This is a genomic window from Pontibacter beigongshangensis (assembly GCF_014332515.1).
GTDB lineage: Bacteria > Bacteroidota > Bacteroidia > Cytophagales > Hymenobacteraceae > Pontibacter > Pontibacter beigongshangensis.
The window spans coordinates 115,343-173,013 of the sequence record NZ_VFSD01000009.1; the positions used below are offsets into that span (position 1 = coordinate 115,343).

General features: G+C 50.1%; 41 protein-coding genes (2 of these 41 running past the window's edge). 21 read left to right on the forward strand and 20 right to left on the reverse strand.

Going from position 1 to position 57,671, the window contains the following annotated elements:
* The 5 genes from FJM74_RS09495 to FJM74_RS09515 form a co-directional block, all read left to right on the forward strand.
* Window positions 1-742 carry the 3' portion of a WecB/TagA/CpsF family glycosyltransferase gene (locus FJM74_RS09495; RefSeq protein WP_187262359.1) on the forward strand. It extends 80 nt beyond the left edge of the window, so the window shows 742 of its 822 coding nt (coding positions 81-822); its start codon lies beyond the left edge, outside the window; its stop codon occupies window positions 740-742.
* A 359-nt stretch (window positions 743-1,101) separates the two neighbouring features.
* On the forward strand, window positions 1,102-1,905 hold the full coding sequence (rfbF, locus tag FJM74_RS09500) for a glucose-1-phosphate cytidylyltransferase (RefSeq protein ID WP_187262360.1): 804 nt from the start codon (window positions 1,102-1,104) through the stop codon (window positions 1,903-1,905).
* Between the two features lie 50 nt (window positions 1,906-1,955).
* A complete protein-coding gene (locus FJM74_RS09505) occupies window positions 1,956-3,050 on the forward strand; it encodes an NAD-dependent epimerase/dehydratase family protein (RefSeq protein ID WP_187262361.1) in 1,095 nt (364 codons plus the stop codon).
* 8 nt (window positions 3,051-3,058) lie between these two features.
* On the forward strand, window positions 3,059-3,613 hold the full coding sequence (gene rfbC, locus FJM74_RS09510; protein ID WP_187262362.1) for a dTDP-4-dehydrorhamnose 3,5-epimerase: 555 nt from the start codon (window positions 3,059-3,061) through the stop codon (window positions 3,611-3,613).
* A 561-nt stretch (window positions 3,614-4,174) separates the two neighbouring features.
* Window positions 4,175-5,362, forward strand: coding sequence for a glycosyltransferase family 4 protein (locus tag FJM74_RS09515; protein ID WP_187262363.1), 1,188 nt, complete (start codon window positions 4,175-4,177; stop codon window positions 5,360-5,362).
* 37 nt (window positions 5,363-5,399) lie between these two features.
* On the opposite strand, the gene FJM74_RS09520 is transcribed toward FJM74_RS09515, so the two are convergent.
* From FJM74_RS09520 to FJM74_RS09530, 3 genes are read right to left on the reverse strand one after another with little or no spacing between them, the layout of a single operon-like run.
* Entirely contained in the window at window positions 5,400-6,656 is a 1,257-nt protein-coding gene (locus FJM74_RS09520; RefSeq protein ID WP_187262364.1) for a glycosyltransferase family 61 protein, read from the reverse strand.
* Window positions 6,657-6,713: 57 nt separating this feature from the next.
* Window positions 6,714-7,829, reverse strand: coding sequence for an alginate O-acetyltransferase AlgX-related protein (locus tag FJM74_RS09525; RefSeq protein ID WP_187262365.1), 1,116 nt, complete (start codon window positions 7,827-7,829; stop codon window positions 6,714-6,716).
* Window positions 7,830-7,856: 27 nt separating this feature from the next.
* The gene (locus FJM74_RS09530; RefSeq protein ID WP_187262366.1) at window positions 7,857-9,329 is read right to left on the reverse strand and encodes an MBOAT family O-acyltransferase; all 1,473 of its coding nucleotides are present in this window, start codon (window positions 9,327-9,329) and stop codon (window positions 7,857-7,859) included.
* Window positions 9,330-9,674: 345 nt separating this feature from the next.
* Between FJM74_RS09530 and FJM74_RS09535 the strand changes: the two genes are divergently transcribed.
* Window positions 9,675-12,461: an SGNH/GDSL hydrolase family protein gene (locus FJM74_RS09535; RefSeq protein WP_187262367.1), complete on the forward strand. Its 2,787-nt coding sequence runs from the start codon at window positions 9,675-9,677 to the stop codon at window positions 12,459-12,461.
* Window positions 12,462-13,195: 734 nt separating this feature from the next.
* Window positions 13,196-15,568, forward strand: coding sequence for a LamG-like jellyroll fold domain-containing protein (locus FJM74_RS09540; RefSeq protein WP_187262368.1), 2,373 nt, complete (start codon window positions 13,196-13,198; stop codon window positions 15,566-15,568).
* A gap of 458 nt (window positions 15,569-16,026) precedes the next feature.
* On the opposite strand, the gene FJM74_RS09545 is transcribed toward FJM74_RS09540, so the two are convergent.
* From FJM74_RS09545 to FJM74_RS09595, 11 genes are all read right to left on the reverse strand, one after another.
* Window positions 16,027-18,846, reverse strand: a complete 2,820-nt coding sequence (locus FJM74_RS09545) for a PA14 domain-containing protein (RefSeq protein ID WP_187262369.1) — start codon at window positions 18,844-18,846, stop codon at window positions 16,027-16,029.
* A gap of 1,390 nt (window positions 18,847-20,236) precedes the next feature.
* Complete coding sequence (locus tag FJM74_RS09550) at window positions 20,237-21,460, reverse strand: glycosyl hydrolase (protein ID WP_187262370.1); 1,224 nt, start codon at window positions 21,458-21,460, stop codon at window positions 20,237-20,239.
* A gap of 68 nt (window positions 21,461-21,528) precedes the next feature.
* Window positions 21,529-22,368 carry a glycosyltransferase family 2 protein gene (locus FJM74_RS09555; protein WP_187262371.1) on the reverse strand — a complete coding sequence of 280 codons (840 nt, stop codon included), beginning with the start codon at window positions 22,366-22,368 and terminating at the stop codon, window positions 21,529-21,531.
* A gap of 40 nt (window positions 22,369-22,408) precedes the next feature.
* A complete protein-coding gene (locus FJM74_RS09560) occupies window positions 22,409-23,623 on the reverse strand; it encodes a glycosyltransferase family 4 protein (RefSeq protein ID WP_187262372.1) in 1,215 nt (404 codons plus the stop codon).
* Between the two features lie 12 nt (window positions 23,624-23,635).
* Window positions 23,636-24,571 carry a nucleotide-diphospho-sugar transferase gene (locus FJM74_RS09565; RefSeq protein ID WP_187262373.1) on the reverse strand — a complete coding sequence of 312 codons (936 nt, stop codon included), beginning with the start codon at window positions 24,569-24,571 and terminating at the stop codon, window positions 23,636-23,638.
* Window positions 24,572-24,622: 51 nt separating this feature from the next.
* The gene (locus tag FJM74_RS09570) at window positions 24,623-25,948 is read right to left on the reverse strand and encodes an O-antigen ligase family protein (protein WP_187262374.1); all 1,326 of its coding nucleotides are present in this window, start codon (window positions 25,946-25,948) and stop codon (window positions 24,623-24,625) included.
* A gap of 342 nt (window positions 25,949-26,290) precedes the next feature.
* Entirely contained in the window at window positions 26,291-27,481 is a 1,191-nt protein-coding gene (locus FJM74_RS09575; RefSeq protein WP_187262375.1) for a glycosyltransferase family 4 protein, read from the reverse strand.
* A 40-nt stretch (window positions 27,482-27,521) separates the two neighbouring features.
* On the reverse strand, window positions 27,522-29,048 hold the full coding sequence (locus FJM74_RS09580; protein WP_187262376.1) for a lipopolysaccharide biosynthesis protein: 1,527 nt from the start codon (window positions 29,046-29,048) through the stop codon (window positions 27,522-27,524).
* 103 nt (window positions 29,049-29,151) lie between these two features.
* On the reverse strand, window positions 29,152-31,527 hold the full coding sequence (locus FJM74_RS09585; RefSeq protein ID WP_187262377.1) for a GumC family protein: 2,376 nt from the start codon (window positions 31,525-31,527) through the stop codon (window positions 29,152-29,154).
* A gap of 4 nt (window positions 31,528-31,531) precedes the next feature.
* Window positions 31,532-32,296: a polysaccharide biosynthesis/export family protein gene (locus FJM74_RS09590; protein ID WP_187262378.1), complete on the reverse strand. Its 765-nt coding sequence runs from the start codon at window positions 32,294-32,296 to the stop codon at window positions 31,532-31,534.
* A 520-nt stretch (window positions 32,297-32,816) separates the two neighbouring features.
* Window positions 32,817-33,032: a hypothetical protein gene (locus tag FJM74_RS09595; RefSeq protein ID WP_187262379.1), complete on the reverse strand. Its 216-nt coding sequence runs from the start codon at window positions 33,030-33,032 to the stop codon at window positions 32,817-32,819.
* A gap of 342 nt (window positions 33,033-33,374) precedes the next feature.
* Between FJM74_RS09595 and FJM74_RS09600 the strand changes: the two genes are divergently transcribed.
* The 6 genes from FJM74_RS09600 (at window position 33,375) to FJM74_RS09625 (ending at window position 40,684) form a co-directional block, all read left to right on the forward strand.
* Window positions 33,375-33,743, forward strand: a complete 369-nt coding sequence (locus tag FJM74_RS09600) for a hypothetical protein (protein ID WP_187262380.1) — start codon at window positions 33,375-33,377, stop codon at window positions 33,741-33,743.
* Between the two features lie 280 nt (window positions 33,744-34,023).
* Window positions 34,024-34,533, forward strand: a complete 510-nt coding sequence (locus tag FJM74_RS09605) for a YdeI/OmpD-associated family protein (protein ID WP_187262381.1) — start codon at window positions 34,024-34,026, stop codon at window positions 34,531-34,533.
* 91 nt (window positions 34,534-34,624) lie between these two features.
* A complete protein-coding gene (locus tag FJM74_RS09610; RefSeq protein WP_187262382.1) occupies window positions 34,625-36,403 on the forward strand; it encodes an aminopeptidase P family protein in 1,779 nt (592 codons plus the stop codon).
* A gap of 244 nt (window positions 36,404-36,647) precedes the next feature.
* Window positions 36,648-38,555, forward strand: a complete 1,908-nt coding sequence (locus tag FJM74_RS09615; RefSeq protein ID WP_187262383.1) for a DUF294 nucleotidyltransferase-like domain-containing protein — start codon at window positions 36,648-36,650, stop codon at window positions 38,553-38,555.
* Between the two features lie 250 nt (window positions 38,556-38,805).
* A complete protein-coding gene (locus FJM74_RS09620) occupies window positions 38,806-39,495 on the forward strand; it encodes a 2'-5' RNA ligase family protein (protein ID WP_187262384.1) in 690 nt (229 codons plus the stop codon).
* 277 nt (window positions 39,496-39,772) lie between these two features.
* The gene (locus tag FJM74_RS09625) at window positions 39,773-40,684 is read left to right on the forward strand and encodes an AEC family transporter (protein WP_187262385.1); all 912 of its coding nucleotides are present in this window, start codon (window positions 39,773-39,775) and stop codon (window positions 40,682-40,684) included.
* 102 nt (window positions 40,685-40,786) lie between these two features.
* Here the strand turns inward: FJM74_RS09625 and FJM74_RS09630 are convergent, their stop codons facing one another.
* On the reverse strand, window positions 40,787-41,425 hold the full coding sequence (locus FJM74_RS09630) for a hypothetical protein (protein ID WP_187262386.1): 639 nt from the start codon (window positions 41,423-41,425) through the stop codon (window positions 40,787-40,789).
* Between the two features lie 385 nt (window positions 41,426-41,810).
* Window positions 41,811-42,338 carry a CopD family protein gene (locus FJM74_RS09635; protein WP_187262387.1) on the reverse strand — a complete coding sequence of 176 codons (528 nt, stop codon included), beginning with the start codon at window positions 42,336-42,338 and terminating at the stop codon, window positions 41,811-41,813.
* A gap of 229 nt (window positions 42,339-42,567) precedes the next feature.
* Between FJM74_RS09635 and FJM74_RS09640 the strand changes: the two genes are divergently transcribed.
* Window positions 42,568-43,674: an alanine racemase gene (locus FJM74_RS09640; protein ID WP_187262388.1), complete on the forward strand. Its 1,107-nt coding sequence runs from the start codon at window positions 42,568-42,570 to the stop codon at window positions 43,672-43,674.
* Window positions 43,675-43,886: 212 nt separating this feature from the next.
* Here FJM74_RS09640 and FJM74_RS09645 read toward each other — a convergent pair whose 3' ends face one another.
* The gene (locus FJM74_RS09645) at window positions 43,887-44,717 is read right to left on the reverse strand and encodes a hypothetical protein (RefSeq protein ID WP_187262389.1); all 831 of its coding nucleotides are present in this window, start codon (window positions 44,715-44,717) and stop codon (window positions 43,887-43,889) included.
* Between the two features lie 423 nt (window positions 44,718-45,140).
* Between FJM74_RS09645 and FJM74_RS09650 the strand changes: the two genes are divergently transcribed.
* From FJM74_RS09650 to FJM74_RS09670, 5 genes are all read left to right on the forward strand, one after another.
* On the forward strand, window positions 45,141-45,902 hold the full coding sequence (locus tag FJM74_RS09650; RefSeq protein WP_187262390.1) for a nucleotidyltransferase: 762 nt from the start codon (window positions 45,141-45,143) through the stop codon (window positions 45,900-45,902).
* A 3-nt stretch (window positions 45,903-45,905) separates the two neighbouring features.
* Window positions 45,906-46,655: a metallophosphoesterase family protein gene (locus tag FJM74_RS09655; protein WP_187262391.1), complete on the forward strand. Its 750-nt coding sequence runs from the start codon at window positions 45,906-45,908 to the stop codon at window positions 46,653-46,655.
* Window positions 46,656-46,938: 283 nt separating this feature from the next.
* A complete protein-coding gene (locus FJM74_RS09660) occupies window positions 46,939-48,015 on the forward strand; it encodes a cytochrome-c peroxidase (protein WP_187262392.1) in 1,077 nt (358 codons plus the stop codon).
* Between the two features lie 104 nt (window positions 48,016-48,119).
* Window positions 48,120-49,229, forward strand: a complete 1,110-nt coding sequence (locus FJM74_RS09665) for a cytochrome-c peroxidase (RefSeq protein WP_187262393.1) — start codon at window positions 48,120-48,122, stop codon at window positions 49,227-49,229.
* Between the two features lie 197 nt (window positions 49,230-49,426).
* Window positions 49,427-50,170 carry an MbnP family protein gene (locus tag FJM74_RS09670; RefSeq protein ID WP_187262394.1) on the forward strand — a complete coding sequence of 248 codons (744 nt, stop codon included), beginning with the start codon at window positions 49,427-49,429 and terminating at the stop codon, window positions 50,168-50,170.
* 192 nt (window positions 50,171-50,362) lie between these two features.
* On the opposite strand, the gene FJM74_RS09675 is transcribed toward FJM74_RS09670, so the two are convergent.
* Window positions 50,363-50,641, reverse strand: a complete 279-nt coding sequence (locus tag FJM74_RS09675) for a GNAT family N-acetyltransferase (protein ID WP_187262395.1) — start codon at window positions 50,639-50,641, stop codon at window positions 50,363-50,365.
* A gap of 994 nt (window positions 50,642-51,635) precedes the next feature.
* On the opposite strand from FJM74_RS09675, the gene FJM74_RS09680 reads away from it, so the two are divergent.
* Window positions 51,636-54,743: a transglycosylase domain-containing protein gene (locus tag FJM74_RS09680; protein ID WP_187262396.1), complete on the forward strand. Its 3,108-nt coding sequence runs from the start codon at window positions 51,636-51,638 to the stop codon at window positions 54,741-54,743.
* A gap of 328 nt (window positions 54,744-55,071) precedes the next feature.
* On the opposite strand, the gene FJM74_RS09685 is transcribed toward FJM74_RS09680, so the two are convergent.
* Complete coding sequence (locus FJM74_RS09685; RefSeq protein WP_241739041.1) at window positions 55,072-56,292, reverse strand: porin; 1,221 nt, start codon at window positions 56,290-56,292, stop codon at window positions 55,072-55,074.
* A gap of 295 nt (window positions 56,293-56,587) precedes the next feature.
* On the opposite strand from FJM74_RS09685, the gene FJM74_RS09690 reads away from it, so the two are divergent.
* Window positions 56,588-57,301, forward strand: a complete 714-nt coding sequence (locus tag FJM74_RS09690; RefSeq protein ID WP_187262397.1) for an SOS response-associated peptidase — start codon at window positions 56,588-56,590, stop codon at window positions 57,299-57,301.
* A 350-nt stretch (window positions 57,302-57,651) separates the two neighbouring features.
* Here the strand turns inward: FJM74_RS09690 and FJM74_RS09695 are convergent, their stop codons facing one another.
* Window positions 57,652-57,671, reverse strand: the 3' end of a protein-coding gene (locus tag FJM74_RS09695) for a PRC-barrel domain-containing protein (RefSeq protein WP_187262398.1). It continues 781 nt past the right edge of the window; the window shows 20 of its 801 coding nt (coding positions 782-801); the start codon falls outside the window, past its right edge; the stop codon is at window positions 57,652-57,654.

Below are 57,671 nucleotides of genomic sequence, written 5' to 3' on the forward strand. Positions count from 1 at the left end.
TATCTCTACAGGCAGCTTTAATACCTTTGTCGATCAGATATTCTGGCTTACTGAAAACAAAAAATCGTCTTATGTGTGCTTTGCCAATGTGCACATGCTGGTGGAGGCCTATAAAGACAAAGACTTTAACGAGGTGCTGAACAAGGCCGATGTGGCAACTCCGGATGGCGGGCCTGTTTCTAAGATAATGAAGCTCTTTTATGGCCAGGAGCAGGAGAGGGTGGCAGGCATGGACTTGCTGCCGCGCCTGCTGAAAGAAGCGGCTGCTAAGGGCAAGTCGGTTTACTTTTATGGCTCTACAGACGAGGTGCTGAACGCCGTGGTGACGAAGGCGAAAAAAGAAACGCCGGATCTCAGAATAGCAGGTTTTTATTCTCCTCCATTCCGGAAACTGACAGAAGCTGAGGATGCCGAGATCACGGACATGATAAATGAGGCAAAGCCGGACCTTGTTTTTGTGGCCCTTGGCTGCCCGAAGCAGGAACGCTGGATGGCTGACCATAAAGACCGTGTTAATGCCTGCATGCTGGGAGTGGGGCAGGCTTTCCTGACGTTTGCTGGTCTGGAAAAGAGGCTGCCGAAGTGGGCCAGGGACTTGTCGCTGGAGTGGACCTACCGCCTTTACCTCGAACCAAAAAGGCTCTGGAAAAGGTACCTGCTCACGAACAGCATGTTTGTATGGCTCACACTAAAGATGCTCGTCACGCGTAACTCAGAGAAGCTTGAAGCAGGGTCCCATTAGTACTATTTATACTGAAGATTTACCTTACTAATACTTTCACCATCGAGGCTGCCTGCTTTGGTATGACTTTGACGGTATTAACTTAGTTATTCAAAAGTTTTAAAAGAGCCCCTCATATTGATGAGGGGCTCTTTTATAGTTTAAAGAGATGTTTAAATGCGGGTATTTCCTGATAGCTGCCGACACGGTTCATTAGCAACGTTAAAATCAGATTAAAATAAATCTGTAAATTTAGATTTATCTATATCAAAAAAACTCCATTTGCCGTATGGTACAACTGAATAGCACCTTCAGGCCCTGAAGGTGAATTCTAACATAGTGCATACATCTTAAACAAAGTAGAAAACCCCTTTATATTTATGAAAGCAGTGATACTTGCAGGAGGCTATGGTACCAGGATCAGCGAAGAGAGTGGTGTCCGGCCCAAGCCAATGGTGGAAATTGGAGGGAAGCCCATCCTCTGGCACATCATGAAAATATATTCCCACCACGGCATTAACGATTTTGTGATCTGCTGTGGCTACAAAGGCCACATGATTAAAGAATACTTCTCCAATTATTTCCTCTACAACTCCGATGTAACCTTCGATATGCGCAAAAACAGCATGGAGGTGCACCACAACAATACCGAATCCTGGAGGGTTACCCTTGTAGACACCGGCGAAGGAACACTTACCGGCGGACGGCTTAGGCGGGTAAAGGAGTATCTGGGCGATGACACGTTTTGCATGACATACGGGGATGGCGTAAGCGATGTGGATATTACAGCGGCCATCAATTACCATAAACAGCAGGGCACCTTGGCTACGCTCACAGCGGTGCAGCAGCCTGGTCGGTTCGGCGCCTTTACCTTGTCTGAAGAGGCTGCCAAAGTAAATCAGTTTAAAGAAAAGCCGACTGGCGGCGACATGCCCTGGATAAATGGCGGATTCTTTGTGCTGGAGCCAGCCGTAATCGATTATATAGAAGGCGATTCCACGACCTGGGAACGGGAGCCAATGGAAAGATTAGCGGAGGAAGGAGAACTTTCGGCCTACAGGCACACTGGTTTCTGGCAGCCAATGGATACGCTTCGTGATAAGCACCTGCTCGAGGATTTGTGGCAAAATGGAAAGGCCCCCTGGGATGTCTGGAGCAAGGCGCTTTCCGGTGCCGTGCATTAGCAGGTTTTGGAACCTGAAAATATTGATTTTATTATCTTATCTCCTTTTATATGAAGATCCTTATCACCGGAAACATGGGCTACGTAGGAACTGCCGTGGTGAAACACCTGCGGTCGGCCTTCCCTGACGCCACGCTGGTTGGCTACGACATGGCCTACTTTGCCTCCAGCCTGCAGGGCTCCTCTGCCATATTGCCGGAAAGCAGATTGGATCAGCAGATATTCGGGGATGTACGCAACATGCCGGCCGAAGTGCTGGACAATGTAAATGCCGTTGTGCATCTGGCCGCTATCGGTGGTGACGTGGCAGAGCATAAGTACGGGGTTGTAACACAGGACGTTAACTATACAGCCAGCATTCGGGTAGCAGAGTTGGCAAAGGCCGTGGGAGTAGAATCGTTTGTGTTCGCCTCGAGTTGCAGCCTTTATGGAACTGAAGAAGAAAGCGAGAGGACGGAGCACTCTGACCTGAAACCTGTTTCCGCTGATGCCCGCACCAAACTGGCGGCCGAAATAGACCTGGAGCCACTGGCGGGCGATGGGTTCAGCGTAACCTGCCTCCGGTTTCCGGCTGCCTGCGGCATGAGTGACCGGCTGCGGCCAGGGCTTCTGCTGAACGATTTTGTAGGAGAGGCTTTAGCCACAGGCAACCTGAACATAGTAGGCAATGGAGCCGCCTGGCAACCCCTGATTCATGTGGCTGACTTGGCCCGTGCAGTAGAGTGGGCTGTTACAAGAGAGGCGGCTGACGGGGGAGAATACCTGGTTGTAAATGCCGGCTTTAACGATTGGAATTTTCGGGTATACGAACTGGCAAGAGCTGTGGCATACGCCCTGCCAGGAATCACGCTGAATTTTAGCGGGGGTGAAGTGGCAGAAGAGGCCTCATGCCCGATATGTTTTGATTTTTATCAGGCGCTTGCGCCTGATCATCAGCCACAGTATTCCTTACAACAGGCAATTGCCGAGCTTTGCGAAGGGTATAAGCCAATTGTAGCCCAGTCCTGGCACCAGGATAGCCCGCTACAAAACCGGGCCATGTTCCTGAACAAATTACAGCAACTGGGGGCATTAGACGAGCAACTGCGTTGGGCTCATCAGAAATCCACCGTAAGGAGAGAGTCAGTGTTAGAAATTATTGATTAAGAAAATACATGATATTTACCGAAACCAAGCTAAAAGGAGCCTATATAGTTGACATAAAGCGGATCGAAGATGAACGCGGCTTTTTCGGACGGGCATGGTGCCAGAAGGAATTTGAGGAAATGGGGCTTTCTGCCAATGTAGTCCAGACCAATTTGTCTTCGAACAAAAAAAAGGGAACCCTCCGGGGGATGCACTTCCAGGTAACGCCTTTTGCCGAATCTAAACTGGTGCGATGCACGCGAGGGGCACTTTATGATGTGATTATTGACCTGCGCCAAAACTCACCAACCTATATGCAATGGCTGGGGGTAGAACTGACAGCAGACAGTTTCAGGATGCTGTATGTGCCTGAAAACTTTGCACACGGTTTCCTGACACTGGAGGATGACACCGACATCACCTACCAGGTTACTCAGTTTTATGCACCCGGGGCGGAAAGGGGCATTCGTTTCAACGATCCGGCTTTTAACATACAGTGGCCCATAGAACCGCAGATCATCTCTGAAAAAGACAAAGCACATGCTAATTTTGTGCATGAGCTCGCACAGCCAATAGCAGGTTAGCCAGCCCATCCAGCTGCCAGCACCAGCCTGCCAGGCATCTTGATATACACTCTTGGGAGCAGCAAATGCTCTAAAGGGCCTTTTTCATTAGCATAATTTAAATAGCACTGTGAGCGTGAGGGTTGGTTGATAGCAAATTGCGACTCTGAGACAAACGTAATTGTGCTGCTTCACGTCGTAACCCCGCCTGATGAGTGCGGACATAAAAGGAGTCGGAATCAGGGGGAATTATGCTAATCAAAATGGCCCTCCGGAGGTTTGTTCGGCTGCTAACTACCGGTCATTAAAGCAGAAGGCGCCCTTCCACTCAGTCCTGACTCTGGCCGATGTTTAAACAATGGAGGCAGGCGGCTATCGTCTTAAAAAGCAGCAGCAGAAGGTCTGGAGGGCAGATTTTATTCAAATAATTGAGTGGGCTCAGCAAGATGGCGGCTGGCACCTTCAGAAAGCACCTGGCAACGCTCTGAAGGTGCTATCCTTATGTTTCTTGAGGAGTAGCGCCTGAAACCGACCCAACCACAGGTGCTTTTTCCACTCCTTTACACCTAATTCACCGGCTTCATGCGCATTCTTATCATACATAACCATTACAAACAAGTTGGAGGCGAAGACACTGTATTTTTTGCGGAAGCCGACTTGCTGGCAAAGCACGGACATCAGGTCGAGAAACTGGCCTTTTCTAATAATGAGGTCGTTACGACTCTTGATAAGTTGCAGGCTGCCCTCGGCGTGGTCTATAACCCACAGAGTGCCAGCCTGATAAAGAAAAAGATACAGCAGTTTAAGCCGGATGTGGTGCATGTCCATAACTTCTTCCCTTTGGTATCGCCGGCCGTGTTCTCGGTTTGCCAGCGGCTTGGCGTTCCGGTTGTCATGACACTGCATAATTACCGGCTGGTGTGCCCCAGCGCTCTGCTTTTTTACCAGGGAAAAGTGCAGACAGACAATATCAACAAGACTTTTCCGGTAGATGCTATCCTGAAAAAAGTATACCGCGACTCTGCTTTTCAGACAGCCTCTGTAGTGCTTGCAACAGGCATACACAAACTCATAGGAACCTGGCGCAACAAGGTCGATCGGTTTATTGTGCTTACTCCGGGAGCAGCCGGGCTCTTTCAGCACTCCTCGCTCCGGCCAAAGCAGGGGCAACTGGTGGTAAAGCCCAATTTTACCGCCGACCTGGGGGTAGGGGCCGATAGCAGAGCAGACTACTTTCTATTCGTAGGCAGGCTTACCACAGAAAAGGGAGTAGAGACGCTTCTGAAAGCTCATCAGCTGCATCCTTTCCCTCTAAAAATTATTGGTGATGGACCCCTAGCCGACACGGTGGCAGCCTATGCCGCAGAGAACGCAACGGTTGCGTACCTTGGTTTTCAGGGGAGGGAGCGGGTAGTGCAGGAGCTAAAGCAGGCAAAGGCACTTATTTTCCCTTCGGAGTGGCACGAAACCTTTGGCATGACCATCGTGGAGGCTTTCTCCACGGCTACACCTGCTATTGCGGCGCGTATTGGTGGTGCTGCCCACCTGGTGCAGGACGGCTACAACGGGTTGCTCTACACGCCAGGTGCGGCAGCAGAACTGGCCGAAAAAGTAAAGCTGCTGCAACAGGATGTGTCGCTGATAGCCACATTAGCCGGCGGAGCAAGACGGAGCTACGAGCAATCTTATACCCCTGAAGCCAATTACCGCATGTTATCAGCCATTTACGAAGATGTGATCGCTTCTAAAAAAGCCAAAGCCCACCTGTAGCAGGATGGGCTTTGGTCTCTTCAAAGTACTGAATTGCTTAAATTAGGTTCTCTTCCGATACTTCGGCTCTTTTAGTTGTGGCACTTTGTAGCTTTTCGGCTTCCATACGGGCTATGGCGGATAGCACCTTGTCTATTTCTACGGTAATATGCTCTCGTTGCCCGTGGTCGGCATTCTTTATGTTGTTGTTGCCTTTGCAGATAACATAATCGTAGTCCAGCCCGATTTTTGGGGCTATGTCGTAGAAAGGTTCCAGAATAAAGCCCTCACTGAATATTTCGATGAGCCTGGTGCCGGGTTTGCAGAACAGCATATTGATGAGTCCGGCTCCTGTAGCCCCTATGACGACCTCTGCCTGCGAAAACATTTTTATCCTCTCCAGCATACTGTACTTGCTCGAGATTATGTTGCGGAAGCCAAGTGGCTCCAGGGCCTCAAGCAGTTCTTTCTCGTTGAGCACATTCCGAATGGCGGAGTCGGAGCGGCTGATGTACAGCCGAAGCGGCTTTTCATTTGCTTCAACCTCTTCCAGCGGTAAAAAGGCATTGCGGTTAAACTGGCAGAGCCATTCCGGCACTATAGTATGGATGCCGCGAGGTGCCGTGGAGGCTATGATGCCATCGGCTGCTATATGCGGATGTTCATCGCCAGCTATCAGTTTTTCTTTAGGTATGCCAAGCATTTCCAGGGTCTCTGTCTGGTAGCTGTAGCGTAAACTAGGCACCAGGAACCAGTCGACAAGATCGTAGAGGCCGCTTTCCTGCAGGAGGTGCAGCCGTGGGAGCACATCTACAAACCAATGCGAAATGTTGTTCAGGCCAGCCCCACCTGTAAGTAGCGTAAATACGGTGCCTTCGTAATAGTCTGGCTCATTGAAATATCGCTGATCAAAAATGTTGTTACGGTCAGGTGGTGTTACCTTTCCATTGGTCAGGCTCAGCGAAACATGATCCACTACCCGGTTAAACCGTGAGATCACGGCAACGCTATTCTGGTTGTCGGTATAGATCCGACCGCCAGGCACTTCCACCACCAGGTAATCCGTCGTCACACTTTTCAGGGGTTTCCAGTAGTCAGAGCAGGCTGCGAACAGATGTTCCGATACCTGAAGCGTAGAGGTATGATTGGTATAGATGGAATGGACCTGAATTTCGTTGGTCATCTCGCTGGATGAATCATTTGGGGTAAACCTGCAAACGCCAACAGGTTTGTAACGGGTGTTGTGCGGGACAACCCTGCCCAGCACCTGTTTTATTCTTCTTAAACCTTTTATATAGAGAGTATTTAGCTTCATATAAGGGATATACTTTATTTAATATATACGTGTAAACATTAATTTTAGGATTGCAATTTATTTAATAAAATTTACAAAATGCTTATCTTTTTCATCCTCAGCCTCAGAAGCAGGGTTGGTTATTTTTTGAGCTACAATCAAGGCTGCCTTCTCTACCGCAATCTCGTTCCAGTGAGCATCATCGGCAGGGTATAAGGGCTGGTTTTTTTCGTGGTGCAGGTGTTCAAAAGGGCTTTGCAGGTCCACCACATCCACTTTCCGCTCTCTGAGCTCCGCCATAAGCCTGGGCAGGAAAGTGGGTTTCTCTCCGGCAGGGAGCAACTGGTAGTAAATGTTTTCCTTGTTGGGGATGGGCATAAAAATAAACCGGATGCCTTTCTCGTCTAGCACATTTTTGTAGCCTTCTATTACCTGGGCCATATCTTTTATCTCTTTTTCAGAGAATGCCCTGTTGGCGTACTCGCCTTCCAGAAAAAACTCATCTCCGTACTGAATATATGCTCTGGTGCCATATTTTCGGTCTATATCTGCCAGGGTGCGGTGGTAGAGGGTAACTTTTGTAAATCTGTCGGCCGTGATGAACAAAGAGGTAAGCCAGGGCGAAGAGTTTATGATTTCGCCTGTATAAGCCCTTAGCCTGGAGTTCATCCCATTGTCTCCTACGGCAGGCAACTCCGGTATGCGACGCTCTATGCTGGCCACTATCACCACTTCCGGCGGATTTTTAGTGAACCGCTCTGTTGCCAGAAACCGGTTCATGGTGGCAGGGGCAAAAGAGTATACATGCTTGTTCAGCCGTTTCTCTAGCATTTCAGATAGCGTTTCGTCCTGCGTCAGTTTCACACCAGTAATATTGGAGTCTCCGATCAGCAGGATATCGCACTTCGTGTCGCGGTTGCGGTAGCCATAGGCATCGGTGTACCATTCTACCATTTTTTTTTCTGCAAAGGGGGTGCGCGGAGCTAGCTCGCCCTCTTCTTCCATCTTTACATGCATGTTGGGGTAAAACGGCCCCGACATCACGCGCATGGTGTTGACCGATATCGTTTCCCAGACCCTGAAGGTGAAGGTGTTCATGGGCAGCACCGAAGCCTCGATCAGCGGATAGGCCACAAACGGCAGCGCGAGCAAGGTTAATTTCAGTAGCAGCTTTTTAACGCCAGGGTTTTGCATAGCCTTTATGTTATAAATTTGATCTTCTTAAAACTGGAAATAAATAAATTCCTGATTCCCAAACTGCCCGAAGAGGAGTATGGCCAGAATGGCTGTGTAGTACACTCCCCAGCGCACCCACACTGGCCGCTGCAGGATCAGCTGCGACACACTGCCATTGCGCTGGATCAGGTGCACCATCTCCATAAGGATAATGGAAATAACCGACACCATAAAAACCTTCAGGCCCTGGTCCAGGAAAAGCACATGGCTCGCATGGGTAAATACCTCCCGGATATTGCCAATGTCGGCAAAGCTGCTTCTTATTATATAAAAAGCATCGCTGATCTGGTTGGCCCTGAAAAATATCCAGGAAAAACACACCAGAGCAAACACAGTGAGCACCTGCACCCATTTGTACAGAAGCGGGTAGTTATGGAGCCCGATCAGCTGCACTACCCGGTTGCGCTGGTCTTTGGTGAGGATGCCCACTATCTGGTACATGCCATGTAGCGCTCCCCAAACCACAAAGGTCCAGTTGGCGCCATGCCAAAGGCCGCTCACCAGGAACACGATAAACAGGTTGTAGTACCAGCGCCACTTCACCACCCGGTTGCCACCCAGCGGAATATACAGGTAATCGCGGAACCAGGTGGAAAGCGAAATATGCCAGCGGCTCCAGAATTCAGCGATGGTCTTGGCAAAATAGGGGCTGCGGAAGTTTTCCATAAGCTTTATCCCCATCACCTGTGCCGCACCAATAGCTATATCGGAGTAGCCTGAAAAGTCGCAGTAGATCTGGAAGGCGAAAAAGACAGTGGCAATAACAAAGGATATGCCCTCGAACTCACCGGGGTTGTTGTACACCTGATTTACCATCAGGGCCAGGTTGTCGGCAATCATGATCTTCTTAAAAAAGCCCCAGCCCATGCGGCGCAGGCCCCCTGCAATCCGGTCGTAGTCGAAGCTGTGGTATTCTTTCAGCTGGCCCAGCAGGTTGCCGGCGCGCTCAATGGGGCCGGCAACCAGCTGCGGGAAATAGGTGACAAAGAGCGCAAAAACTCCCAGGTGCCTCTCCGGCTTTATCCTTCCGTTATAGACGTCAATACTGTAACTCATGGTCTGGAAGGTGTAAAAGGAGATGCCCATCGGCAGGAGCAGCTCAAAAGCCGGCATGGCATACGACATGTTCAGCCCTTCGGCCAGGCCCCGTGCGCTATCATTAAAAAAGTTGTAGTATTTGAAGAGCAGCAGTATAGAAAGATTGGAAAGTAAGCTGACCCACAGAAAAGGCTTTCGTCTATGTTTTTCATCATCCTGGTACTGGCCCATTTTAAGGGAGCAAAGAAAATCAATCAGCGTAGACACCACCAGAATAAGGGCATAAGCTGCTTTCCAGGACATGTAGAAGTAGTAGCTGGCCAGTAACAGGATAATCCATCTTCTGTTTGGAGGCGTCAAAAAGTAAAGCGTTACTACTACCGGGAAGAAAATAAAAAATTCAGTAGAGTTAAATAGCATCTGAAAAAACAGGGTTAAGGGTTATCGTACTTCTATCAAGGCAACTACTGGAATAATGTACTACGTATATAGCAGCTATCTACGGGGCAAAGAGTAGACTTCTATAAATAAGTATGCCCTATATTATATAGAAGTTTTACTAAAAGGTTTGGCAATAGACCATTTATTTTTTCAGCTTTCGTAACCTAATTTACTAGGTGTTACAAGCCATGCTTTGCTCCGGCCCAGGCAGAAAGCCTTTTGATACACAGGAAGGTTGCCTAAGATGTTTTAAACATAGAAACACTTTAATATCGCATACGTTATAGGGGTGGTTGCTTAGCCCTTAACATCCCAGCAATTTATATGAAATATAATTTTACCCTTAAGCTATTCCTCGTCTGGCTCTATTCCTTACCTTTTCTCACAGGTTTCTTTGCAGCAAATGCACTTGGTCTGGCTGCAGGAGCCACCCCTTCATCACCAGTTCCTTCCCTGGCAGTAGAGGAGGCGAGCACCGGCCGGATGGCCATGGCTGCCCCGGCCGGAGTGCGGGCGGTGCCTTCTCTGGTTCGTGCCATCAGCGTTAACTGGCTGGCGGCGGAAGGCGCTTCGGGCTACGTGATAGAGGCTGCCCCCACTGCCGGTGGCCCTTTTACCGAAATAGCCACCGTAAGTGCACCGCTTACAACATTCCGGCATGCCGGGCTGGCATATGAGCAACAGGTTTATTACCGGGTAAAAACCATTGGTAGCAGCCAGGCCAGTTTTAGCCAGGTGGTTACGGCCACCACTCACCCCCAGGGGCACCAGGTAAGGATTTTGGCGCTGGGCGACTCCAATACAGAAGGTAGCAGCGTCACCACCAACAATGTGGCTGTGCCGGTATCCAGGCGTGCAGGCTACCGAAGCGAGCTTTACCGGCTGCTTTCCCTCACTGAACTGCACTTTGATTTTGTAGGGCACCTTCAGTCGGGAGGGGAACTGGTGCCAGACCAAGACCATGCCGGGATGAGTGGCATCCGGGATCAGGACGTGGCGAGCCTGCTACAGCATGGCTACTATCCGGATTATTTCAACAACAACGAGCAAAAGATCATTACCCAGGGCCCCTACCTGGACACCTACCAGCCAGATGTGATCCTGCTGCAGGTTGGCATGAACTATCTGGATGGCAGCCCGGGCGGCATGAACGACCTGAAGAATATTCTGGATCAGGTGGACGCTTATGAGGCAAGGGCGAATAAGGAAGTAACTGTGCTGCTCTCTACCCTGCTGATGCGGGTTTGCTACGAAGAGAATGGAACCTCTTTTTGCCCCAGTCAAAGCGACTTCGAGGCCACGAATAACTACAACACCTACATGAAGCAAATGGCAGCGGAGCGGGTGGCAACCGGAGACCGGCTGATTTTGCTGGATATGGAGGAGGCCAACATCGATTACCGCTACAGGAGCCCCAGCGGAGGCGAAATGGCCGACCCCAAACATCCTATACAGTCCGGGTATGATAAAATGGCTCAGGTTTGGTATAAGGCCCTGCAACAGGATCTCCGGTTGGAATATAAGGCTGCTGTGCTTCAGGTGCTGCCCTCGCTGGCAGGCTCACTTACCCTGAAATGGACAGGCGGCAGCCCGGATGTGGAGAATTATATTATTGAAACGGCTACCTCCGCCACGGGCAGCTTTATGTCGCTGGCCAGTGTACCCGGTACCAGCACGTCTTACCGGCACACCGGCCTGGCACCTTCCCAGACCATGTACTACCGGATCAGAAGCTTTGACGGCGAAACGTACACTGCTTACAGCCAAGTGGTGAGCGGAACGACCAGGGCAGCCAACCATGTGTATAAGGTAATGCCCCTCGGGGACTCTAACACCGAAGGCAGCAAGGTCACGACCGATAACCGGCCTGTACCTGTGGAGCAGCGGGCAGGCTACCGAAGCGAGCTGGCACGCATGCTCGGCCTGGCAGACATCAGGTTCGATTTTGTAGGCAGCAACAAGTCAGGGAGCAGCTTGCTGACTGATGAGGACCATGCAGGTTTTCCGGGGCTCCGCGACCAGGACATAGCCAGTATCCTGCGAAACGGGTATTACTTCGATAACAGCAACACCAAAGTTACTGTTACCAACGGCCCCTACCTCGATGTGTATAAGCCCGATATTATTCTGCTGCATATAGGTACCAATTCCGTAGATGGCAGCCCCGCCGGCATGAACGACATGACAGAGATTCTGAACCAGGTAGATGCCTATGAGGCCCGGTCAGGGAAAGAAGTAACAGTGGTCCTCTCTAAAATTATCAGGCGGGTGTGCTATACAGAAGCAGGAACAACCCATTGCCCGGACCGAGCAGCGCACGAGGCGACCATCAGCTTTAACAACAACTTAGGAACCATGGCCGCCAGCCGCATGGCAGCCGGCGACAGATTGGTGCTCGTAGACATGGCCGATGCCAATATCGACTATCGGTATGCCAGCATAAGCGGTGGCGACATGGCCGATCCGTTGCACCCCACGCAGGCCGGGTACAACAAAATGAGTGGGGTTTGGTTTAACGCCCTGTCCACTGAACTCGTCTTCAGCACACTCCCTGTCGAAATGGTGTCTTTTTCGGCGGCCGTTACAGAGGGTGGCGTTGTGCTGCATTGGAGAACGGCCTCCGAGAAGAATAACAGCCATTATGAAGTACAGCGCATGCCACATGGCGGGCAGTTCGAAACTATTGCCACCGTGGCTGGAGCCGGCACAAGCAGTATCTCCCAAAACTACACCTATGCCGACCAAAACGCACCGGGAGGGACCTTGTATTACAGGCTTATGCAGGTGGATCTGAACAGCACTTTCTCACACTCTAAGGTAGTGGCTGTAGAAAATACCACGCAAGAGCACCAGGCTGATCTGATTTATCCGAACCCAGGTAATGGAGGATCGGTTTCGCTGCAGGTGCATGGCTTTGCGCACCAGGAACAGGTAAATTTGCTTTTAACCGACAGCATAGGCCGGCAAACCAGCCTGGCAGCGCAGACGGCAGATGGCAACGGAAGTGTAGCTGCAAAACTAGACTTTGCTCAGAGTCTGCGGCCCGGACTTTACATTATAAAAATCTATGGTAGCAGCAAGACCACAAGTCTGAAATTCCTGGTCAGGTAGACCTCCTGTTTGGGGCCCAGAAAACATAATAGTTGTAATTTCTAGTTTTTACTTGGTCGGTCACTAAGTACAGGCACGTAAATATGGCCGGGTCTGCCTGAGAAGAGAAAGATGTTTGCCTGCAGGAATTATTCTAATCAAAAAGGCCCTCCGGAGGTTCTGCTGCTGCTGTTGCTCCTGACCTGGCATGGTCCACCTTCTAAAGTGCCTTTCATGCACCCCTCAATAATAAGGTAATGCGTTTTGCGGCAGCCTTCCTGCTTGCATTCGCCTGCAGGTGTCTTATTCTACAGCAGCAGAAGCTGTAGTGCTCCGGAGGGCCTTTTTGATTAGAATAATCTGGCTTATCTGTAAACGCGAGACCGCTGATATTTTCGGTGCTTCAGAAGAGACGGTAGTTAGTACGGGGCGGTTTCAGGCAATGCGGCAGCTGGTTTTAATGGCTTATGCGGGAAGCTGCTGCAGGAAAAATCATATTAAATATCAGCTATTCTTCAATATATATTAAATAAAAACAATATTAAAACTTAGCTATAAATTCGGCGTAATAGGAGTAATTATTTATCTGCAAAATGCTCCGCGTTACAGTGGCTGGTAACCAGTTCTTGGCACACGAGTGGCATTTAAGACTAGGTTGGCCAAACCCGCGCACCTCTGTTATGCACAGGGAGCCTGGCCTTCAGCATATAAACCACGAACTGGCTTCTGGTTGCTATCGATACAAGAAAAGAAGAATGACGAATATATTCACCCCAACCGCAGTTCATGCACCTGGAGCTATTCATGGGAACCCGACTCCTGGCAGCGCCTATTGGTTCCGGCGCCTGCTTTTTATAGTAGCATTTCTTTCGGCGGTAGCAGTACTTACCTCTGTGAGGGCGGCCGGTGTGGGTGCCCTCGATCTGCTGGCTGATAACGACTGCCCACCAAACCTGGTGCATTACTTCGGTTTCGATGAAAGTATGCCTGGATCATACCTCGATTATACTTCTAATACCTCGGCTTCTTGCACCTCCTGCCCGGCTCCGGTACCGGGCATGTTTGGGGGAGCACAGCGTTACAATGGTGGCAGCAGAGTCGATTTTGATCAGACAAAAAATTTCCAGTGGGGCCCTAACAGCAGTTTCACCATAGAAGTATGGGTTCGCACCACCGCCAGCTCAGGCACCAACCAAGTGCTGATAGGACGTGACGCCAAGGATTCGCCGGCGCACTGGTGGCTCGGTATCACGCCGGAGGGGTACGCCACTTTTGTGATCCGCGACAGAACCGGCAATATGGTAGGGCTTGGCGGCGACAACGAAGGCACCATCAAAAGAAAGATAAACGATGGTAAGTGGCACCACATAGTAGTGGTGCGCGACGGTACCACCAGCACCAAAGAAAGGCACACCACCAATAAGCTGTATGTGGATGGATATGCGATCTATAGCCTGGAGCATCCCTTCGGCGGCGACTATTTAAGCGCTTCGCCTATCAATATTGGCTATTTAAACCTGCAGGGTGGCTATGCCTACACCGGCGACATGGATGAACTGATGGTGTACGACAGGAATTTGTCTGAAACCGAAGTTAGGTCGCGGTACAACAATGGCGCGGGTGCCTACTGCGGGTCTGAAGAAGTTGCTGTAGCTATTGTGTCGGAGCCGCTCACCTATGGCGTGTTAGATCAGAACTATTTCTATGATGTGAATGCCACTGGCAGCCCGGCTCCCGCTTACACCCTGCTTGCTGCTCCCCAAGACATGCGCATCGACAGCAAAACCGGTATTATTACCTGGACACCAGCTGCCGCCGGAACCTTTACTGTGTCCGTACAGGCCGCCAACGGCCTGGGTGCAGCAGAGCAGCGCTTTACCATAACCATAAAAGAAGGAATAGGCGAGATCTCGGAAGTGGTGCACCATTGGATGCTGCACGAGATAGCCGGCACCCGCTACCGCGATTACTACACCCCCCATCATGCCCTGGCAGAAGAAGGCACCAGGCCAACCCCGATCACAGGTGTTATCTCTGGAGGGCAACGCTTTGATGGGGAAGATGATGGCCTTAACGTAATGGATAGCCCTAACTTTAACTGGGGCCCGGATGCCAATTTCACGATTGAGCTTTGGATGCGGACTACCACCACCGCCAAAGGAAACCAGGTGCTGATCGGGCGTAGTGCCAAAGACTCGCAGGTACAATGGTGGCTAGGCGTAAACCCCGCCGGGAATGCTGTTTTCGTGATGTTTGACTGGAGCAGGAAAGGTACTGCCGTCACCAGCGCTGGTAAAAAGTTGAATGACGGCAATTGGCACCAGTTTGTGGCTGTAAGAGATTCGAGGTCGAACAGCAGCAAGGTGTATATTGATGGAGAACTGGCAGGGGAGCAGACGTACCAGTTCCAAAACGGGTTTGGCAGCAGGAGCCCTGTAAACATAGGCTACTTGAACGAGGCCTCCGGCTACCATTATCAGGGCGATATGGACGAGGTGAAGCTGTTTGGCAGGCCTTTGAGCGCTTCAGAGGTAAAAGAGCGTTACACAGATGTTTATGCGGCCATTACGGAGCTCCTGTTATTTGAGGGCCATTATGCACACGGCTCTGTGCTTCTCAACTGGGAAACCATAAATGAAGTAGATGTGGCCAACTTTGAAATAGAGCGGTCAGAGGACGGCGAAATATTCACATCCATCGGTAAGGAGGCCGCCACCGGTCCAAGTACGGAGCGCCTGGCCTATACCTTCACAGATCCTGCGCCGCTCAGTGGCAGTGTTTATTACAGGCTCAAGATAAACAAAACCTCGGGCCTGTATACCTACTCCAGCATCATCCTTATCCAGAGCGGAGGCTTCTCCGGATCCACCTTTCTCTTGTATCCAAACCCGGTGGCAACAGGAGATGTACAAATAGAAGTGACTAAACTGCCGGAGCAGGAGGATATTATTTTTGTGGTATCTGACCTATCTGGTAAGCGGATTCTACAGGAGCAGGTAAAGACTGATGCTGACGGTACTCTGCACCTGGCCTACACGGTGGATTATAACCTTCGGCCCGGCATTTATAACATATCGGTTATAACGGGAACAAAAACCCTGAGCAGAAAGCTGGTGGTGGTGAAGTAGAGCAACTGTATATCCAGCTTAAAGACTGCATTTTACCTTCTCGGAACCAGAAATGGCATCACGTTGGCTAGAAACGACGCGCGTATGACGACACGATTTCTATCATTTATATCGAAGATGATACAGCCTCCTCCTATAGGGTGCTATCGCTGGTTATAGGAGTGAAGCAGCTTCTGGCCGAAATCTGCATTGGGAGCAAAGGAAGTGCTCAGGAGATTTAATTAAAAAATCAAAAATATTTTGCAACATGCTGAACTATAACATCGTATAAATCAATAGTACTGAGTAGTAGCAGTATAAAAAAACAGAGAGATCCTAAAGAAACGTCTTTACGATCGTAACCCTGGCAGGAGAGTTACGTAAAATACCTTATAGGAGCAGAAGCGGAGACAGGCAAAAAAAAATGGATGCCCACCAGTATGATGAGCATCCATAAGAAAGAGGAGCGAAAGAATAACCTACTCTTTAATCACTTTTAATGATTTGGAAACACCCTGGCTATCGGTGTAGCGCAAAATATAAAGACCGCTGTTTAGAGAAGATCCAGCCAGATCAATTACCAGCCTGTTGTTGTCCAGTTTCAGGTTACTGTTTTCTTTGTAAACAATTTTACCAGCCTGATCAATAATTACAACCTCCTGCAGTGTTACCTCCTTATCACCAAGGTCCAGTGTAATCATATCCCTGAACGGATTTGGATACGCAGTGGCATTAGTGAAACTTAAGTTAGTTTCTGCTGTTGTAGCTGCTGCCGTAGCACTGAGTCCACCAGAAATGGGCGATAAATTTTTGCCTGAAATAGGTCTCTCATCTGTACCATTTGGCAATGTCCAGCCAACCGCCAGATTATCACCACCACCACCTTGTATATGCAGCGCCTCAATGTAGTAGCGTTCGCCCGCTTTCAGCGAAATTGTAGCAGATTTCTGAGACGAATATTTTGTCCAATCTCTTGAGCCAGTCCAGTTGTGGGTATAAGCAATTCTTCTTTTCTTGGCAGGGTCCTCAGAAGTACTCAGGTATAATTCTGCCACATCATCGCCCGCAATCCAGAAAGTATAGTTGCCAGATGCAGGTGCCGTTACATAACCTCTGATCCTTTGGCCATAGTTGTTTCCTTGCTTGCCTGGTGCTTCAAAAGAGGTCAATTCAGAAGCAGAAGAAGGGTCTGTGGCTACTGGTATGTCTTTAATAGAAGTTCCGTGGGTTCCTGTCCATATCTCTCTGGTGATTTTACCGGTTGGAGCAAGAGAAGAAGTAGAGATAGAGGCAATTGGAGCAGAAGCACTTCCGAAGGTAGAGAGCCTGTTTCCTCCTATAGGTCTTTCCTGCGCACCATTTGGCAGCGTCCAGCCAACAGACAGGTTATCACCACCTGCATCTTCTTTATGCAGGGCTTCGATGTAGTAGCGTTTGCCTGCCTCTAGAGTAATAGCGGCTGATTTTTGTGAACTGTATTTTGTCCATTCTCTCGGGTTTGTCCAGCCATTGATTGAAGCAATCCTTGATTTTCTGGCAGGATCCTCAGAAGTGCTCAAATATAACTCAACATTGTTGTCGCCTGCCACCCAGAAGGTATACTGACCGGATACAGGAGCAGTCACATAACCTCTGATACGAGCACCATAACTATCCGCCACATTAGTAGGGGCCTCAAACACAGTAAGTTCCGCTGAGCTGGTAGGGGCTGAGTTTACTGGTATGTCAGATACATTAGCGCCACGAACATTCGCCCACATTTCACGAACTATTTTACCTGTTCCGCCTCCTGTAGGAGTAGTAAGGTCTGTTGCTAAATTGGCCTCACCTATCCTCACACTTACAGAAGCAGAGGTAGTAGTAGCACCTTTGTTGTCTGTGGCTTTGGCAGTCAGGATATAAGCACCAGTTTTGGCATTGTTCCAGGTGTAAGCGAAAGGGCTTCTGTTAGACTCACCCAGTTTGGTAGAGCCCTGGAAGAATTCAACTTTCGTTACTGAACCGTCAGCATCGCTCGCATTGGCAGTAATTTTTATTGAAGATCCTACTGTGATAGACTCATTTGCATTAGGAGAGGTTAGAGCAACTGCAGGGGCTTGATTAGAAGTAGTCGGAGCGGATCCGTTAGGTCCTAATTTGATGCCGTTTTGTTGCAGCTTTTGTGCCCAGCGGTTGGCTTCACCTTTTTCTGTGTCAGGAGTGATCGGGTTTGGCAGGTGCGTGTTTGATCTGAATGAAGCATGTTCCGCTACCGAGATGTCGTTTCTGTTTTCAGGGTTACGCCATTTTACGACGCCTATCACGTTGTGGCTGATGGAGTTAGAGAAGGTCGTGTTCTTTTTGTAGTAGTCTTTGCTCCACATGCCGGATGTATACATGGCATACTCTTTACCATCAGTATATTTGGCGGCTGTAATGGCTCTGTTGTTTTCGTAGCGGATGTTGTTACCGCCAGCGATCCCCATGGAGTAGTTTCCAAGGCCTACCAGTTGGTTTTCAGTGGCAGTTATGTAAGCAGGGCAGATGCTGATGTTTCCGTCTCCGTCTGTGATAATGCCACCGCCAGAGTATTCTGATTTAGTAGCAGGGTAGGGGAAAGCTCCTTGTATGTAGTTGTTATGAATACGGATAGGAGAGTCTGATGTACCGCGGGTGTTGTACATGTTGATGTTGTCTTCTACCAGCGATTTGTTGGCCTCGTTGATCACTTCATTCCAGGCGATCTCGGCATGGCGAACAGCATTTCTGAAATTAAACTGCACAAACTGCGAACGCTCAAAACCATTGTACACGCGGCCGTCTATGTTTTTTACCTTGTTGTAGCGGATTTTGATGGTCTGGCTGGTAGAGCCGTTGCCATCATAACTGGTGCCGAGGTAAATACCTGCTGTCGACTCCATGTAGTTATTCTCGATAACAATGTTTTTGAAGGCATTTACTGTTACGAAACGGCGCGGTTTCTTTGAGCCGCTATAAGGAGTTGGGTTAATGCCGTACCCGTTGCTGTTGCGTACTGTAAGGTCTGCAGGCCAGCTCCAGGATCTGATGAGGTAACCGGCACCCCGGATATTAGAATTAACAATTATAACAGGTTCGGATGTTTTGATGTCTACTGCGGGAACATTAGAGTCTTTAGATTCCCAGTTGCCGGTGTAGGTTCCGCCTTTGGTAATAACTATCGGACCGCTATAAGACTGAGCTGAAGTTTTTGATGCTGCAAAGTTTACTAAGAGGAAAGTGAAAAGAGCAAGCAAAGTCCGGCTTACCCTCTTTCGAGGGGTAAGAAATTGTGTATTCATCTTCTTTGGCTAAAAGTTGAAAATTAAAAAAAAATTATACTGTAATATTGCTTCAAACTGTGCATCGTACTTAAAAGTTCATTTTATAATTTTTGAAGCTTATAAAATTCCGATGCTAACAGGTGTTCATTTTTTAAAACGACTAAATTTTATTAGTCACAAATATAGATACCATTTTTTATAAAAAGCCAGTGTTATGTCATTTTTGTCTAAAAAAACTAACAGTACTTTAAAAAGTTATATTAATTTTTGCTTTAAAAGTGTATTTTAAGCTCATGAACAGCTTTTTTGAGCTGATTATGTAAAATAAAAAAATATTTCAACTATAAAAAATGATATTCTGTATTTAGTATTAATATTATGTAAAAATTAACAAAAATTATATTTTGGTAATTTAACTAGTGTTTATTGTATTACTTATGCGCTGTAGGGATATTCAAAAAACTCTATTTATAGTGGTTTCATTATATAGTGAATTTGTTATTTTTACAGAGGCCTGATGTTGGATATTTTTTATTTTTTGAAAAAGGTTACATTTTTTTTTAGATAAAAGAAGACCTCCGTAAAGGGGTTTGAAGCAGAAAAAAGCCGATATTTAGGAAGAGGTGGGGGTAATGGGACATATTTTTTCTGGTATCCTGATTAGTAGCACTTTGCAAGACTGCAGGCAGGGTTTGGGATGCAGGATAATTTTTTATTTTTCTGTTGAAACCGAAAAATAAAATTTTGGATACGGAGAAGTTGTGGGGTGTAGGCTATTTTTTTTTATGGAGGCTCATTATTTTTTTCAGGACAATCTCATTCACCCTGTTTTGGCCGCCTAAATAATTCTGGCCTTTCTGGAGATGCTTTTGGCAATTCCAGGCAATATCCGGCAATATTCTTACCACAGGTTTCATCAAGTACCATCACCTTAGAATTGTCGGGCTCGTTAGTGAAAAAGCGCTTGGCAGAGTACCCGAATTATTCTAATAAAAAATGCCCTTCAGAGGCCACTTCTGCATCTGCCCCTGCTGATCCTGTTTTTATGCGACAGGTAATACCTTCATGCACTTAATGCCTCCTAATGGTTTGTCGTTGATTTTGGCTTCTACTGCAACTAGAGTTGCCGGTGAGAACACATGGCAACGGCAAAAGGAATAGCCGGCTAAGAATTTTTTATGGAGCACCAACGCTGCTTCAAATTGATTTTTAAGAAAGCTTAGTGCTTCTGAAGCCACCAGACAGCAAATCTGCCATCATTTCTAATTATTAATTTGGCGAAGCTCTAAAACACCCCTTACTCTAACATGCGAGAGCAGATGCAGAAATGCTGGAGGGGCTATTTGATTAGAATAATTGAAATGATAGGTAGTGTTCTGCCTTCATCTTCCTATACGAGAGGGTGCACTTAGTGTGGGTGGGTAATAGCTCCTGCGGTTGAGGTGGCTGGCTGAGGACCGGGTACTATCTCTACTGAATCGAGTTTTTGTTGCCACTTCAGGTATTCTAGTCGTTCCATCTCTTTTGTGGCTTTTTCTTCCAGTATTATATTATCGAAGGTGTTGGCCGCTTTTTCTATACCTGCCATGATCTCATTTCGCCAGGAACCCGATTTGCCTACTACCGACAATGTATTTTGGTACATCCTGTTGTTGTAGGTAGCTTTGGTGTCGTAATAATCCCTGGCCCAGATGCCGCTCGTCCAGAAAGGATAAGCGGTTCCGTCGTCAAACGCTGCAGCCACAATGCCGGTGTTATTGTAAACCTCAATATGATTGCCGCCAGCAATGCCTATGCAGTAGTTTCCGAGCCCCACCAGCTGATTGTCATATATTTTAAGATGGGCGGTGGCCCGAAGAGAGTCGGTGCCCGGAGAGTCTGTAATGATGCCTCCGCCTGTATACTTTTTTTCGGTTACCGGAAATGGAAAGGCCCCTTCTATGTAATTATTATGGATGCGGATAGGGGAGTCGGGGGTGCCACGGGTGTTATAGATGTTAATATTATCTTCTACCAAAGAGTTTCCCTGCTCGTTAATAACCTCGTTCCAGGCAATCTCTGCGTGCGGGATAGGATTCACAAAGTTGAACTGCACGAACTGCGACCGCTCATACTCACCACCAAATACCCGCCCGTCTATGTTCCGGACCTTGTTGTAGCGTATTTTCACGGTTTGGCTGGTAGAACCATCGCCATCGTAGCTTTCTCCCAAGTAAATGCCGGCTGTTCCTACGAGGTAGTTATGCTCCACCACCAGGTTTTTGAAATTATTCAGCGTGATAAACCGGCGTGGTTTTTTCGAGCCTACATACATGGTGGGCCGGATACCGTAGCCAGTCGTATTCCGCACGGTAAGGTCAGCGCTGTGGCCCCAGGATTTGATCAGATAGCCTGCGCCACGTATGGTGGAGTTGGCAATGATAACCGGTTCAGAAGTTTTAATCTCCACGGCAGGCACGTTGGAGTTGCTGGAAACCCAATTACCGGTATAGGTGCCGCCTTTTATTATTACGATTGGCTCGTCAAATCCATTCGCTATGGCAGTGCCCACTGAAGGCTGGGAAAAAAGTACCCGGTAAGCCACTACACCTATGGTCATGGCCGCAGCCATAGCCAAACCAAGCCATAACATGCGGCTTAACCATAGGTGAAGCAGGTAAGTGTTCGACGGTTTATATAGTGAGCTCCGGGTTTGCTGCATTAGTTAACGATATATCCCAAAATCCTGCGTGCATAGCCATTCACCAGGTAATAAGGCACATAAGGCTTAGGGCAGTTTTTTAGCGTAAACCTGGTGAAATCGCGCAGGTTGCCGCCTCCTTTTATATCGAAGAGATGCTTGTAGAAGTTCTGGAGGCTCTTGCTTTTCCTGTTTTTGCGCTCCCCGCTTTCTTCAGGGTAGGTGTAGAGCTTCGCATCGTAGTTGCAGTATAGTGCAAATCCTCCTCTGGCAGCTGTGTGCGTAAAATCGTAATCAGCGACATAGTGCGGAAACCTTTCCTGATCAAAAAGCCCCACTTTCTCGAACACGGCTCTGGGAATAAGCAGGCCTCGGCCAGGCAACTGCGAAACACGGTGAATTCCCACCTGTTTCTCTTTCGGTAACTCCTGCAGCAGGTGCCGCACCCTGTTCAGCTTAAAATCAACTATCTCGCCGCCAAAGATAGGCTCACGCGTGTCTGCATCCATTTCCAGGGCTCCGATTACGGCATCAGGCTTTTGTTTGGCCCACTTATAGGTGTTTTCGATAAAGTCGGGCGCTACCTCTACGTCGTTGTTCATGGTCATAACGTAGTCGGTGCCCGATTGTAAGGCATGTTTGATGCCCATGTTCACGCTGGCAGTCCAGAACAGGTTGCCGTCTCCGAACAGGATGTCCACCTCTGGAAATTCTTCCCGCAGCATCTCTGCCGTGCCGTCTGTGGAGCCGTCGTCTACAATAATGACCTTAAAATCCTGGTTTGTCTGCTGGCGCAACGACAGCAGGCAAGCTTTGGTAAAGTGCTTTCTGTTAAAAACGGGTATAACTATATGTATCATGTTGCAATTCTTCTTAATGGTTAATCTCTTCTACTTCTTCCTAGGTGAATTTACTGTAGAACCTGGCGATATGTTCCGTTTTCAGGGTCCAGGTTTGGGTTTTTGCAAAACTGTAACCATGCCGGCCCATGCGCTCGCGCAGGGCGGGGTTGTCGTAGAGCTTTTCGACCGCTGCTGCCAGGGCGCTTACGGTCTCAACGGGAGCGGTGGCGGGCACTTTTATGCCTGCCTCATCCGGCACCAGGTTTTTGCCTCCGTGCAGGTCGAGGGTAACGATCGGTAAGCCATAGGCCATGGCCTCCAGGAACTGTGCGGCGGAGGAGTCGCGCAGGCTGCAGAACATGAACAGGTCGCTCTCGGTATAGGCTCGTTTCACTTCCTCCCAGGGTACTTGGCCTTTCCAGACTACCTTGCCCTGCAGGTTATATTGTTCCACCCACTGCGGCACGTAATCGTGCATCTGGCCGTCTCCCAGGATAATAAGCTTAAAGGGCACGTCCGGCCTTACCTGTCCGAGCGCCTCCATCACAAGGGGCAGGCCTTTTCGGGCAAACAGGCGGCCCACCCACACAATTTTGAGTTCTTCGGCAGGTGCGCGCACCGGATAGGCTGGGGGGTAGAAGGACTCGGGCAAGCTGGTATCCAGAAACATCTGGGCGTTTCGGGCACCGTTCACCTTCGCCATGTTATAGGTGTCTTCGTTGGTTGTGAGCACCAGCGAGGCGTGGCGCATCGCCTGCCGCACGTTCGGGTTAAAGGTCAGGAGCAGCCTGCTGATCCAGGAGCGGACCACCTCCATTTTCCACCAGCTGTAGAAATATTTCTTGAAGGCTTTCGGCGCTTCCTGCCCCCCGCCTGCCGGACCGAATATAAGCGGCTTGTTCAGGCGCCAAAGGGCCGTGCCGAGCTGCAGGCTCCCGATGGTGACGTGGTGCACCAGGTCAAAATTCAGTTCCTGGTCGAGCTGCCGGGCCGTTTTATAGGCCTGTTCCTGCCAATACATGTAATGTATGTAAAAGCCCAGGTGGTACTCAAAGGTTTTCTGCACCCAGGCGGGCACCTCCACAAATACGATGTGCAGGTTTGGCAAGGCCAGGCGCTCCACCTCAGCCAGAATATTTTCCTTGCCTTCTATGGTGGTGAGGCACCAGACCTCATGGCCCATCTTTGCAGTGTTCAGTGCCCAGTTCCAGCCATTGCCCAGCTCTGTGCCGCGGTTAGGCTCGCAGGCGTACGCAGATAGAAGTAACTTCATAGGGTGTTTTGGCTAGAGGCTGATGCTGAATATGTTCTTAAGCTTGGCCGTCACTTTATCGCGGATCAGGTAATTGAAGTTTCGCTTGTCAGACTCGATGTCGCGGATTACGAAGCGCGGGTGCCGGAGCGGAAACTCTATTTCCTGCTCATGTATCTGCGCCTTTTTATCGTGCAGGTTAAACGTGTGGGTGGCATCTTCGCCAAAACCAATGTTGCGGACCAGGTTTACTTCCGGCACAATGCAGAGGCCGGAGTTGCTGTAGACGGTGAACTCCCACTGGTAATCCCACACATCGCCTTTCTCTATGTTGGCAAAGGTTTCTTCGAGCTTGCTCAGGCGGTACATCTCCTCAAACTTGTTCAGGAAAATGCCATTCAGGTAGCCCTTCTGCTTCAGCTCCGGGTAATTTTTGATGTTGAAGTCGTAGAGCTGCCAGGCGCGCCGCCAGGTGGCCCAGCCCCAGCTGTTCACTTTGTTGGAAAAGTAATAGGAGTAGTCCGAGTCGTTGCGCCAGCCATCGAGGTAGTTGTTGCCGCTGATGTGCATCACGCGGGTATCGTACTTGTATTTCTCCAGCAGCTCCTGGCAGAACCAGAAAAAGCTCTTCGAGGGAATGCAGTCGTCTTCGAGGATAATGCCGGTTTCTTCGTTTTCGAAAAGCCAGGTTATGGCCTGCGACGGGGCCACGCCGCAACGCAGGTTCTGCTCCTGAAAAAGGGTTTTTACTTCGCAATCCCAATCTACCTGCTCCACAATTTTGCGGGTTTCGGCGCATTTCTCAACATCTGAGGGCACATGCGGCCGTGGCCCGTCGGCCGCCACATAGAGGCGCTTTGGCTTTACCTGCCTGATGCGGTCAAAAACTTTCTGGGTAGTGTGGGCTCTGTTAAAAATAATAAGCAGCACGGGTGTGTGCAACGGCTCGTCAAACGTAAGGGTACTCATATAGTAAGGGTAAAATATCTAAGTATATCTATCATACTGTTCTTGCGGAAACTAGTTGTGCTCTAAAAGCGGTTTGTTGCCAGGCCTGAACAAATTTTCCTTCAGTTCCCGTAGCCTGAGCTTCCTGCGCCAGGCCGATTGTTTCAGGTAGGTGACAGGGGCCGGCACTTCTTCCTCCATCAGCACGATGCCCCATCCTAGGATGGCATAAAAGAAAATAGGCAGTACGTAAGAGATGCCGAAAACAAAGCCGCTCAGGATAAAAGAAAGTAAAATGATCTGCCGGATAGTCATGAAGCGCGCCCTGAACGCATATTTGATGGTTTCCCAGGTGAGCAGCAGGAAAATCAGCAGGCCAGCCAGGCCGGTATAAAACAGGATCTCGATGTAAAAGCTGTGGAAGTGGTGTCCGTTGCCATCTTCAAACACCGGGCGACCCAGGTCTTCGCGGTAGAACTGTATGGGCAGCTCAAACCCCTCGAAGCGCATGCCCAGGAACAGGTTTTCCTCAATAAAGGGCACATAAGACAGCCATTGTTTGTAGCGCCAGCCGCCGGTTCCCTGGGTCTCGAAGTTTTCCATGTCAGAGAAACTGGCCTGCACCTTGTCTATGATCTCGGGGTGCATCGAGAACAGGAAGGCGCTGCTGGCAATACCCGCAATGATGCCAACCAGTATTATAGGAACAAGCTTGCCGAAATTGATGGGCTCCTCGGCCTTGAACTTTGTGAGCAGGTAATAAAAGAAGAGCACCACCGCTGTCGAAATCCAGACGGTGCGGTGCTGGAAGAAGAATATGGTCAGCAACACGAACAAGGCCAGGAACAGCTGCGTCATTTTGCCTTTGTAGAAGTAGTTGCTCAGGTAATACAAAAACGGAATCACGAGCATGTATACCGAAGAGGAGTGAACTCCGCGCTCATGGCCTGTAAAAGAGGAAATACTAAGGGTATGCGGATTCACGATCAGCACGTTCAGCCAGAAGCCGACCATTATGAACGTTACGACATGCGAGAACTTCAGGTAGAAGTTGCCTTTGTAAAAGGTGTAGATGAAGAAGGCGAAATAGAGTACGAACAGTTTCTGGAAAACGTGCGGGTACACCAGGGGGGTATTGTATTTATACATCGACTCCAGCACCATGCCCACCACATACACGTTCAGCAAAATGTAGATCATGCGCATGGGTTTGGACATGCGCTGAAATTTAAGCCAGCAGTAGCCAAACGACAGCGCGGCACAGCCCTTGAGCAGCAGATTCAGCATCATGTACTGAATGTTCTTGTTGCTGGGCGCCACCAGCTCCGTGAACATGTTGTCCATGAGCAGGATCAGCGCAATGGGAATAATAAATAAAAAGGTATAGTTGATTTTCATCTGCTTCTAAATGCTGCGTCGGGTCTTTTGTATTGTCAGGTTAAGTGTTAGCGGGCGGTTCTTTCCAGGTGAAATTATTTGAATGAAAAGGGCCCCCCAGAGGCGTTTTAAAATGCCAGATACTGGATGTTAGATAGTAGCCTTCTTTTTAAGATAAAAATTATGCGATAACTGTTGTTCTCAGGTTCATCTTCAAATTTCCAACTCTTCAAATTAAGCTATTAGCACATGTAACTATCAGCACATTAACCAGCAAATTATTCCAATCAAAATGCCCCTCCGGAGCCTGTTTTGCCTGTTCCTGGCTTTGCTCAGTGCCCAACCGACGCGAAGGTTACGCTATTATTTTACCAAAAGCTTGTCCCAGGGTTTACGGTCAGGCACTAAGGGCTTTCCCAAAATCTGGCTGTAATACTCCAGGTGTTTGTTTATAATAACTTCTTCGGAGTAGTTCGCCTTGGCATAAGCTTTGGCATTTCGTTCTATATCTTCCCGCAACGACTTATCGGTTAAAAGTTTTGCCACGTGAGTGGCTATGTCTTCCGGCGAGAGTATATCGCAGAGGAGCCCGGCCTTGCCATAGTTGAGCAGGTGCGGAATGTAGCCGCTTTGCTTGCCTGCCACCACAGCTGTGCCCGTGACCATAGCCTCCAGCACCACCATGCCGAAAGACTCTTCTCTGGACGGATGTAGGAGCACTTTGGCCGCGGCAATCCGTTGCAGCACTTCCTCAAAAGGCAGGTGCCCCAGGAATTGTACGCCGTCCTCCAGCTTATGTTTTCTGGCAAACTGGTGCGCTTCGCCGTTCTCTTCCATGCCGGCACCAAGCAATTGATATTCCAGGGTAGGGAACCGCGCTCTTAGCCTGGCAAAGGCCCGCAGCGCCTGCTGCACGTTTTTCCGCCTCCCAAAACCCATGGAGGTTGTAATGATATAGTTTCCTTTCACGACAGGCTGCTCAATAGTAGCCTCAAAATCCTGCGGATAGAAATTGGGGATGGTCCGGGTCTTTCGCTTCTCTTTTTTGTTGAGTTGAGAATAGGTGTACTCTGAGTTGGCAATCAGGTGCTTGGCCTTGGTTACTACATAATAATTAAGGCACCAACGCACCACTCTGAACAGATCGCGGTGGTTGAGCAGGATCTGAAGGGCTACATCGTGCAGGCTCACAACTGTTGGGATGCCGGTTCGTAAGGCCGCGGCCGCGTATTCATAAGACCAGAAAGCGACGATAAAATCGGCTGGGTTTGCCCGGATCTGCGCCTGCAGCTCCTCGATCTCGAACTTGAAGAACCGGCGGCCTGGCTGCGGCAACTGCTGGCTCACATACACCTTGAGGTTTTCTGTCTCATATGCTAGCGGCTGATCGATCTGGCCAGAATTGGTGTAAGCGATCACTTTAAAGCCTCGGCTCACCAAAGCGTTAATAAAATGAGATGTAAGCGGAAAAGCATTGGTTCCAGGAAAATCTGTCCCTTTCAGCTCCCACTCCAGTATATTCAAATCAACAGGTCCACAAACTCCGATAGTCATAATAAACAGTTTTTAATTCTTAAAGAACATGCAGCAAAGCTTATGCTTCTTTTACGTTATATCTTCTAAATTTATGCATCACCTTGCTGTAAAATCCGCCGGTTTTCTCCGTCAGGCCCATTCTGTCAAACACCTCCTGCAGTTCTACCTTCAGCAGCCTGTGCGGGAACCATAAGGTAAGCGTGAGCAGAAAAAGTGCCCCCGTCATCATTTGGGCTATCAGTATGAGCCAGGCAGGCAAGTCTGCTCCACGCAGGAGGCTACTTACCAGGTAGAGCGCAGCGGCAGTCACCAATCCGTTGATTACGCCCGGCAGGTAAATAGACAGTTGTTGCCGGTACGTTAGCGCCAGCACCCGGCTCATGACTAACTGATACAGCCCCATCCGCACCAATTCACCCAGGAAAATAGCAAAGGCAAAACCAACCAGCCCATACCCCCGCAGAAGGTAGAAGAAGAGGCAGATAATTAAAATAAAGGCACCTGTCAGGGCTATTTTCATATTCAACACAGCTTTTGCATCGCATACAATGCCGGCGAACATGGTAATAAAGCTCAGCGGAATCGCCAGGCAAAGCACCTGCAGCACCGGAACGGAAGCTGACCATTGGCTACCCAGCAGAATATACACCAATTCAGGAGCCGCCACCAGAATTCCTAGGCAAACCGGAATCACCAGGGCCGCCAGCAGCGTGATGCTGGAGAGGTAAATCCTGCCAAGCCGCTGTACATCTGACTGCAACTTGCTGAACGAAGGGAAAATAACCTTTGTAAGCGTGCGGGTGAGCATATACAAGGGCAGGTTCACCAGCATAAACGCCCGGTTGTACAGACCCAGGCGGTGGGAGCCAAGCGCCCGCCCGATCAGGATGGTGTCGAGGTTGGTAGCCAGGAACTCCATAAAACTGATCACCGACATTTTGCTGCCGTACTGGAAAAGCGGCTTGTACGATTCCCATTTAAACAGCATAAGGACATTGTGCCGCGTTACCACATAAGAGCCAATGGCCACTATGGCAGCCTGGGCCAAGGAGGCGTATACCAGGCTCCACACGCCAAAGTCTAAATAAGCCATCACCACGCCCAGCCCCAGGTAGGAGACCACATAGGAGCTCGTTTCGAGAATGCTGATGACCTTAAACTGCATATTGCGCTCCAGCAGGCCGGTGGCAGTGGCACTTGCGCCATTAATAAAAAAGGCGAGCGCCATCACCTGCACAATAGGGGCCACATCGGGGTTATCGAAAACGATAACTGAAAAGGGCGCCAGGAGGATCGTTAGTAATGTAAAGAGCGCTCCGAGCAAGGTGGTCGAGGTAAAAGCCGCCCTGATATTGTCTTCAGAAAGATCCTCTTTCTGCACGAGGGCTTTGTTCAGACCAAGGTTGGCGAAATAACTCCCGAAACGGAGCACTACCCCGGAAATGGCTACCAGGCCGAACGCCTCAGGTTCCAGTAACCTTGCCATGGCAGAGGTATATCCTATTTGCATCACGGCATTGGCCACGGTGGACGCTGATCCCCACTTTAATCCGCTCACAGCCTTCGAAGCCAGATTCTTACTCATCCCTACTAGTCGATATTATTTGCTTGAAAAAGCTCTTCCGGGATTTCCTGTCCGGAAGAGCTTTAGAAATTTCTGTAATTAAATTTAGAGGTTCAGCCAGGGGCTACACATAATAGTAGGTGGCTTTTTTCTTGTAGCCATACTCATATGTTTTGCCATAGTCCAGGTCGTTGATGACCATGTGGATGTTCTTGATTTTTTTATTGGCATACAGCTCGTTTATCTGCTGCAGCATGTCTTTGTTGGTGAACCTGTGTTTCACCACATAGAGGTTGGTGTCCATGTGCTTCATCAAAATGAAGTATTCCGATACAAAACCGATAGGAGGGGTGTCGATCACGATGTGGTCGTATTTCTCCTTCAGAACTTCAATCAGTTCGCGCATTCGGGGGCGCTCCAGCAGCTGGATGGCATTATCCGGAATAGGCCCGCTGGAAATGATGTCCAGGTTCTCGATCTCCGTCTTCTGCACCACGTCCTCCAGGGCAGCGCCATCCGTCAGGTAAGAGGATAAACCTGCTGCGGCCTCATTGTTAAAATACTTGCTGAAGGTAGGCTTACGCATATCCGACTCGATGAGCACGGTGCGCTTGCCTGCCATGGCCAGCTCGGTGCTGAGGTTCACGGAGGTGAACGTCTTTCCTTCACCTGATACAGAAGATGTTATGCCGATCACCTTAAAGCCTTGCTCTGCCATGAGGTACTGCAGGTTAATGCGGATAGACCGGAACGATTCCGCTATGGCAGAACGCGGATTGTTTTTTACGGCCAGCTTGTCGTTTCGGCTGCCGTGGGCAATCACCCCCAGGAACGGAATATTGGTGACTTTCGCCAGGTCGTTTTTACCCTGAATGGTATTGTCTACGTTGCTGATGAGCACGATCATGGCAGCCGGGATGATCAGGCCGATGATCAGGGCCAGCATGTAAATCATCTTTGGCTTCACGTTCACCGGGCCACTGCTGGCCAGGGAGGCACGGTCGATCACTTTTTTGTCTGTTGTGTTGGTAGCCAGCGCTATAGAGGCCTCCGCCCTTTTCTCCAGCAGGTACCCGTATTTCTTGTCCACGAACTCTGCCTCACTCTGTAAGTCTGCCAGCACGCGTTCGCTTTCGGGCAGCCTGGCCAGCGTAGACTCTATCTCGCCCATTCTGCGGTTTATGTCTTTCAGGTTATTGTTGGTAGAAGAGATCACGTTCTTCAGGTTGGCGATGATGGCGTGGCGGGTGTTCTCTATCTTGCCTTCCAGTACCTGCAGTTTCGGGTTGTCCTGCGTGGCTGTGACACGGTAACCTGCTTTTTCGCGGTTCAGCTCGGTCAGCTGGCCAAACAGGCTGCTCAGTACCGCATTTTGTATCCCTGCCGCCGCTGCCGGAGAAACTGCCTGTGCTAAGGCGTCTTCGCCGCTGAACTGCTCCAGCAGGCTCTCGTAGTTCTGCTTGTCCACCATCAGACGAGCTCTCTCTGTCTGCAGCTGCGAAAGCTGCTGCGAGTTAATAGAGGTCTGGTTGCTGATGTTTGATATCTTGTTTGCCGACCGGAAGGAGGAGATGGCCTGTTTGCTCTTTCTGAGCGAGTCAGTCAGGGTGGCCAGCTGGCTGTCTATGAACTCGATTGTCTTATGCCCGTTCAGGTTTTTCTCCTCCAGGTCTTTGGCTACATACTCATCCATGAGCGTGTTCAGGAAAGCAAGCTCCTTCTCCGGAATGCTGCCTTTGCTCTTTAGTTCCAGCACACGGGAGTCTCTGTCGATGGGACTGACTTCGAGCTTGGACTGCTGCCGGGCAACCTGGCTCTTCATGCTGTTCACCACAAAATAGTGCTTTTTGCCAGAAATGTCTGTGGTGCTGCTATCGCGCAACAGCGTGAAGCTAAGGTTGTCGTCTTTGTATGGCTCACCGAAGTAATGCACTTTTACCAGCGAGATGGCAGGTACCAGGCCAGAGCTGCTGTGGGTGCGGAAGTCATAGCGTTTTACGTCCTCGGCCTCTATCGTGATCTGATACTGCTTGTCGTTCAGGACTTTGATCTCTATCGGAATATCTACCAACTGGGTGGAACTGGTGTCCAGCTTCACGATATAAGGGGCTTCGTTGTACTGCTCCTGCACCACCAGCTCACCAAAAGTGTTTAGCCAATGGTCCGTTACCTTATAATAGGCCACCGAAAAGTCCAGGCGCTGGAGGGCACGTTTCACCATCTCCGCCGACTTCAGGAGTCCTATCTCATCTTCTACCTTGATGCCTTTAGAGGGGACATCCAGTATGTTGAGAAGTTCCTGGGCTTTTCTGGACCCGGTTTGCTGGTCTCCTAAGAGTAACGTCGCCTTAAATTCATATAAGCTATTAGAGCTTTTCACAAAAACATAAGCGGCCGCCAGCGAGATAAGGGCGAAGGCTAAAAAAAGGTACCACTTGTTCTTGAACTTAAACAGCCAGCTTTTTATATCTATCTCATGCTCTTTCGTATTTCTTTTCATCACTCTACCTAAAATAATTTAATAATAAAACACCTGTCGATACAATGCCCAGTAACGCCGTAACCACTACCAGGTTGTCCCGCTTCAAAGAAGTTCTCAAAGGGTCAACGTAGATAACATCGTTAGGCATTAAATAATAATACGGAGATTGTACGAGGTTGGGGTCTGTCAGGTCCAACATAATTACTTCAGAGCCCCCCGTTGTCTGGCGAATCAGCTTTACACGCTTCCGGTCACCGGCCTGTGTTAGATCGCCGGCCAGGCTCAAGCCTTCCAGCAGGTTAGCCTGCTCATTGTAAACATAATAGTAGCCGGGGTTGCGAACGCCCCCTAACACACTCACCTTAAAGCTGAGCAGTTTTACGATTACCGTAGTGCCTACCAGGTACTTGTTCAGATTCTGCTGTATCAGATCCTGGGTTTCGGAGGTCGTTAACCCCGAAACCTTCAGCTTGCCAATAGTAGGAAGTGTTATGTTTCCAAGTTCATCTATGTTATAGCCAGTCATGTACAGCGCGCTTGGGCCCCCAAAAGCCATAGAACTTGAAGGATCTACAATATTAAACAGGTTAGAGAGCTCAGGCTGCTCGCTTTGCACCTTTACCGAAAGCACATCGTTGGGTTGCAGCTTGTAGGGCTTGGAAGAATTAGCAACTGAGGTAGGTGTTGTTGTGTTATATCTGTCGTTTTGCATGTAGGCCAGTTCTTTGTTTGTCATACAGGAAGTGGCGCAGCATAAGAGGAGCATCGCGTAAATTAATCTTCTCATAAATAGTGGATAAGGAGCCTATGCAGTGAAAGGTTCAGAATTTAATTTTAAAAATGAAGCAATCAAGTTTTAAGTTCTTTGAAATATTATATATTGGATATTGTTTTGATTTAGCTTATATACTTAAGCGGGCAGAAAAAGATGCTGTTAAATTCAAATATTATATATAATTAATATGTAAGGCTTGTAAAAACGCTATATAACCAAGTTGTGTATTTGAATGTTAATATTTATAGGTCGAAAAATACCTCAGAGATCAGGAAGTATCAGCCCTGAAATATGTGAACAGGGTCTTTGCCGGCCTAAAATAGTAGGGTGATTTGGTGGGGATGGAGAGGCAGCATATCCCGGAAATTCTTAAAAGTTATATTCTGGAAAGGGTGCTGAAAAACAGTTTCTCCTCAGGGAAAAACCTTTACAGCGGTAGGTTAAAAGATTAAAGGAGCCTTACAACCGCTTACTAAATGCAGGCGGTTACAAGGCTCCTTTAAAACAAAAGCTAAAGAAACGTTATATTCGGCTATTCAATCCATTTAGTTCTTTTCTGAACAGGCTGAGACTCAGGTTGCTTCGATTTTTTCCGCACCATATCAGATGGTTTTCGGACCATTTGCTGCGCATATCCCTGGTTGCATTCTACGATGCCGCCCTTTAACTGCCAACCATTTGAAAATAAACCTGATACCTCTGCTGCAAGTGTTTCTAAGTTCGGCGCTACTACTATACTGAATTCCATATCTCTTACCTGTCTTTAAAACTCATTTCAAAGATATGAAAAAATAACATAGCTTGTATCGGTACGCTACGCAAAGTTTGGAAATTTGTTTCTTATTCGATTAAAAATTTGCTGAAAATGAATTTAATGATCAATGTCATTGTGTTTTTATCATTCTTTACAAAAAAAATTATAATAGCAATTTCAAGATTAAAGCATAGAATTCACCCTGTTTTATAGCTGCTAAAGTCCGTTTTTTTAACTAAAAAAGCCTGTTGCTCTTCTGCTTGGATTAATTATTTTTCCGGGCTTTGCAGGTAGTTTGCCGGATAAATAGAGGTGAATCTTAAGTGATTAAAATTAATGGATTCGTGGCGTGCTGTCTGCATTTTAGAGCCTTACGGTAAGTGCTATAATCTTTCTAAGTTTTGTATGAAAGGGCAGATGACTGGAGAACGCATCGTAGCTGATAGGTCTGTTGTTATTAAAGCCGCTTTAGCTGAAAATTCAGCAGGATTTGGAGAGAATCTCTGGCTGACAAGAGCGAATGATGAAGGAAGCTTTATGAGGTATGGCTGCATTCTCTGTGCTTCGCGGGCTGCCGATATACATTGCTGCGGGCTGAAACAAGAATTATTTGAATCAATAGTGACCTCCGGAGGCAAAACCTCTGTTGTTGCTCCTCCTTTAAAACTCATGTGTAGCCCCGAAACAGATTCAAGTCTCCAGTGAGGGCCGTCGGTTTATCTGCCGTATCTGCTCCGGGAATGAAACGCTTTTAGTCCTCTCCTGAAGCAGCTGGTGGGGGAGTGCCGGAGCTACGATCATACCTGTTACACGCAGCACAACTTGGCATTCCCCAGCTCCTGGGCACCAGGCGCATACTTTTTACCTGAGAGAAAAAAGCAACCCAAAAGATAGAGGCAGGCTGCCTGCATAAGAAGTGATGGAAACCGCTATATTTAACAGTATTATTAAAACTAAGTTAACCGGATAATTATAAGAATTCTTTATGCTACCCATTCAGTTTCAGACCCATATCGATTTTTTGCCAAAGCTGAAGTTGCATTACCTTGAGATACCGGAAGAAGTGGTCCGGCAGCTGGGCGGTAAGTTTAAAGTCCGGTTAATCTGCACCGTAAACAGCGCTGTTTCCTATCAGTGCGGCCTTGTGGCGCTGGGGCAGGGCAGGGGGTACATTACTATTTCGGGCAGCCGCATGAAACAGGCGTACCTGAAGCGGGGAGACCAGGTAACCGTGCTGCTCGAAAAGGATGATAGTGAATACGGAACCAAAGTGCCAGAGGAACTGGAGGAACTGCTGCGGCAGGATACGGAAGGAAACCAGCGCTTCACGCAGCTGGCTCCCGGCATGAAACGCTACATCATTCAGTATGTGGCCGGTGTTAAAAGCAGCCAGCTGCGCATAGACAGGGCACTGCTCCTGATCGGGAACCTGAAGCAACTACAACCTGGCAGAGAGACTTTTAGAGAGTTGCTCGGAAAAGGAAAGCGGGTGTAAGGATAGCCGCTCCACAACTGTTTCTGTGAACAGGACGCACCTTTTCTGTTGATCTTTCTGTATTTTGCCTTTTAGAAAGCGTACAACCAACATGACCTATTCAGAAAAATTAGCCGCTATCCGGTCTCAGATGAGGGCAGGCGGTGTAAGGGCCTATATCATTCCATCGGCCGATCCGCACATAAGTGAATACCTGCCAGACCGCTACAAATGCATCTGGTTTGCTTCCAGTTTTACAGGCTCTGCCGGCACCCTGGTTATTACTGCCGATTTTGCCGGCCTCTGGACCGATGCCCGCTACTTTGAGCAGGCGCACGAGCAGCTGGCCGGAACCGGGTTTGAACTCGTAAAAATGAAAGCGCAGGGCGTCCCGGAATACATACAGTGGCTGGCGGAGCGGCTACAGGAGGGTGACACGGTTGCCTTCGACGCCAGGCTGCTGTCGGTGCAGCTGGCGCAGCTGCTGGAGCAGCAGGTAGTGCCACTTGGCCTGCCGCTTGCCTCCGACCGCGATTATCTGGACCCGATCTGGCCAGACAGGCCAGGGCTGCCAGCAGCGCCAGCGTATCTGCTAGGAGAGGAGACAACCGGAAAAACCAGCTCCGTCAAGCTCAGCGAACTGCGCGAGGCCCTCCGGAAGCACCGGGCCGATTATCACCTTATCTCCTCGCTCGATGACCTGGCCTGGCTCTTTAATCTGCGCGGCAGCGACGTGAAGTGCAACCCGGTTGTGCTTTGCTTTGCCCTAATCAGCCAGGAGAAGGCTATTTTATATATTGACAGGCAGAAACTGAGCGAGCAGGAGCAGCGCGTATTACAACGGGCGGGGGTGGATCTGCAACCTTATCATGATATCGAGGAAGCGCTGGCTTCTCTACCCGCTGCTGTATCTGTGCTGCTGGACCCCCGCCGCACTTGCTTTGCCCTCTACAAACTGTTGCCCCCATCGGTGCGGGTGGTGCAGGAAACAAACCCGACCACGTATCATAAAGCCATCAAAAACGAGACGGAGATTGCCAACACCCGCGCCACCATGGTGAAAGACGGAGTGGCCATAACCAAATTCTTTAAGTGGCTGGAAGAAAATATTGGCAAAAAAAACCTGTCGGAACTTGACATTGAGCAGAAGCTGCAGCAGTTCCGGGAGGAGCAGGAAGGATTTATCGGCCCCAGCTTCGACACCATTGCGGGCTACAAAGCCCACGGGGCGCTGCCACACTACAGGGCCACCACCCAAAGCAACGCCAGCCTGCAGCCTGACGGACTGCTGCTGCTCGACTCCGGCGGCCAGTACCGCACCGGCACCACCGACATTACACGGGTTGTATCGCTCGGCAACCTTACGGAGGAGGAAAGCGCTGATTACACCCTCGTGCTGAAAGGCATGATAGAAGGTAGCACCTGCCGTTTCCCCAGAGGCACCTGCGGCTACCAGATCGATGCCATTACCCGAAAGCCGATCTGGGACCACGCCCGCAATTATGGCCACGGCACCGGCCACGGCGTGGGCTTTTTCCTGAATGTGCACGAAGGGCCGCATGTGTTTAACATGTCGCCGACCGCCATTGCCATAGAGCCCGGTACCATCACCTCCGTGGAGCCCGGCATCTACAGACCCGGCAGTTATGGCATCCGCATCGAGAACCTGGTGCTTACCGTACCTGACGAGGAAAATGCGTTCGGCGAATTTTATACATTTGAACACCTGACCCTGGCGGTTATCGACACCAAGCCTATTAAAAAGGAACTGCTGGAGCCTCGCCACATCAGCTGGCTGAATGCCTATAACCAGCGGGTGATGGAGAAGCTGTGTCCGCACCTGGATGCGGAGGAGCAGGCGTGGCTGCAGGAGAAGGCTAAAGCTGTTTAACTAACTTCAGCGTGGCGCTTTAAATCCTGATGCCTGAAGGGTCGTAAGAATTTCTGCACTGAATTATTCTAATGGAAAACGCCCTCCGTAGGCTTTTGTGTTCTGCTGTGCCTGCCTTTGCAGCCTGCCGGAACCGCTGGCACAGCAACAACAACAGGTAGTGGCAAACACACTGCTCAGCTATGCTGAAGTTGTTTTCCCGGAATTTAGTATATTTATTTTTTTCCTTTAGGGCACCTTGGCTATGACAAACAAATTAGCATTTTTAAAGACAGTCCGCCCATTCGATCTCCTTCCGGACGATGTGCTGGAGGGGGTGGTGGAGCTGTTGCAGGAAGTTCGCCACACAAAAGAGGCAGTTATTTATCACCAGGAGGTAACTAAAATGCCTGGGGTGGATATTATTGTGGAAGGTGAGTACGAGGCTTTCTTCTACGACAGCACCCAGACCAGGCGCGTGATTGAGTACCATAGGGCCGGCTACTGTTTCGGGGGCGTGTCGGTGCTGCTCAACCGGAAGCGCTCGTTGCGCACCGTTATTGCCAAAAAAGGCACGCTGGTCTACTTTTTGCCCCGCAAAGACTTTAAGGCGCTTTGCCTGGCTTACGAAGGTTTTCTTCACTACTTCACGGCCGAGTTTGGCAAGCGCATGCTCAACGACGAATATGTCCATTTTGTGAAACGGCCCGTCATCAACGAAGCCAATTTTATCTCGTCCGACCAGCTGTACACCAAAAAAGTGGAGACCATAGAGTACCGCGATGTGGTGTCCTGCCCGCCGCACACGCCTATACATAAGGCCGCCCGGCTGATGGCCGAGCACAAAACCAGCTGCCTTTTCGTGAAAGATGAGCAGGAAGATATCGTGGGCTATGTAACGGACATTACGCTGCGCGACAATGTGGTGGCGCAGCAGGTACCGGTTCAGCGCCAGGTAAGGGAAATCATGGATAATCCGATTGTATCTATCAGCACGCAGGCTTATGTGTATGAGGCCATCCTTATGATGTTTCAGACCAAAACCCGCTACATGCTCATCGAGCATGAGGGCAGGTACCTGGGCAGCATCAGCCGGAACAAGCTGCTGAGTGAGCAGGCGCAGTCGCCGTTTATGTTTATACAATCAGTAAAGCTGGCCCGGTCGGTGGGGGAGCTGCGCAAGAAGTGGCACAAGGTGCCCGAGATCGTGTACCAACTGCTCGACCGAGGCGTGAAAGCCGAGATCGTGAACCAGATGATCACCACCATCTCTGATACCATTGCCGTGAAGGTGATAGAGGGAGTGATAAATGAGATCGGGCTGCCACCCGCCAAATTCGTGTTTATGGTGCTCGGCAGCGAAGGCCGCAAGGAGCAGACCCTGAAGACCGACCAGGACAATGCCATTATTTACGAAGACAAGGCCAACGAGCAGCGGGAGCTGGTGCGGGAGTATTTCCTGCGCTTCGCCGACATGGTGTCTGACAGGCTGAACACCATCGGCTTCAGCTTCTGTACCGGCGGCTTTATGGCCAAAAACCCGAAATGGACCCATTCGCTCTCGCACTGGAAACGCAACTACGTGAGCTGGATCGGCGAAGCCGTGCCCGAAACCGTGATCAAGTTCTCCACCTTCTTCGACTGCCGCTACATTTACGGCGAGCCGTCCATTATGGAGGAGCTGAAGGAGTTTCTGGACGAGGAGCTGCAGAAGCCGCTGGGCAAGCTGTTTTTCCATATGGGCAACAACGCACTGCAGTACGAGCCGCCGCTCACTTTTTTCAAGAACATCAAAACCTTTACCAAAGACTCTAAAGAAGTGTTTGATGTGAAAAGAGCCATGACCCCGATTGTGGACCTGGTGCGGGTGTATGCCCTCAAAAACAGGATCTTCAAGACCAACACCGGGGAGCGGCTGCAGGAGCTGAAGGCAAAAGGCGTTTTTACCGAAAATGAGGTGCAGGAACTGCTGCAGTCGTACTATTACCTGATGAGCCTGCGCCTGAAGAAGCAGGCCGGCCAGATCATCAACGATAAAAATGAGCCCGACAACTACATAGACCTTCGCAGCCTCACCAAAATAGAGCAGGTAACGCTGAAGGAGATTTTCAGGACAATCAGCAATTTTCAGTCTTATATAAAGGTGGAGTTTAAGAACTCGCTCTTTGCCTGACCTGGTAGGTAGTCAATTAGAAATTAAAAATTCAAAATCAGGAATAGGTGCCTCTAAGGTTGCCTGGCGGCTGTGGCAGGGTTGGTAATTCTTTAGAATGAAGCGTGGCTGGGTCCTGATACGGGGAAGCAGCAGATTTCAGGAGGAGAGATGAATTTTTCCAATGAAATCACCCCTCCGGACCTTTCTGCACCTGGGGTTACTGCTTGCTGACTTGTTTTATTTTTGAACTTTATAAATCTGTTCTCTGATGTCGAAGGCCCTGGAAGCCCATTATGGTGCCATGTGGCAGCGTTCTTTTGAATTGTTCAGCAGCGGTATTTTTGAATTCGATCCGCTCATTGAAGACAAGCAGGACCAGCGGTTCGGCATTACCCTGCTGGCGCGGCTGCAGCCGGAGGTCGATGCAAAGGTGCAGCAGGTCCTGGATAAATTGCGGCAACTGGAGCCGGAGCAGTATTACCAGCCAGCTTCCGATCGTCACCAGACCCTCCTGTCGATTATTTCGTGTTACAAAGGCTTTGCTTTAGACCAGGTTGCGGTAGATGATTATGTGGCGGTGGTGCAGGAGTCGCTGCGCGAAGTCGGGCCATTTGCGGTGGAGGTCAGGGGTATAACTGCTTCCTCCTCCTGTATTCTGCTACAGGGCTTTCCGCAAGGCGATAGCCTGGGGCAACTCCGGAACAGACTTCGGGATAATTTCAGAGCCTCGGGGCTGCAGCAAACAATTGATAAACGCTACGCCATTATTACGGCGCACAGCACCGTGGTCCGGTTTAAAGAGCCACTGCGCGAGCCAGAGCGGTTTCTGGCTACACTGCAGCCATACCGCAATTTCCTGTTTGGAACTACAACCGTTACGGAAGCAGAACTGGTATTTAATGACTGGTACCAGCGGCAGGAGCATGTAAAGGTTTTGCATCGTTTTCAGTTAGGATAAGGCTTTCCCAGATTAGATATAAGTAAGGTTAGGCCTGAGTTGTTTCCAGGTAAGCTGTTCCTGGGGCTCTGTCTCTTCGTATGGATTCCCAGCCTAGGTTATATACCCGGATTATTCAAATCAAAAAACCCCTCCGGAGCACTTTGCTTGGCTGCTGCCACAGGACTCTGCAGCAGGTTTAGAAAGGGGAAGAAGTGGCTTGCATAGATTATTTGCGGCCATGGTCCGTATTTTTTGGGGAGATGTATGTACCTTCGGCCCCAGAAAAACAATATCTATGAGTAGCTTCCTCCTGCTTTTTTTCTGCTTATTGATCGGTTTGCTGCTGCGGCGGGTACCTGCTTTTCCGGCTTCCACACCCATGGCGCTGAACCAGTTTGTGATCTACATTTCTTTGCCGGCGCTGGCCTTACTTTATATTCCGGAAATTGAGCTCTCGCGCGCGCTCCTGCTGCCGGTGGCCGCTGCCTGGATCTGCTTTGGCGTGTCTGCCCTGCTGTTTGGCAGCCTGGGCAAAGTGTACGGCTGGTCGCGCAAACTGACCGGCTGCCTTATTTTGATGTCTGGCCTGAGCAACACCTCGTTTGTCGGTTTCCCGATCATCGAGGCGTTATATGGCGAAAGCGGGCTTAAGATTGCGATTCTGGTAGATCAGCCCGGTTCTTTTGTGGCGCTTTCGACGGCAGGCATAGCGGTGGCGGCGGCTTTTTCTAAAGGAGAGGCGAGTGCCAGGACGATCTTCCGCAAAATTGCCACGTTTCCGCCGCTGCTTTCTTTTTTTGTGGCGCTTGGCATGAGTCTGCTGGGGCTGCACTTTCCCGATGAGCTGAAGGATGTATTTCAGCGGCTGGGCAGCACGGTTACGCCGCTGGCGGTGGTATCGGTGGGGATGCAGCTGCGGGTGGAGCGGCAAAGCAAGCACTGGCGCTTTATGTTTATGGGCCTGGCGTACCAGCTGCTGCTGGCACCTGCGCTTATTTTCGGGCTCTATGCGGGTGTGTTCGGTGCCCGTGGCGACATACTGCAGGTCAGCGTGATGGAAATGGCCATGTCTCCTATGATCGCGCCTTCTATTGTAGCGGCAACTTACGGCCTTAAACCACGGCTGGCCAACATGATGGTTGGTTTCGGCCTCCCGGTTTCTTTTATAACCCTGGTTTTCTGGTACTGGGTTGTGTCCGGGTTTTAAGGCTCCGCTTCATACCGGTTTCGCCTCCAGGTAGCAGCAGTAGTAGTTCCGGAGGGTCAAAATCATTGAAATAATTTGCATACCAGCCAGATGCTGGTGCTGCTACTCCTCCGGCTCCTGGTAGGAGTCGAGCTTTATTTTCTCGATCATCAGGTAACTTTTGAACTGGTGGATCAGGCGGCTCATCTCTTTTTCTTTCACCTCCAGCGCTTCCATTTCCTCATCAGAGGTGTCGAGCACCGGCCTCAGCCGCGACAGGCTGTCGTTGAGCTGCACGATGGCATCTTGGGTATGGGCTTTTAATTCCTCGTTTTCCTCCACTAATATTCCCTGCTCCAGCTCGGCAATGTAGACTTCCAGGAACTTCACCATATCCCAGGGGTTGTTGGGGCGGTTCCAGGTAAAGGTAATGTTGCAACGGCGGCACTTATAGGTGTTGCACTTCCAGCCGCGCTCGGTAGTGGTGGCGCCGGTGCGCTTGAGCATGTCCACTTTCTGGCAGGTAGGGCACTGGGCATTGTCTTCTATCAGCTGGTTCAGGCGCTCGCGCTTGTCTAGTATGGCGGAGCGGTTCTGGGCATGGTTGTAGAGCTGCGATTCCAGGTTCTGGCAGGCGGTGGTGAGTTGTGTATGCTCCGGGCTGATCTCGCCGCTGTCCATCATCTGTTTGGCACGCTTCCCAAAAAAGTTGATCAGTTTTATTAATTCCCTTTCGTTGGGTTTCAGTTCTGCTTGCTTCATGTGTAAGGGTTAAGCCTGCAAAGGTACTAAATTTTTTAAAAGCTCCGGTGGAGAGCAGGAGGCAGCTATTCCGGTCCGCCAGGAAACATGGCTTGCCGCAAAACACGAAAGAGAGCCAGGATAAGCAGACGGCCGCAGAATTATTCTAATGAAAAAGCCCCTCCGGAGGTTTTTTTAAGACACAAGGCAAAAGACACGAGACTTTTATGTCTAAATCTTTTGATAGGCCCACTGCGCCAAGAATTTACGGAATTCAAGAATGTGCAGAATATCTACTGCTAATATTGGTTCCGCAGTTTGTTAATCAGTCAGATCCATTTTCAAATCTCCAAATCTTCAAATTGAAAAATTAGCACATCAGCACATTAATCCATTAGCACGTTAATCAGGATTCCCGCAGGCGCTTATAGATACGGATGGCCAGCATGAGCAGGGCAGAAAAGATAAGTAGCCCGATTATGCCCCAGAGCATACTCAGCGAGCTTTTGAGCACCACCAGAAACACGATACTGATGAGAAAGACAGTGGCTACCTCGTTCCAGACGCGCAGCTGGTTGGAAGAATATTTTATAAGCCCCCGCTGCTGCTGTTTAAACAAGCTATGACAGAGAAAATGGTACACGTATAGCCCGGCTACAAAAAACAGTTTCCAGACCATCCATGGCGGAATGCTGCCATATACGTAGAGTATCAGGAGCCCGAAAATAAAGGTGAGAATAGCCGAGGGCCAGGTAATGCCATACCACAGGCGCTTCTGCATGAGCCTGTATTGTTTAAGCAGGATACTGCGCTCCGGGTCCGGCTTCTCGTTGGCCTCAGCGTAATAAATGAATAGCCGGACAATATAAAACAAACCGGCAAACCATGTCACCACAAAGATAATGTGCAGGGCTTTTAAGTAGAAGAAATACATAAGCGTGTACTTATTAGGGCCACTCCTGGCTGATTGTTTTGTAAAGGGACGGCTGCTGCCCGATTTTTGTCGTGCTTTTCTGGTGCACCTGTCGTTACATGGCCACCGCTGTCAGCGGCATTGGGTGGCTGGAGTAGGTTTTTGGTAGTCAAAAATACTTGTGTTGAGCTTCTGGTAAAGCTAAAGAATTCTATATTAGGGTCTGTGTTTTTAAAGAGAAAAATTAATCATGAAGATAACGACGCCTACTTTACTTCTGGATAAGGCTAAATGCCAGCGAAACATCAGCAGGATGGTGGAGAAGGCCGCCCGCAACCGTGTCAGGCTCAGGCCGCACTTTAAGACGCACCAATCCGCGCAGGTGGGGGAGTGGTTCCGGGAGCAGGGCGTGGACGCAATCACGGTTTCGTCGCTGCGGATGGCCCTCTACTTTGCCAGCCATGGCTGGAAGGACATCCTGGTGGCCATCCCGGTAAACCTGCTGGAGATCGACACGATCAACCAGCTGGCGGGAAAGGTAAAGCTGCACCTGGTGGTCGTGAACATGGAGGCCCTGGAGGTGCTGGAGCGGCAGCTGGTGCATCCGGTTTATATGTGGGTGAAGATAGACACCGGCTACCGGAGAACCGGCATGCTGCCCCACAACCACGTAGGCCTGGACCCCATGATGCAGCTGTTGTTCGAGAGCGGGAAATTCTTGTTCGAAGGGTTTCTGGCCCACGACGGGCATACCTATCAGCAGACAGAGAAAGAGGCCGTCCGGGCTATTCATAATACCAGTGTGTACCTGCTGCACCTGCTCCGTAACCGCTACAGTAGCCTCTTCCCGGATATACTGCTCTCTATTGGCGATACGCCTTCCTGCAGCATGCTCGAGAATCTTGCCGGTGTAGATGAAATCAGGCCCGGCAACTTTGTGTTCTACGACCTGACACAGGAGCGGATCGGCTCCTGCTCCTTCGATGAGATAGCCGTGTGCCTGGCCTGCCCGGTTATCGCTAGGCATCCCGAGCACAACGAACTGATCCTGTACGGCGGCAGCGTTCATTTTTCCAAAGACTTTCTGAAGCTCGAAGACAGCTCCCTGCTTTTCGGGCGTGTGGTTGAACTAACAGCTGATGGTTGGACCAGCCCTCCTGCAGACGATATGCAGGTGGTGTCGCTATCGCAGGAGCATGGCGTGGTACGTGCTTCTGACCAACAATTTGAAAAATACAAAGTAGGCGATCTGCTCTGCGTGCTCCCCATCCATTCCTGCCTCACCGCCGACTTGATGAAACGCTACCGGACCCTGGAGGGGGAGTGGTTGGAGCACCTTTCCGGAGTCCCTTTTTGATCATTTTGAATGAGGAGATGGTTTTTGTGTTCTTCAATGGAGCTTTACGCAATTATTCTAATGAAAAGAGCCCTTCTAGGCAATTCTGCTGCCTGATACATGTTGCTGATTATCGTGCGTGGCAGGTAAACAGAATCCGAAAAAAGGAAAGGCTGATTTTAGTTCAGCCTTTCCTTCACTTTAAAAAGTTTTAAAACATATTTTTGGGGCTGCTAATAACCGTAACCGCCACTATAATAGCCGCTCAGGCCGTAGGGTCTAAACTCGCGCTCCTCGTCAGATTTTCTTAAGGAGCCATAGTTGCCGTCGTTAGAGCCATAATCACCACGGGATATGCGGCTGTAGCTACTGCCCATATAATAGCCGTCACGCTCCTCGTTATCTCTGTCAGAGCCATAGAACTGGTCATCGCTCCGGTCATAATTAGAGCTTCCATGCCTGCCGCCCTGAAATCTGTCGGACATATTGTCTCCGTAAGGGTCTTGCCCGGAAGATAGTCTATTGCTGCCCCACCGGCTGCCCCTGTCATCCGAAAGCCAGCCACGGGTTTCTTCCCTACCCGGGTTCCTATAGCCACTGCTGCTGTTGTAGTTCAGGTCAGACTGATAACCTCTGGAGCCTCTGTTATAATCGTGCTGCCAGTTAGGGGAGCTCATGCCGCTGTCGAAGGCGCTGCCACTATCTTCAGATGGGCGGCGTTGGGAAGCGTATCCTCCGCGCGAAGAGCCGAAGCCCTGGGCGCCTCCGTAGCTGCCCATGTTGCCATAGTTGCGCGAGGTGCTGTAGGTGCCGTATACATCCTGGTTGCTTTCGTTTCTGTACCCGGCCATGTCATCGTCCTGGTAGTCGTAATCGCCAAAGTTGCCTCTGTTGCCGTACCCGCCCTGTGCTGATATGCCGTAGTCTTCGAACCTTTCGTGTGGCTGCGGGTAACCTTTATGGTGCTGCTCAGGATGCCGGTACTGCTCAGAGCGGCGTGTCTGAAAACTGCTGTGCGCCTGGTGCCCGCGGTTTTGATCGTAATCTGAATTGTTTCTGTTCATAGCTTTCGTTATTAGTAAGGTTGTTCAAAAGGATAACTCTCTACTTATTACTAACGAATAGTAGTTTAAGGGGTTTAGGTAGAACAGAAGCTTTATCAACAAGAGTAGGCGCTACAGCTTCAGGAGTTCGACATCAGATGCAGAAACAGGAAGGTGGAAAATCCTAGGCCGGTTTCGGGCAGCTGGCCGGGCAATAGGGCAGAAATGAGCTTGCTTCATGCAGGCGCTAAGACGCAGTGTATTAGCTTAGTCCAATTTAAAAAAAATGGCGCTTAAGACCACACGTCAAAACCCAAATGCACATTCAGCAGTAAATGCTTCTACTTCACTTTGCAACCTGATTTAGGCTTGTCTTCTAAAAGATAAACCTGATCTCCCACCTGCAGGTGCGGCAAAAATATACAAGATTGGAATAGAAGCGAAATGGGACAAAACAATAGTAAACCGAAGAAAATTAACGATAAGCAAAAAGCGGCAGAGGCCTTTTATAAGGACGCTCTAAAAATACTGAATACCTCCGGCGTACCGTACCTGCTGGGAGGAGGATTTGCGCATAAACAATATACCGGCATCTTCAGAGATACCAAAGACTTGGACATCTTTTGTAAGTCTGGTGACTACCCGCGCATATTGAAGATTCTGGCCGAAAATGGCTACGAACTGGAAGTGACAGACGCACGCTGGCTGGCAAAAGTTAAAAAAGGGGAGCACTTCATCGATATCATCTTCAGTAACCCCGGCGGCCTGTGCGCAGTAGACGATACCTGGTTTGAGCACGCCGTAAAAGGGGAGGTCTGGGGACTGCCGGTGTTGTTTATGGCGCCCGAAGAACTTATCTGGTGCAAGATTTATGTGCAGAACCGGGAGCGCTACGATGGCTCCGACATTAACCACGTGATGCTGCGCTATGGCGATAAGATAGACTGGAAACGCCTTTGGATGCACATGGAGCAGCACTGGCAACTGCTGCTGGCGCAGTTCCTCAACTTCCAGTTTGTGTACCCCTCAGACCGCGATATTATTCCCAGGTGGCTGTTCGATGAACTGCTGAAACGGGCCCAGGAGCAGTTCGATATGCCCACCTCGCTGGAGCGCGTGTGCCGCGGACCTTTAATTGACCAGACGCAATACGCAACCGACAGTACCGAGTGGGACTATAAGGTAGTAACCATGAGATCAGTTTAAACTATGGAGAAAATTAAAAAGCAGACAGCCAAACTCAGAATAGCAGCCATTGGCGATATCCATGTGCGTGAAACAGACAAAGGGAAATGGACCGATTTTTTTAAGGAGGTGTCAGCCCAGGCCGATGTGCTGCTCTTGTGTGGCGACCTGACCGACACCGGCCGCGAAGCAGAGGCCGAGATACTGGCCGCTGAACTAAAAGCCTGTTCTATTCCGGTGATTGGCGTGCTCGGAAACCATGATTATGACAAAGATGAGCAGGAGGCTATCCGGAAAGCGCTGATTAGTGAGGACGTTCATCTGCTGGATGGATCCAGCGTGGTGATCGGTGATGTAGGCTTTGCCGGCGTAAAGGGCTTTGGCGGAGGGTTTGACAAAGGCATGCTGTCGATGTTCGGCGAGCCCATGATGAAAGCCTTCGTGCAGGAGGCCGTAGATGAGTCGCTGAAGCTCGATGGTGCCCTTGCCCGGCTGGACAACGAACAGGCCAACCTTAAAAAAGTGGTGCTGCTGCACTATGCCCCCATCAAAGCCACGGTAGTAGGGGAGCCTGAGCAGATTTTCCCGTTTCTGGGCTCCTCCAGGCTGGCAGAGCCACTGAACAGGAGGGGAGTTGTCGCCGCTTTCCATGGTCATGCCCATATCGGAACACTGGAAAGTGAAACTACCTATGGCGTTAAAATTTTCAATGTGTCTAAACCCGTTCTGATGGCGGAAGGATACGATCCCTGCTTTTTCCTGCTGGAAGTGTAGGAGTCTTGTAAACCAGATTAGTAGATCGATATCTGGCAATTTTTGTTTATTCCGGGTGGCACCAGTAGGTGAGTGCTATCCGGAATTTGTTTTTACGGCAGCAGGAGCTTACTTTAACGTGAGCAAAGCTGTTAGCAAAAATTCAGCTATGCACGAATGATGAACGGGTAAAAATGCCACGATAGCTGTTATCAAAGCACATTTGTCATAATTTCTAATTTTGAATTTCTGATTTTTAATGTCACGTAGTTCCCGAACGTTCAGGGGCACCTATTTTTCCTGTATGTCAGTACAATCAGTTTCCCGGATCCTTGCAGTGGCGTTTTGCCTGGTAAGCGCCTGCACGCCCCAGCAGGAGCCGGATCAGGAGCCGCAGGTGCGGATACTAGAACTGCAGGTGCCCGCCAACTTTCCGGAACCAGAAAAGGTAATGGCTGGCTATCCGCTTTCGGAAGAGGGGGTGGAGCTTGGTCGGAAGCTTTTCTACGATACCAGGCTATCCGGAAGTAACACTATTTCCTGTGCTTCCTGCCATCAGCAGCAGCTGGCCTTTACAGACGGGGTGGCGCTTAACAAAGGAGCGGCAGGAACTCCGCTGCTGCGGCACTCACCGGGGCTGGCGAACCTGGCCTGGATGAACGGAACTTTCTGGGATGGTGGCGCCAAAAACCTGGAGTCGCAGGCATTTGGCCCTATTACCGCACCAGACGAGATGAACCAGAACCTGCAGGAGCTGGTAAGCGAGCTGACAGCCGTGCCTGACTATGTGGCCAGTTTCAGGTTGATCTTTCAGGATGAGATCAAACCGGCCTATATAGCCCGGGCGCTGGCGCAGTTTCAGCGCACACTTATCTCCGCCAACTCCCGCTACGACAAATACGTGCGGCAGGAACCCGGTGGAAAAATGTCGGAGCTGGAATTGAAAGGCCTTACGCTGGTGCAGCAGAAATGTGGCAGCTGCCATGCCGGCGACTTGTTTACCGACAACGGCTACCACAACAACGGCCTCGACAGCGACTTCAGCAACCACAGCTATGAAGGGATTTTCCAGGGCCGTTACCGCATCACACACCACCCGGCCGATGTTGGAAAATTTAAAACCCCCACGCTCCGGAATGTGCTGGTTACCGCACCCTACATGCACGATGGCCGTTTTGCCACCCTAGAAGAGGTGCTCCGGCACTATAGCCAGGGAATACGAGCCTCGCCTACTGTAGCTGCAGCAGTCATGCAGGGAGCAGAGGGAGTTGCCGGAATTCCCCTTTCCGTGGAGGAGAAGCAGGCGATAATCGCTTTTCTGGAAACGCTGACGGATTATGAGTTTATTCAAAACGAGAAGTTTTCCTCGCCCTTTAACTGATATTTTATTTGGGCATGCACACGAGCAGCAAAGATTAGATGGTCGCATTCATGTCCAAATACCAAAAGAAGGCACGTTTCGTTTAAAAACCGGAAAATAAAAGGATGAAGCCAATTTTACATGTCGTTTTAAGCTGGGCGTTGCTGGCCCCGGCCTTTTCCTGTTCTCCGGAGGCTAAAGAAGCCCCTGAGCCAGATCCTGTTGCTGCTGGTCCCACACCCTATGAGCTGCAAAGGCCCGCTATTTTTCCAAGAATCGAGCAGATGCCGGCCGATAATCCTTTAACGGAAGAGGGCATAGTGCTGGGGCGGCACCTGTTTTACGAAAAGCGGCTCTCCGGCAGCAACACCATGTCGTGTGGCAGCTGCCATGTGCAGGAAAAAGCCTTTACCGATGGCAAAGCGCTGGCGGTAGGAGAGTTAGGAATAGCGCATACCCGCAATACCATGTCGATCGCGAACCTGGCCTGGTTCAACCGCTTTAACTGGGATGGCAGCGCTTTTAACCTGGAGGAGCAGGCGAGCGGACCCATAGAAAATCATGTGGAGATGAACCAGCACCTGGCAGATGCCGTGCACGAACTGCAGGCTACGTCGCTTTATCCACCCCTGTTCAAGAGGGCCTTCGGCTCGACAACCATCACGGAAGAGAATGTGCTGAAGGCGCTGGCACAGTTTCAGCGCACCCTGGTTTCAGCCAACTCGCGTTACGATCAGCACCTGCTGGGCACTAAAAAGCTGAGCGCCTTTGCCGAAGAAGGCATGCAACTGTTCATGACGCACCCGGAGCCCACCATCAGGCTGCGGGGCGGCAACTGCGGCGACTGCCATGGCGGCACCCTCATCTCACTGAAAACATTCCATAACAACGGCCTCGACATTACTTTTGCCGACAAGGGCCTGGGGGCAGTTACAGGCAATCCGAGGCACGATGGCATGTTCAAGGCGCCATCGCTCCGAAACATTGCCCTCACAGCACCTTATATGCACGACGGACGCTTTAACACCCTGGAGGAAGTGCTCGACCATTACAACGACCACATGCGCTACGACAGCCCCGGCCTAGACCCGCTGATAAGGGAGGCATCGAACGAGGTGAACGGCAAAACACTCATGCTAACAGAGGAGGAAAAACAGAAAATTATCGCCTTTCTGCATGCCCTCACCGACTCCAGTTTTATCACGGACGAGCGCTTCTCAGATCCTTTTAAATAACGGGGATCACAGGAACAAAGGGGACATCGGGTCTGTAGCTTGTGCTACCTAAAGTATTGACTGTGGGTTTTAGTAAGCAGCAGCAACAAAAGCAGAAAGCTCCGGAGGGGCTTTTTCATTAGAATAATTGCTCTGCAACCCGACAAAAAATTGTTTTTGAAGCACTATTATTTAGTGTTTAAACTAAGTGAACTAACATGTATAGAATTAGAAGATCAGGCTTTTACGTTGCCATGCTGGCCATTTTGTTTCTGGCAGCCTGCAAGGAGGAGAAAGAAGGTCCCGCGGCAACTACTTCCGTAACCGTGTCTTTTCAACATGTGGTGGGAAGCGAGCCCCTGCAGCTGGATGAAGTAATCTATACCAGCCCGGCCGGCGACAGCTATGCGGTCAGCAATTTTAAGTATTTTGTCAGCAACGTAAAGCTGATCAGTTCAGCGGGCGAACAGATTTATGTGGAGCCGGAGAGCTACCACCTGATCGCGCAGGATGGAAAAACCTCGTTTGAGCTGAAAGAGGTGCCGGCAGGGACCTACCAGCGGCTGGAGCTCTCACTGGGCATTGATGAGGAACTGAACCACCGCATAGACCACCTGGGAGACCTGGACCCCAGCAACGAAATGGTCTGGGACTGGGACACCGGCTACAAATTTCTGACGCTGGTTGGCACCTACACCGGGCAAACACGGAGCGGCGGGCTGGTGTTTCATATCGGGGGCGACACCAATTACCGCACCCTTGCCCTGGAACTGCCGCAGCCCCTTAACCCTCGGCAGGACGGTAGCAGCCAGGTGCTGCTTCAGGCAAATGTAAATGAGCTTTTCCAAGGTCCAAACCTCATCGATTTTGATGTCATGAACTCCTCCGGCCACGGCTCCGGCCCCAGCCTGATTGCCGAAAACTATACGAGTGGGTTTATTACGGTGCTGGAGGCGAAATAAGATGGATGCAGATCGCCCTGGAAGGAATAAGTTAAGACGCGGCTTATTATTTTGAACCAGTAAAAGGCAAACAGCCTCTACTACTAAAAGCAGCTCCGAAGGGCCTTTTTGATTCGAATAATTTGTTAATTAAAACAAGGAGAGGCTAACCGGCAACGGCAGCCTCTCCTTGTTTTAAAGATACTTCTTTGCTCACACTTCCTCCTGGTAGTGGTTATACTCCGGGTGGCGTTTTACGAAGGCTTCTACCACGGGGCATGAGGGAATAAATTTGTAGTTCTCCTTTTTCACGAACTCAAGCCCGGCTTTAACCAGGTCATCGGCCAGTCCCTGGCCACGGGCTTTTTTGGGCACAAAGGTATGGTCAAAGTCAAGAATCCCTTCTTCCGGGTACGTGTAGGTCAGTTCTGCTTCTTCACCCTCCAATTCCGCATAAAAACGCAGATCATCCTTATCATGTATTATATTCATAGTTGATGCATATTTAATGTGTACTGAGTGTACGGCAGAGGTGCGGCTGGGTTCAGCCTCCTGCCGTACCCGCGGCTGCCCGTATTGCTGCCAGGCTGGCAGAAATCAAGAATCCTGGCAGAAGAAATATCTTCAGCGGCAGCATAAATTTCTCCGGAGGGGATTTTTGATTCGAATAATTCAGGCATAGAGCCGCTTTCTGCACCCGCCATACGCACCTGATTACACGGAGAGCCCCCGCAGGTTTTACTCCCGGTTCTAAAGCAGCCGCAGCAGCAGCCATAGCCTCTGGGAGGGCTTTTTGATTAGCATAATTGCTTTAAGGAACGGATGTCTCTTCCGGGACCAGCCAAGTGTTGCAGGCCAGCCGGAAATAGCTGCTTATGCCTTGTATCCCAGAATCTTACAAATAATTTCCTGAGCCTTGTTGGCAGAAAAACACGCTGGCCTGTTGCTGATTAGCGCCGGCTGCCTGCAAGAATAATTGCGTCTTGTTTGTCAGGTAACAGGGGGCAACACTGCTTTGGGTAACGTAGACTGTTGAGCCTGAGGAGGATAGTGCCCAGGTAGTCACTCTTCTAAAAAGACAATCGGAAAGAAAACGAATGCCACTTATTTTCTCAGATTTATTCAAGTGCAGAAGTTCAACCGCAGGTAGGAAGGCATTTCTGTTGAATGCCAGCGCGGCAATTGTTTAAGCAACTGGCCTGAAAATCTGATTCTTTTAGAGGCCTTCTTTTCCGGCTAAAAATAGAGTCGGCCACACTCTTGTCACAACCATTGTTAACAGGCTTTCAGGGGGCGTATGTGGTTGAAAACAAGATTTTTAGTGCGATATAGTGACCGTGTTCTCTTTTAATACTTACCCTAGGCTTCAGTATTTACAGGAAACAAAAGCGGGTGAAAAGTTTTTTTTCTGCTCATTACCTTCATCTCAATATACACGTAGAAGAATATTAGGTTCCCCCCTTATTCACTGAATAATAGTACAATTATGCTGACCAACTACTACAGTCCCACCCTTGAGGATAGGAAAGAGACGAAGCGTGGACGCGTACTTAAATGGACGGTCATTGGTGTGCTCGTTCTGATCCTGGTAAGTGCTGTCATTTTCATATTTTATGAGATGCATACTTCTAGATTACAGTCACGAGAGTTTTCTCGCTATGCTTCTTCTTTAAATTATAAACTTGTAGAAGGGCCAGGCAGCGAAATAGTTTACCCGGAAGGCGGCCCTTATGACCTGAGGCTTGGCTATGCGCATCTGCCGAAACTGTTGGAGAGGTCGCAGAAGAGTGGTTTGCAGATAGCCTCCCAGACTGCTTTTTCCCAGAGACTGAAATCCTATACCTCCCGCGGATACTTTGTGCCCTACCCCGAAAAAGCCCAGGCAGGGCTGCAAATTGCCGATGCGCAGGGAGACACTATTTATCGGTTTATGTACCCGAGGCGCGTGTATGCCAGCTTCGACTCCCTGCCATCGCTGCTGGTAAATGCGCTGCTGTTTATCGAGAACCGGGACTTGCTCAATCAGGAGAAGCCGTTTATGAATCCGGCTATTGATTGGGTGCGCTTTACCAAAGCCTCTATGCACGAAGCCGCCAGGCAGGTTGGGTTCGATTATAACACGATTGGCGGTAGCACGCTGGCTACCCAGATGGAGAAGTACCGTCATTCTCCGGCGGGGAGAACTTCCGATGCCAACGAGAAACTCCGCCAGATGGTATCGGCCAGTGTCCGGGTTTATCAGAATGGTCAGGAAACCTTGCCGGCTCGCCGGGAGCTGGTGCTCTCTTATATCAATTCTGTGCCACTGTCGGGAGCGCCCGGCTATGGCGAGGTACATGGCATGGGAGATGGGCTTTGGGTGTGGTTTGGTGCTGAGTTTAACAAAATCAACCACCTGCTGCGCCTCCGGACCCCTGCAGGCGAAGCACTTGCAGAGCAGGGGCAGGCGCTGCGCCAGGTACTTTCGCTGATGATCGCACAGCGAAGACCTTCTTACTACCTGTCGCCCGAGGGGCACCAAGAGCTGAATGCGCTAACAGGCAGCTACCTTCGGCTGCTGGCAAAGAACGGGTATATAAGCCAGGAACTGCGCGATGCCGGCCTGGCGCAGGATGTACAGTTCCGGGACTTCGGCAACAACCCGGTGGTGGTGCCCCAGGAAACCAAAAAGGGAGTGCTCATGGTCCGCACCTACCTGTCCAGACTGATGAACAAGCCGCTTTATGACCTTGATCGCATGGACTTGTCGGCAACCACCACGCTGCACAACAACTTACAGGAGCAGGTCAGCACCTACCTGAATCAGCTGACGGATCCGGAGTTTGCCACCACTGTTGGGGTGGTCGGAAAAAACATGCTGTCGGCTGATCATACGCGTGAGGTTATTTACAGCTTTACCCTGCTGGAGCGCACCCCACAAGGTAACCTGGTGCGTGTGCAGACAGATAATACGAACCAGCCTTTTAATATTAACGAAAGCAGCAAACTGGAGCTTGGCTCTACCGCCAAACTACGCGTGCTGGTTACTTATCTCGAAATAATTGCCGAGATCCACGAGAAATATGCCAGCCAGGAACTTCCGGCATTGCGGAAGGCCTTAAGCGAGTCGCCGGACAATTTGACCCGCTGGGTGCTGGGCTACCTGATGCAGGCAAAGGACAAGAGCCTGCAGGCTACACTTCATGCAGCCCTGGAGCGCCGGTATTCAGCCAGTCCGGGAGAGCGGTTTTTTACGGGTGGTGGCATGCACACCTTCCATAACTACCGCAACGAAGACAACGGGCGCAACCCCACCCTGCGGGAGGCTTTAATTAAATCCATCAACCTGCCATTTGTGCGTGCTCTCCGCGATGTGGTGCGCTACACCATAAACCAGCAGGTGCCCAACAGTGCCCAGCTGCTGGCAGACAACCGGGATCCGCGCCGGAAGGAGTACCTGGCTCGGTTTGCTGATCGCGAAGCAAAAGTATTTATGCTGCGTTTCTGGCACAAGTACAAAGGCAAATCGCCGGACGAACGGTTTAGCCTGTTTGTGAGCGGCCTGCGGCAGCACCCGGTCCGGCTGGCGGCTGTGCACCGCTACCTTTACCCCGAAACAGATTCTGTGAGCTTCGGAAAGTTTCTGCGAGGCCGATTGCCAGATGAAAAGCTTTCGGAATCCCGGATTATGGAATTGTATCATCAGTATGGTCCTGATGCCTATAATTTGTCTGACCAAGGGTATATTGCCCGTGCGCACCCGCTGGAGCTTTGGCTGCTGAAACACATGCGGCAACACCCCAGCACAGATTGGCCTGCTGTAGTGGAAGCCAGTGAGCACCAACGGCAGGAGGTATATGCATGGCTTTTCCGCACCCGCCATAAGCATGCACGCGACTCACGTATTCGGATCATGCTGGAGCTGGATGCCTTTGAGGACATTCAGCCGAGATGGCAACGGCTGGGTTACTCTTTCAATAAACTGGTGCCTTCGCTGGCCACTGCCCTGGGCTCCTCCGGCGACAGGCCGGAGGCGCTGGCGGAGCTGATGGGTATTATCATGAACAAGGGCGTGCGGCAACGGACATTGCGCATAGAGCAATTGCATTTTGCGGCTCAAACGCCTTACGAAACTCTACTGAGCCTCCAGCCCAACCATACGGAGCAGGTTATGGCACCGGAAGTGGCTACTGTGGTGCGGGAGGTGCTGCTGGAAGTAGTGGATGAGGGATCTGCACGCCGCTTGCAGGGCGGTTTTACTACGGCAGCGGGTGAGGTTCTGAAGCTGGGAGGCAAAACTGGTACCGGCGATAACCGTATCGTCACGCTCAGCTCCAGAGGGCATCGCATTTCCTCACGGTCTATTAACCGCACGGCCACCTTCGTTTTCTTTCTCGGAGATAACCACTTTGGTACACTCACCGCCTTTGTGCCAGGGCGCGAGGCAGAGAGCTTTCACTTTACTTCCTCGCTGCCGGTGCAGGTGCTGCGCGGCATGGCCCCCATCCTGACACCTTACTTGGAGCCAGACGCCAGTTCCCCGGTTGTACAGGAGGCGCCTCCCTTAGCGGTAAATGAGGAGCAACCTTCTACTGTGGCAGCACTGCCGTTATAGTTTTTTACAAGTTCAGGCTATGGCATAAACCTATACTTACACTTTTTAGAAAAACTGCGCTGACACATGAGCAGCAGCAGCAGCAGCAGCAGCAGCAGCAGCACTTCAGGAGGGCAATTTTCATTCAAATAATTTCCGTCAGAAGTGCTGCTTTGCTTTTAACCGCTTGAGTCTGTGTTTGCTGGCAAACTTCACCAGCGTTTGTACCTGGTATTCCTCTAGTTTGATTTTCAGAAAGGTTTGATGCTTGTAAAGCTGCCAGAAAGCATATCTGCCAGCATTTCTAATTTTGAAATTGTCGAAGCAGATTTTTTACATCTGCTTCGGCTCAGATGCCTAATTCAAATTGTAGGGCGGCTCCCCAGGTGTTGGAGTTGCTGTTGGTGGGCTTATGGGTAAACGTGATGTAGGAGACATTGGCCTGCAATTTTACCCGGTGGCGACGCAGGTATTTGGTTACTCCTGCCACATATGTCTCCTCCTGCCGCTCCACTGCCCTGATGGCTGCTGCCGGTGTTACGCGGGCATAGCGGCTGGCCAGCTCCAGGTTGTTTTTAAAAAGGTAACTTACCTGAAAGTTCTGCCCATTGCCGGTGATGATGTGGCGACTGTCGCCGGAGGCATTTAATGTAAAGGGGTTGTCGGTGCTGCGGGCCAAATGCTCGGCATAAACGGCAAAGCCACGGTATTTGAGCAGCCCGTCGAAGATGTAGGTGCGCAGGTCCCGCTCCTCATACAGGTCCCGCCCGATCTGCCCGCCCGCTCGGCGGGCCTTGCGGTTATGGCTCAAGCCTCCCGCCAGCGACAGTTTTACCTGCTCTTCCCGCTCCAGGTCTCCCTCAAAATAATCCCCCTCATTGGTGAACTTGCCCAAGGGTAGCAGCTCCAGCCTGCCGGTATAGGCCAGGCCCTTATTGGTGGTAATTACGTTGCGCCCCTCGCCGGAGGTCAGGGCACTTTTAATCATATAATAGAAGCCGCCCACATGGTTAGTATAGTGAGCCTGAAAACCAAAGTCACGGTCTATGTTAAAAGCGACGTTGACGATGGAACGGTCCACGAACTGCTGGTCGCCGGAAGAGATGACACGCTGCCGGTTGCCGGGCAGCTTGGTCTGGCCGAAGAAAAGCTGCAGCTGTGGCGTAGGGCGGTAGTAGATCACAGCATCGCGTACCACGTTGGGGCTGGTGTTAATGGCCGAGTTATCGCGCATGCTCCAATCCATATCGCCCCTGGAGAAGGAGAGCTGAACCAGGTACGTGAGCTTAGGGCTCAGCATAAACCCCTCGAGGCGCAGCCGGAGGCGCCTTACCCTTAGCTCAAAGTCGGAGTCTGCCTGGCTCAGGCTGGGCTGCGGGTCTGTATAATAGATGGCCCGGTTTTGTATCCGGAAGCGTAGGTTAAGCGAAAAAGCGCTGTCGGGAGCCGTAATGCCTATGCCTCTTTTGAAGCTCAGGGAAGGGCCGCTTTGCACAGGAACCTGGGCCAGCGCAGGCGTTACCCCCCAGATTATAAACATAATAAAAGCACCAAGTAGTAGTTTTCTCATGCAAGTCTACAGCTAGAGTCCGGTAATGGGATGGGTAAGGAGTATTTTGTTTTTACGGTAACTGGACTAACAGAGAGCTCAGCAGCCATTATTTGCTGCTAACCCTGCGTTGGCTTTCATTTTATCAGCATGATCAGGACCTTAGATCCGTCTCTATAATTTGCTGCTGTTTATAAACTGCCTGACAAGATGCCTTCTGGACACAAATGCAAAAGTTCTTTCAGGGGCAGATTTTTTTCAGCTTTTTGAAGAGTATTATTTTTTGTAAATTTATAGGAATATTACTCAAAAAACTATGTGTGGCCGCTATTCCGTCAACAATAAAAAAGTACCCAAAGAGCACCGTTTTGCTGCCCTGCTACAAGGGCTGGACTTTGAGCCCAACTTCGATGCCCGCCCGTCGCAGCAGCTGCCTGTAATCCTGCCCGATGCGCCCAAAGCCGTGCTGGCTACCTGGGCTTCGCCGGAAAAGGAACCTGATGGAAAGCCGACGCTGCCCTTTAATGTGCGCCAGGAGAACCTGCTGTTCATCCCGCGTTTCCGGCTGCTGTTGCCCCGCAACCGCTGTCTTGTTCCGGTAGATGGATTCTTTGAATGGAAAGAGGTGGAGCCGGAGGAGGAGGCCACTGCTGCCGAGCCTCAGGAAGGGGCGGAGCTGGACCTGTTTGGCAACCCGGTTCTGAGCAAAGGGGAGCGGAGCCGCCTTAAGAAAGTGAAGCCGCCCAAGCACAAGTACCGCTTTACCATGAAAAATGAAGAACCCTTCGGCCTGGCTGGCCTTTGGCGCGAAGGCCTGAACCTGGCTACCGGAGAAGTCGCGCCGTATTTCAGTATTATCACCACCAGTGCCAATAGTGCCGTAGCCCCTTACCACGACCGCATGCCGGTTATCCTTAGCCCCGAGAGTGAGCAAACCTGGCTCAACAACCACCTCCAGGAAAAGCAGTGGTACGAGGTGCTAAAGCCTTACGATAGCAAGAAAATGGCGGTAGCCTCTATTACTGACTGAGCTTCGTTCCTGAATTTTTTGAATGAAAACAACTATCCAGTTGTTTCTGCCGCTGCTGCTGTTGTTATAGAGGCGGGATTCGGCAGGATGGAGTAAAACAGGGAATAACGTTATCTATTGCAGTAGCGGCAGCGGCAAAGCGAAAGATATCCGGAGGGCCTTATTGATTGAAATAATTCTGCCTTGCAGATAAAATGGGCCTCTCTAACCGTCGAACCTGTTTTCTCTCTTCGTGTTTTCTTCCCTATTTCCCCATATCAGGTGGCAACCTGCTTCAGGCTGGGACACCGCTACAAAAAAGAGCAGCCTCTATTGGAGTGGCTGCTCTTTTAATATGTCGTGTGGTAAGCCTACTGGTCCAGCGCTCTTT

What these genes read in the sequence shown, in the direction of transcription:
- FJM74_RS09570 (WP_187262374.1), bottom strand. Translation starts at nt 25,948, where the DNA reads ATGAAAATCAACTATACCTTTTTATTTATTATTCCCATTGCGCTGATC.
- FJM74_RS09585 (WP_187262377.1), bottom strand. Translation starts at nt 31,527, where the DNA reads ATGAAAAGAAATACGAAAGAGCATGAGATAGATATAAAAAGCTGGCTG.
- FJM74_RS09550 (WP_187262370.1), bottom strand. Translation starts at nt 21,460, where the DNA reads ATGTTATGGCTTGGTTTGGCTATGGCTGCGGCCATGACCATAGGTGTA.
- rfbF (WP_187262360.1), top strand. Translation starts at nt 1,102, where the DNA reads ATGAAAGCAGTGATACTTGCAGGAGGCTATGGTACCAGGATCAGCGAA.
- FJM74_RS09685 (WP_241739041.1), bottom strand. Translation starts at nt 56,292, where the DNA reads ATGAGAAAACTACTACTTGGTGCTTTTATTATGTTTATAATCTGGGGG.
- FJM74_RS09515 (WP_187262363.1), top strand. Translation starts at nt 4,175, where the DNA reads ATGCGCATTCTTATCATACATAACCATTACAAACAAGTTGGAGGCGAA.
- FJM74_RS09600 (WP_187262380.1), top strand. Translation starts at nt 33,375, where the DNA reads ATGGATTCGTGGCGTGCTGTCTGCATTTTAGAGCCTTACGGTAAGTGC.
- FJM74_RS09525 (WP_187262365.1), bottom strand. Translation starts at nt 7,829, where the DNA reads ATGCAAAACCCTGGCGTTAAAAAGCTGCTACTGAAATTAACCTTGCTC.
- FJM74_RS09665 (WP_187262393.1), top strand. Translation starts at nt 48,120, where the DNA reads ATGAAGCCAATTTTACATGTCGTTTTAAGCTGGGCGTTGCTGGCCCCG.
- FJM74_RS09560 (WP_187262372.1), bottom strand. Translation starts at nt 23,623, where the DNA reads ATGAAGTTACTTCTATCTGCGTACGCCTGCGAGCCTAACCGCGGCACA.
- FJM74_RS09545 (WP_187262369.1), bottom strand. Translation starts at nt 18,846, where the DNA reads ATGAATACACAATTTCTTACCCCTCGAAAGAGGGTAAGCCGGACTTTG.
- FJM74_RS09605 (WP_187262381.1), top strand. Translation starts at nt 34,024, where the DNA reads ATGCTACCCATTCAGTTTCAGACCCATATCGATTTTTTGCCAAAGCTG.
- FJM74_RS09520 (WP_187262364.1), bottom strand. Translation starts at nt 6,656, where the DNA reads ATGAAGCTAAATACTCTCTATATAAAAGGTTTAAGAAGAATAAAACAG.
- FJM74_RS09650 (WP_187262390.1), top strand. Translation starts at nt 45,141, where the DNA reads ATGGGACAAAACAATAGTAAACCGAAGAAAATTAACGATAAGCAAAAA.
- FJM74_RS09640 (WP_187262388.1), top strand. Translation starts at nt 42,568, where the DNA reads ATGAAGATAACGACGCCTACTTTACTTCTGGATAAGGCTAAATGCCAG.
- FJM74_RS09555 (WP_187262371.1), bottom strand. Translation starts at nt 22,368, where the DNA reads ATGATACATATAGTTATACCCGTTTTTAACAGAAAGCACTTTACCAAA.
- FJM74_RS09535 (WP_187262367.1), top strand. Translation starts at nt 9,675, where the DNA reads ATGAAATATAATTTTACCCTTAAGCTATTCCTCGTCTGGCTCTATTCC.
- FJM74_RS09635 (WP_187262387.1), bottom strand. Translation starts at nt 42,338, where the DNA reads ATGTATTTCTTCTACTTAAAAGCCCTGCACATTATCTTTGTGGTGACA.
- FJM74_RS09595 (WP_187262379.1), bottom strand. Translation starts at nt 33,032, where the DNA reads ATGGAATTCAGTATAGTAGTAGCGCCGAACTTAGAAACACTTGCAGCA.
- FJM74_RS09645 (WP_187262389.1), bottom strand. Translation starts at nt 44,717, where the DNA reads ATGAACAGAAACAATTCAGATTACGATCAAAACCGCGGGCACCAGGCG.
- FJM74_RS09575 (WP_187262375.1), bottom strand. Translation starts at nt 27,481, where the DNA reads ATGACTATCGGAGTTTGTGGACCTGTTGATTTGAATATACTGGAGTGG.
- FJM74_RS09565 (WP_187262373.1), bottom strand. Translation starts at nt 24,571, where the DNA reads ATGAGTACCCTTACGTTTGACGAGCCGTTGCACACACCCGTGCTGCTT.
- FJM74_RS09660 (WP_187262392.1), top strand. Translation starts at nt 46,939, where the DNA reads ATGTCAGTACAATCAGTTTCCCGGATCCTTGCAGTGGCGTTTTGCCTG.
- FJM74_RS09655 (WP_187262391.1), top strand. Translation starts at nt 45,906, where the DNA reads ATGGAGAAAATTAAAAAGCAGACAGCCAAACTCAGAATAGCAGCCATT.
- FJM74_RS09530 (WP_187262366.1), bottom strand. Translation starts at nt 9,329, where the DNA reads ATGCTATTTAACTCTACTGAATTTTTTATTTTCTTCCCGGTAGTAGTA.
- FJM74_RS09680 (WP_187262396.1), top strand. Translation starts at nt 51,636, where the DNA reads ATGCTGACCAACTACTACAGTCCCACCCTTGAGGATAGGAAAGAGACG.
- FJM74_RS09610 (WP_187262382.1), top strand. Translation starts at nt 34,625, where the DNA reads ATGACCTATTCAGAAAAATTAGCCGCTATCCGGTCTCAGATGAGGGCA.
- FJM74_RS09620 (WP_187262384.1), top strand. Translation starts at nt 38,806, where the DNA reads ATGTCGAAGGCCCTGGAAGCCCATTATGGTGCCATGTGGCAGCGTTCT.
- FJM74_RS09505 (WP_187262361.1), top strand. Translation starts at nt 1,956, where the DNA reads ATGAAGATCCTTATCACCGGAAACATGGGCTACGTAGGAACTGCCGTG.
- FJM74_RS09580 (WP_187262376.1), bottom strand. Translation starts at nt 29,048, where the DNA reads ATGAGTAAGAATCTGGCTTCGAAGGCTGTGAGCGGATTAAAGTGGGGA.
- FJM74_RS09590 (WP_187262378.1), bottom strand. Translation starts at nt 32,296, where the DNA reads ATGAGAAGATTAATTTACGCGATGCTCCTCTTATGCTGCGCCACTTCC.
- FJM74_RS09630 (WP_187262386.1), bottom strand. Translation starts at nt 41,425, where the DNA reads ATGAAGCAAGCAGAACTGAAACCCAACGAAAGGGAATTAATAAAACTG.
- FJM74_RS09675 (WP_187262395.1), bottom strand. Translation starts at nt 50,641, where the DNA reads ATGAATATAATACATGATAAGGATGATCTGCGTTTTTATGCGGAATTG.
- FJM74_RS09615 (WP_187262383.1), top strand. Translation starts at nt 36,648, where the DNA reads ATGACAAACAAATTAGCATTTTTAAAGACAGTCCGCCCATTCGATCTC.
- FJM74_RS09625 (WP_187262385.1), top strand. Translation starts at nt 39,773, where the DNA reads ATGAGTAGCTTCCTCCTGCTTTTTTTCTGCTTATTGATCGGTTTGCTG.
- FJM74_RS09670 (WP_187262394.1), top strand. Translation starts at nt 49,427, where the DNA reads ATGTATAGAATTAGAAGATCAGGCTTTTACGTTGCCATGCTGGCCATT.
- FJM74_RS09540 (WP_187262368.1), top strand. Translation starts at nt 13,196, where the DNA reads ATGACGAATATATTCACCCCAACCGCAGTTCATGCACCTGGAGCTATT.
- FJM74_RS09690 (WP_187262397.1), top strand. Translation starts at nt 56,588, where the DNA reads ATGTGTGGCCGCTATTCCGTCAACAATAAAAAAGTACCCAAAGAGCAC.
- rfbC (WP_187262362.1), top strand. Translation starts at nt 3,059, where the DNA reads ATGATATTTACCGAAACCAAGCTAAAAGGAGCCTATATAGTTGACATA.